Source organism: Dickeya fangzhongdai, from assembly GCF_002812485.1.
GTDB lineage: Bacteria > Pseudomonadota > Gammaproteobacteria > Enterobacterales > Enterobacteriaceae > Dickeya > Dickeya fangzhongdai.
In genome coordinates this window covers 1,323,534-1,381,204 of the sequence record NZ_CP025003.1, presented here as the reverse complement: position 1 = coordinate 1,381,204, position 57,671 = coordinate 1,323,534, and the positions used below count along the sequence as shown (strand labels likewise).

General features: G+C 57.2%; 45 protein-coding genes and 1 other annotated feature (2 of these 46 cut by a window edge). Of the genes, 20 read left to right on the top strand and 25 right to left on the bottom strand.

The genetic code is table 11. The annotated features are described in order from the left end of the window. Positions 1–672, bottom strand: partial view of a putative ABC transporter ATP-binding protein YbbA gene (gene ybbA, locus CVE23_RS06345; protein WP_033570141.1) — the 5' portion only. The gene continues 15 nt to the left of window position 1, outside the view; the window shows 672 of its 687 coding nt (coding positions 1–672); it begins with the start codon at positions 670–672; its stop codon lies beyond the left edge, outside the window. Here ybbA and tesA point away from each other — a divergent pair. From tesA to CVE23_RS06330, 3 genes are all read left to right on the top strand, one after another. Further along, a complete protein-coding gene (gene tesA / locus CVE23_RS06340; RefSeq protein ID WP_050570000.1) occupies positions 640–1,281 on the top strand; it encodes a multifunctional acyl-CoA thioesterase I/protease I/lysophospholipase L1 in 642 nt (213 codons plus the stop codon). The two genes, ybbA and tesA, sit on opposite strands and share 33 nt — an antisense overlap. Positions 1,282–1,344: 63 nt before the next feature. Further along, positions 1,345–2,121 (top strand): SDR family oxidoreductase, encoded by a 777-nt coding sequence (locus tag CVE23_RS06335; protein ID WP_038661068.1) that lies wholly within the window; start codon positions 1,345–1,347, stop codon positions 2,119–2,121. A gap of 62 nt (positions 2,122–2,183) precedes the next feature. Next, on the top strand, positions 2,184–3,044 hold the full coding sequence (locus CVE23_RS06330) for a co-chaperone YbbN (protein WP_100849133.1): 861 nt from the start codon (positions 2,184–2,186) through the stop codon (positions 3,042–3,044). A gap of 58 nt (positions 3,045–3,102) precedes the next feature. Here CVE23_RS06330 and CVE23_RS06325 read toward each other — a convergent pair whose 3' ends face one another. The 8 genes from CVE23_RS06325 to menF all read right to left on the bottom strand — a co-directional run bounded on the left by CVE23_RS06325 (position 3,103) and on the right by menF (position 12,277). Then, positions 3,103–4,296 (bottom strand): nicotinamide mononucleotide deamidase-related protein YfaY, encoded by a 1,194-nt coding sequence (locus CVE23_RS06325; protein WP_038918236.1) that lies wholly within the window; start codon positions 4,294–4,296, stop codon positions 3,103–3,105. A gap of 155 nt (positions 4,297–4,451) precedes the next feature. After that, positions 4,452–4,997 (bottom strand): YfaZ family outer membrane protein, encoded by a 546-nt coding sequence (locus tag CVE23_RS06320; RefSeq protein ID WP_038918235.1) that lies wholly within the window; start codon positions 4,995–4,997, stop codon positions 4,452–4,454. A gap of 206 nt (positions 4,998–5,203) precedes the next feature. Continuing rightward, positions 5,204–6,583 carry an o-succinylbenzoate--CoA ligase gene (gene menE, locus CVE23_RS06315; protein ID WP_100849132.1) on the bottom strand — a complete coding sequence of 460 codons (1,380 nt, stop codon included), beginning with the start codon at positions 6,581–6,583 and terminating at the stop codon, positions 5,204–5,206. Beyond that, the gene (menC, locus tag CVE23_RS06310; RefSeq protein WP_100849131.1) at positions 6,571–7,539 is read right to left on the bottom strand and encodes an o-succinylbenzoate synthase; all 969 of its coding nucleotides are present in this window, start codon (positions 7,537–7,539) and stop codon (positions 6,571–6,573) included. The genes menE and menC overlap by 13 nt, the downstream gene beginning before the upstream one ends. Beyond that, complete coding sequence (gene menB, locus CVE23_RS06305; protein ID WP_033570148.1) at positions 7,539–8,396, bottom strand: 1,4-dihydroxy-2-naphthoyl-CoA synthase; 858 nt, start codon at positions 8,394–8,396, stop codon at positions 7,539–7,541. The genes menC and menB overlap by 1 nt, the downstream gene beginning before the upstream one ends. Next, on the bottom strand, positions 8,380–9,171 hold the full coding sequence (menH, locus tag CVE23_RS06300; protein WP_038918233.1) for a 2-succinyl-6-hydroxy-2,4-cyclohexadiene-1-carboxylate synthase: 792 nt from the start codon (positions 9,169–9,171) through the stop codon (positions 8,380–8,382). Before menH ends, menB begins: the two co-directional genes overlap by 17 nt. Positions 9,172–9,173: 2 nt before the next feature. Continuing rightward, positions 9,174–10,850: a 2-succinyl-5-enolpyruvyl-6-hydroxy-3-cyclohexene-1-carboxylic-acid synthase gene (gene menD / locus CVE23_RS06295; RefSeq protein ID WP_100849130.1), complete on the bottom strand. Its 1,677-nt coding sequence runs from the start codon at positions 10,848–10,850 to the stop codon at positions 9,174–9,176. Positions 10,851–10,948: 98 nt separating this feature from the next. Next, positions 10,949–12,277: an isochorismate synthase MenF gene (menF, locus tag CVE23_RS06290; RefSeq protein WP_100849129.1), complete on the bottom strand. Its 1,329-nt coding sequence runs from the start codon at positions 12,275–12,277 to the stop codon at positions 10,949–10,951. 851 nt (positions 12,278–13,128) lie between these two features. Here menF and CVE23_RS06285 point away from each other — a divergent pair. The 3 genes from CVE23_RS06285 to rcsB are packed head-to-tail and all read left to right on the top strand — an operon-like array spanning position 13,129 to position 17,644. Next, positions 13,129–14,313, top strand: coding sequence for an MFS transporter (locus tag CVE23_RS06285; RefSeq protein ID WP_100849128.1), 1,185 nt, complete (start codon positions 13,129–13,131; stop codon positions 14,311–14,313). 4 nt (positions 14,314–14,317) lie between these two features. Beyond that, a complete protein-coding gene (rcsD, locus tag CVE23_RS06280) occupies positions 14,318–16,987 on the top strand; it encodes a phosphotransferase RcsD (protein ID WP_100849127.1) in 2,670 nt (889 codons plus the stop codon). A 6-nt stretch (positions 16,988–16,993) separates the two neighbouring features. Next, entirely contained in the window at positions 16,994–17,644 is a 651-nt protein-coding gene (gene rcsB, locus CVE23_RS06275) for a response regulator transcription factor RcsB (RefSeq protein WP_013316908.1), read from the top strand. 57 nt (positions 17,645–17,701) lie between these two features. Here the strand turns inward: rcsB and rcsC are convergent, their stop codons facing one another. After that, a complete protein-coding gene (rcsC, locus tag CVE23_RS06270; RefSeq protein WP_100849126.1) occupies positions 17,702–20,566 on the bottom strand; it encodes a two-component system sensor histidine kinase RcsC in 2,865 nt (954 codons plus the stop codon). A 124-nt stretch (positions 20,567–20,690) separates the two neighbouring features. Then, positions 20,691–23,324 (bottom strand): DNA topoisomerase (ATP-hydrolyzing) subunit A, encoded by a 2,634-nt coding sequence (gene gyrA / locus CVE23_RS06265; protein ID WP_038918225.1) that lies wholly within the window; start codon positions 23,322–23,324, stop codon positions 20,691–20,693. A 283-nt stretch (positions 23,325–23,607) separates the two neighbouring features. Here gyrA and ubiG point away from each other — a divergent pair, with 283 nt between their 5' ends. From ubiG to CVE23_RS06235, 6 genes are all read left to right on the top strand, one after another. Then, the gene (gene ubiG / locus CVE23_RS06260; protein ID WP_225622646.1) at positions 23,608–24,366 is read left to right on the top strand and encodes a bifunctional 2-polyprenyl-6-hydroxyphenol methylase/3-demethylubiquinol 3-O-methyltransferase UbiG; all 759 of its coding nucleotides are present in this window, start codon (positions 23,608–23,610) and stop codon (positions 24,364–24,366) included. Positions 24,367–24,924: 558 nt separating this feature from the next. Continuing rightward, positions 24,925–27,213 (top strand): class 1a ribonucleoside-diphosphate reductase subunit alpha, encoded by a 2,289-nt coding sequence (gene nrdA / locus CVE23_RS06255; protein ID WP_100849125.1) that lies wholly within the window; start codon positions 24,925–24,927, stop codon positions 27,211–27,213. Between the two features lie 176 nt (positions 27,214–27,389). Then, the gene (gene nrdB, locus CVE23_RS06250; RefSeq protein WP_038661112.1) at positions 27,390–28,520 is read left to right on the top strand and encodes a class Ia ribonucleoside-diphosphate reductase subunit beta; all 1,131 of its coding nucleotides are present in this window, start codon (positions 27,390–27,392) and stop codon (positions 28,518–28,520) included. A 5-nt stretch (positions 28,521–28,525) separates the two neighbouring features. Then, on the top strand, positions 28,526–28,786 hold the full coding sequence (yfaE, locus tag CVE23_RS06245) for a class I ribonucleotide reductase maintenance protein YfaE (protein ID WP_038661115.1): 261 nt from the start codon (positions 28,526–28,528) through the stop codon (positions 28,784–28,786). Positions 28,787–28,920: 134 nt separating this feature from the next. Then, positions 28,921–29,835, top strand: a complete 915-nt coding sequence (locus CVE23_RS06240; RefSeq protein ID WP_038918222.1) for an SPFH domain-containing protein — start codon at positions 28,921–28,923, stop codon at positions 29,833–29,835. A gap of 5 nt (positions 29,836–29,840) precedes the next feature. Then, on the top strand, positions 29,841–30,290 hold the full coding sequence (locus CVE23_RS06235) for an NfeD family protein (protein WP_188726094.1): 450 nt from the start codon (positions 29,841–29,843) through the stop codon (positions 30,288–30,290). A gap of 70 nt (positions 30,291–30,360) precedes the next feature. Here the strand turns inward: CVE23_RS06235 and cueR are convergent, their stop codons facing one another. Further along, positions 30,361–30,783, bottom strand: a complete 423-nt coding sequence (cueR, locus tag CVE23_RS06230; protein WP_038918220.1) for a Cu(I)-responsive transcriptional regulator — start codon at positions 30,781–30,783, stop codon at positions 30,361–30,363. 123 nt (positions 30,784–30,906) lie between these two features. Here cueR and copA point away from each other — a divergent pair, with 123 nt between their 5' ends. From copA to ybaK, 3 genes are all read left to right on the top strand, one after another. Beyond that, entirely contained in the window at positions 30,907–33,759 is a 2,853-nt protein-coding gene (gene copA, locus CVE23_RS06225; protein WP_100849124.1) for a copper-exporting P-type ATPase CopA, read from the top strand. 223 nt (positions 33,760–33,982) lie between these two features. Then, positions 33,983–34,795 (top strand): TraB/GumN family protein, encoded by an 813-nt coding sequence (locus CVE23_RS06220; protein ID WP_038918218.1) that lies wholly within the window; start codon positions 33,983–33,985, stop codon positions 34,793–34,795. Positions 34,796–34,812: 17 nt separating this feature from the next. Then, positions 34,813–35,292, top strand: coding sequence for a Cys-tRNA(Pro)/Cys-tRNA(Cys) deacylase YbaK (gene ybaK / locus CVE23_RS06215; protein ID WP_038918217.1), 480 nt, complete (start codon positions 34,813–34,815; stop codon positions 35,290–35,292). A 104-nt stretch (positions 35,293–35,396) separates the two neighbouring features. Here ybaK and CVE23_RS06210 read toward each other — a convergent pair whose 3' ends face one another. Both CVE23_RS06210 and CVE23_RS06205 read right to left on the bottom strand, forming a co-directional pair. Further along, positions 35,397–36,770: a glycoside hydrolase family 28 protein gene (locus CVE23_RS06210; protein ID WP_038661138.1), complete on the bottom strand. Its 1,374-nt coding sequence runs from the start codon at positions 36,768–36,770 to the stop codon at positions 35,397–35,399. A gap of 295 nt (positions 36,771–37,065) precedes the next feature. Continuing rightward, complete coding sequence (locus CVE23_RS06205) at positions 37,066–38,652, bottom strand: methyl-accepting chemotaxis protein (protein ID WP_038918215.1); 1,587 nt, start codon at positions 38,650–38,652, stop codon at positions 37,066–37,068. A 700-nt stretch (positions 38,653–39,352) separates the two neighbouring features. On the opposite strand from CVE23_RS06205, the gene CVE23_RS06200 reads away from it, so the two are divergent. Beyond that, positions 39,353–39,724, top strand: a complete 372-nt coding sequence (locus tag CVE23_RS06200; protein WP_100849123.1) for a hypothetical protein — start codon at positions 39,353–39,355, stop codon at positions 39,722–39,724. A gap of 339 nt (positions 39,725–40,063) precedes the next feature. Here the strand turns inward: CVE23_RS06200 and CVE23_RS06195 are convergent, their stop codons facing one another. Further along, positions 40,064–40,462 carry a hypothetical protein gene (locus CVE23_RS06195; protein ID WP_071605174.1) on the bottom strand — a complete coding sequence of 133 codons (399 nt, stop codon included), beginning with the start codon at positions 40,460–40,462 and terminating at the stop codon, positions 40,064–40,066. Positions 40,463–40,989: 527 nt separating this feature from the next. Then, entirely contained in the window at positions 40,990–42,642 is a 1,653-nt protein-coding gene (gene ushA, locus CVE23_RS06190) for a bifunctional UDP-sugar hydrolase/5'-nucleotidase UshA (RefSeq protein ID WP_038918213.1), read from the bottom strand. Between the two features lie 489 nt (positions 42,643–43,131). Here ushA and ybaL point away from each other — a divergent pair, with 489 nt between their 5' ends. Beyond that, positions 43,132–44,817: a YbaL family putative K(+) efflux transporter gene (gene ybaL / locus CVE23_RS06185; protein ID WP_038918212.1), complete on the top strand. Its 1,686-nt coding sequence runs from the start codon at positions 43,132–43,134 to the stop codon at positions 44,815–44,817. Between the two features lie 64 nt (positions 44,818–44,881). Here the strand turns inward: ybaL and hemH are convergent, their stop codons facing one another. The 8 genes from hemH to CVE23_RS06145 form a co-directional block, all read right to left on the bottom strand. Continuing rightward, on the bottom strand, positions 44,882–45,844 hold the full coding sequence (hemH, locus tag CVE23_RS06180) for a ferrochelatase (RefSeq protein ID WP_145958409.1): 963 nt from the start codon (positions 45,842–45,844) through the stop codon (positions 44,882–44,884). Positions 45,845–46,051: 207 nt separating this feature from the next. Further along, positions 46,052–46,696 carry an adenylate kinase gene (adk, locus tag CVE23_RS06175; protein ID WP_038661156.1) on the bottom strand — a complete coding sequence of 215 codons (645 nt, stop codon included), beginning with the start codon at positions 46,694–46,696 and terminating at the stop codon, positions 46,052–46,054. A gap of 282 nt (positions 46,697–46,978) precedes the next feature. Then, positions 46,979–48,862, bottom strand: a complete 1,884-nt coding sequence (gene htpG, locus CVE23_RS06170; RefSeq protein WP_161129898.1) for a molecular chaperone HtpG — start codon at positions 48,860–48,862, stop codon at positions 46,979–46,981. A gap of 261 nt (positions 48,863–49,123) precedes the next feature. Further along, positions 49,124–49,729, bottom strand: coding sequence for a recombination mediator RecR (recR, locus tag CVE23_RS06165; protein WP_038661158.1), 606 nt, complete (start codon positions 49,727–49,729; stop codon positions 49,124–49,126). Beyond that, complete coding sequence (locus CVE23_RS06160) at positions 49,729–50,058, bottom strand: YbaB/EbfC family nucleoid-associated protein (protein WP_016942050.1); 330 nt, start codon at positions 50,056–50,058, stop codon at positions 49,729–49,731. The genes recR and CVE23_RS06160 overlap by 1 nt, the downstream gene beginning before the upstream one ends. A 41-nt stretch (positions 50,059–50,099) precedes the next feature. Beyond that, on the bottom strand, positions 50,100–52,112 hold the full coding sequence (gene dnaX / locus CVE23_RS06155) for a DNA polymerase III subunit gamma/tau (protein ID WP_100849121.1): 2,013 nt from the start codon (positions 52,110–52,112) through the stop codon (positions 50,100–50,102). After that, positions 50,709–50,773 (bottom strand) — a sequence feature (DnaX frameshifting element). (Overlaps the previous gene by 65 nt.) Before the next feature lie 74 nt (positions 52,113–52,186). Further along, a complete protein-coding gene (gene apt / locus CVE23_RS06150; protein ID WP_038661165.1) occupies positions 52,187–52,735 on the bottom strand; it encodes an adenine phosphoribosyltransferase in 549 nt (182 codons plus the stop codon). A gap of 180 nt (positions 52,736–52,915) precedes the next feature. Then, positions 52,916–53,284, bottom strand: coding sequence for a DUF454 family protein (locus tag CVE23_RS06145; RefSeq protein ID WP_100849120.1), 369 nt, complete (start codon positions 53,282–53,284; stop codon positions 52,916–52,918). Positions 53,285–53,412: 128 nt separating this feature from the next. Between CVE23_RS06145 and miaE the strand changes: the two genes are divergently transcribed. The 3 genes from miaE to rsmS all read left to right on the top strand — a co-directional run bounded on the left by miaE (position 53,413) and on the right by rsmS (position 55,048). Then, positions 53,413–54,183, top strand: a complete 771-nt coding sequence (gene miaE / locus CVE23_RS06140; RefSeq protein ID WP_038918207.1) for a tRNA isopentenyl-2-thiomethyl-A-37 hydroxylase MiaE — start codon at positions 53,413–53,415, stop codon at positions 54,181–54,183. Positions 54,184–54,247: 64 nt separating this feature from the next. Continuing rightward, complete coding sequence (gene priC / locus CVE23_RS06135) at positions 54,248–54,781, top strand: primosomal replication protein PriC (RefSeq protein WP_100849119.1); 534 nt, start codon at positions 54,248–54,250, stop codon at positions 54,779–54,781. A 78-nt stretch (positions 54,782–54,859) separates the two neighbouring features. Beyond that, positions 54,860–55,048, top strand: coding sequence for a pleiotropic regulatory protein RsmS (rsmS, locus tag CVE23_RS06130; RefSeq protein WP_100849118.1), 189 nt, complete (start codon positions 54,860–54,862; stop codon positions 55,046–55,048). On the opposite strand, the gene mscK is transcribed toward rsmS, so the two are convergent. Continuing rightward, positions 55,045–57,671, bottom strand: the 3' portion of a protein-coding gene (gene mscK, locus CVE23_RS06125) for a mechanosensitive channel MscK (protein ID WP_100849117.1). 757 nt of this gene lie beyond the right edge of the window; the window shows 2,627 of its 3,384 coding nt (coding positions 758–3,384); the start codon falls outside the window, past its right edge; the stop codon is at positions 55,045–55,047. The genes rsmS and mscK overlap by 4 nt on opposite strands.

The following is a 57,671-nucleotide window of genomic DNA, read 5'->3' as shown; positions in this document are numbered from 1 at the left end:
CAGTTTGCCGTCGCGCAGCCGCAGGCAACGTTCGCAGCGCGCCGCCAGTTGTTCGTCATGCGTCACCAGAATCAGGGTGGTGGCAAAGTCACGGTTGAGGGAAAACAGCAGGTTGGCGATACGCTCGCCGGTCTGGCGGTCCAGATTGCCGGTCGGCTCATCGGCGAACAGTACCCGCGGCCTGCCGCTAAATGCGCGCGCCAGCGCCACACGCTGCTGCTCGCCGCCGGAAAGCTGCGCGGGCAGATGCTGCAATCGCGCGCCTAGACCGAGCTGCTGCAACAGTTGCTCCGCCTGCTGGCGGCTGTGGCGATCGCTTTCACCCCGCAGCAACGCCGGTAACTGCACGTTCTCCAGCGCGGTCAACGTCGGCACCAGCATAAAGGACTGGAACACGAATCCCACGTCCTGCGCCCGCAACGCCGCCCGCCCTTCCTCATCCAGCCGATCCAGTCGCTGCCCAAGCAGCGATACCTGTCCGCTGCTGCCGTCATCCAGCCCGGCCAGAATTCCCAGCAAGGTGGATTTTCCCGAACCGGATTCACCCACCAGCGCAATGGTCTGAGCAGGTTTGACAACCAGCTCAACTCCGGTGAGGATGGAGAGCTGGTGTTCCCCCTGACCAACGTGCTTACTAAGATGATGAACTTCAAGAATGTTTTCCGCTGGCATATCGTTGTCCTTCTATTCTGGGGCCTGTTCAGTCTACGCGCCTTCGCGGCGGATACGTTGCTGGTACTGGGCGACAGCCTGAGCGCCGGCTATCGTATGGCGGCGAATCAGGCCTGGCCCACGCTGCTGGACGCGACCTGGCAGTCTCGTTCCCCCGCGCCCAAGGTCCGGGTGGTGAACGCCAGTATCAGCGGCGACACGGCAACGCAGGGGCTGGCGCGACTGTCCACATTGCTGCAACAGCACCAGCCGCGCTGGGTATTGATCGAGCTGGGCGGCAATGACGGCCTGCGTGGTTTTCCCCCGCAGAACGTAGAGCGGGATCTCGCCGGCATCATTACCCAGGTCAAGACGGCCAACGCCCAACCGTTGCTGATGCAAATCCGCTTGCCAGCCAACTACGGGCGGCGCTATACCGAATCGTTCAGCGCCGTTTATCCACGCCTCGCCAAAACGTTTGATATTCCGCTACTGCCGTTTTTCATGGAGCAGGTTTATCTCAAACCGGAATGGATGCAGGATGATGGCATCCATCCCAACCGCGATGCCCAGCCGTTTATCGCCGGATGGATGGCAAAACAGCTCGACCCCGTTATTAATCAGCACTGAGTCGATAAAGACTAACAGTTAACCACGACTCTTGATATTTAAGCGTTTTCGTTAGGTAAAGTTATGCAAAAAGCGGTTTTGATTACTGGTTGCTCCAGCGGTATTGGCCTGATTGCCGCTCAATGTTTGCAACAACGCGGCTATCGCGTACTGGCGGCCTGCCGCCGTCATCAGGATGTGGCGCGCATGAACTCGCTGGGCTTTGAAGGGATCGATCTGGATCTCGACAGCAGCGCCAGCGTCAGGCAGGCCGCCGACGTAGTCATTACCCTGACCGGCAACCGGCTCTACGGCCTGTTCAACAACGCCGGTTACGGGCTGTACGGGCCGCTCAACACCATTTCCCGTCAGCAACTGGAACAACAGTTTTCCAGCAACCTGTTCGGCACGCATCAGTTGACCCAGCTGTTGCTGCCCGCCATGTTGCCTCACGGCGAAGGGCGAATTATTCAGACCAGTTCGGTGATGGGGTTGATTTCCACTCCGGGGCGCGGCGCTTACGCCGCCAGCAAGTACGCGCTGGAAGCCTGGTCTGACGCGTTGCGTATGGAACTGCACGGCAGCGGTTTGTGCGTATCGCTGATCGAGCCCGGCCCGATCAGCACCAATTTCACCCACAACGTGGATCAGGCGCAGCAGGATCGACCGGTCACCAATCCCGGCATTGCCAGCCGCTTTACCCTGCCGCCGGAAGCGGTGCTGCCCAAACTGATTCACGCGCTGGAAAGCCCGCGCCCGAAACTGCGCTACCCGGTGACGCTGCTCGCCCACGGCATTACCGTACTGCGCCGCCTGTTGCCGGGCCGCGCGCTTGATCATCTGTTGCGGACAAAATCCTGATTCGGGGTTGAAGTGGCGGACATCGCCCCCATTAATGGCTGAAACGGCTAAGAGAGAATGACATGTTAGAACAACACGCCAACGTGATTGATATCAACGAGACCAACCTGCATCAGGTGCTGGAACAGTCCATGAACGCCCCGGTGCTGTTCTATTTCTGGTCCGAACGCAGCACCCATTGCCAGCAACTGGAGCCGGTGCTGGACAAACTGGCGGCGGAATACGCCGGTCAGTTTATTCTGGCCAAAGTGGATTGCGACGCCGAGCAGCGCGTGGCGGCCCAGTTCGGCCTGCGCGCCATCCCGACGGTCTATTTGTTCAAGGACGGTCAGCCGGTGGACGGTTTTCAGGGGCCGCAGCCGGAAGAGGTGATCCGCGACCTGCTGCAGCGAGTGCTGCCGAAAGCCGAAGACCTGAAACTGGCGCAGGCTCAGCAACTGATTCAGGAAAACCAGTTAAAAGAAGCCGCCGTGCTGCTGAAAGACGCCTGGCAACTGGACGCCAAACGCAGCGATATCGCGCTGTTACTGGCGGAAGTGCAGATCCAGCTCAACCGCACCGATGACGCGCAAGCGGTGCTGGACACCATTCCGTTGCAGGATCAGGACACCCGTTACCACGGACTGGTAGCGCAAATCGAACTGATGAAACAGGCGGCGGATACGCCGGAAATTCAGCAATTGCAGCAGCAACTGGCGGCCTCGCCGGATAATCAGGAGCTGGCGGTGCAGCTCAGCCTGCAACTGCATCAGGTCGGGCGCAACGAAGAAGCGCTGGAACTGTTGATGGGAATGCTGAAGAAAGATCTGAACGCCGCCGGCGGCAACGCCCGTAAAACGCTGATGGATATCATGGCCGCGCTCGGCACCGGCGATGCGCTGGCTGCCCGCTATCGCCGCCAGTTGTATTCGCTGCTGTACTGAGCCCGACCATAACGACGGGGGCCGTTGCCCCCGCGTTCTTCGCCTCACCGATTGCGGCTTACAACGTCTCCAGCACGCTGATCCAGCCATGACCGCCATACACCGGCCAGCCATTGAGCCAGCGGCGCAGCATGTTCATCGCCAGCATCGCCACCACATCCTGATGGGTTTTACGGCTGTAGCGTCGCACATTCACCTGAATCGTCTGGGCGAATGTCCCTACGGGGGTGTGCAACGCCAGCATCAGCACACCGTCATCAGAACGGCCGACGTACAGCGCCAGTTCCGTTTGCTGACGCTGCGCCAGCGTTCGGGTCGCCTCGGCGACGGCCGCCAGCGTCAACGCCTCGCTTTCCACCCGCAAGTCGCCGCCGGATAGCGGTACATCCGCCTCACGCAGTTGCCAGTTGAGCAGACCGGCGGTGAAGTCCTCGCCCACCGTCAGGCGCAACCCGCGTTCGGCCAGACGGCGCGCCAGTTGCGCCGGCAGCCCGTCAGTGCCTTCAAAAATCGCATTTTCGCCGGCAACGTCGCGCACCGTTTCCCACACGGCTTCCATCTCCGCACGCCGTGTGGCCGGGCCGGTCAGCTTCAGTTCGATAATCGGCATGGAGGAGCGATACCCCAGCACCACGTCCGGCGGCAGCGGCAGGCTGTCGAGCTGGCTGGCAAGATCGCTTTCAGAGCGGCCGAACGTGGTCAACCGCAGGCACAGCGGCGGTTCGCCGACGGCAAAACGCTGACGCAGGCGCGGCAGAATCTGCTGCTCCACCATCACTTTGAATTCGGAGGGCACGCCGGGGGTGAAAAACATCAGGCACTTGTTCAGTTGCATCGCAAAACCACAGGCGGTGCCGACCGGGTTATCCACCAATTCAGCGCTGGCGGGCAATTGCGCCTGTTTGCGGTTGCTGTCGGCCATGACCCGGCCACGTTCGACGAAGAAGGCTTCCATGCGGGCGATCCATTCGGCATGCTCGACCAGCGTTTCTCCGGCGGCCGTGGCCGCCGCCAGCGAGCTGAGATCATCGCTGGTCGGCCCCAACCCGCCATTGACGATCAGCACATCGGCGATCTGACTGCGCTCGGTCAACGCGGCCACCAGCTCTTCCAGCTTATCGCCCACCGTCATGCGGCTGGTCATCGGCACGCCCTGTGAAAACAAGTAATCCGCCAGCCAGGCGGCATTGGTATCCACAATTTGGCCGTGCAGCACTTCATCGCCGGTACATAACATCTCAACCCTAAGCATCCGCGTTACTCCTTATGATGGTTTCACACCACTTTAGAAATTCGACGCCATAAACACAATGACGCTCTCCGTCCGCTAAAAAAACGATCTGTAAAAAAACAAAAGGCGTGATAAACACGCCTTTTGTTTTTGTCTGCCAGCCGATGTCGGGGGAATCAGAAATTCAGTCCCACGCCAACGTAAGCGGTATCCGCTACGCGGTTGTCGTTGCCGTCTTCGCCGGACGCCATGTTGATGTAGCGATAGCCAACATCCAGCGACAGTGGGCGGAACGGCTGCCAGCGCACGCCGCCGCGGGCTTCCACATAGTGGTCCACATGGCTGGAGAACGCGTCCGGCGAGTAATAACCTTCACCGTACAGGGAAACGGAGCTGGTCACCGGCACCTGCAACCCGCCGCCCAAAGCGACGCCATAGCCATCTTTAAAACGGTTCTGGTTCAGGTAAAGCCCTTTGGCTCCCACTTTAAGCGACGCGTTGCTCAGCGCGAAGGTATAATCCAGACCGGCGCTGTAGACGTCATTGCTGTGTTTGTCATCATGGCTCCAGCCGGCATTGCCGGACAGGCCGGGCACACCCAGACCGAAACCGGCGCTGGCGCCCGTATAGTCACGACCCGCTTCCCCGGAAATACTGATGGCATGAGCGGAAACAGTCGCCAGCAGCAAACTTCCCGCACAAGCAATAACCCACTTTTTCATTTCTATAATCCTTAAAGACAAATAAGTTAAACGCGCACAACACCGTGATGTTAACACGCATTTTACCTAAATCTTCAGCAGCCAAAAGCATAAATAACCGACGAATGATGCTGTCGCGACAAAAAACAGGGCATTTTGCTCTTCCCGACCGAACGCGTCGATGACCGTTCGCTCTGCCATGCTCGCGCAGTTCCCCGTCACGCCAATCAGCGCGGCTGCTGCTCCACCCAGGTTTTCACCTGCTGTCGGGATACCTTGATCCCGCCGTTTTTCAATGCAGCCGGCAGCAGGTAACACGCCACCGGACGCTGAAATCCCGCCAGCCGGGACTGCCACCATGCGACCAACCGGGACAGCGGCAAGGCGTTTTCCACTTCGACGACCGCCACCGGGCGCTGGCCGAACTCCGGATCATCCACCGGCACCACGCAGGCATAGGTCACATCCGGATGCTGTAGCAGAACCGCTTCCACATCTTCCGGCTGAATCCCCTCGCCACCGCTGAAGAACTGGTTATCCAGCCGCCCCAGAATTCGCCATTCATGCCCATCCCACTGGCCGCGATCGCGGGTATGAAACCAGCCTTGCTCATCAGTGAGCGGGCTAAGTCCGCCTTCGCGCCAGTATCCCGCCGCCAGACAGCGGCCGCGCAGCAGAATTTCTTCGCCCTCCAGCCGTATCTCGCGCCCCGCCAGCGGCAACCCAACGCCGCCGCCGGCATCCGCGCGCTTGGCGCATACCGTGGACGCCAGCTCCGTCAGGCCGTAACCGCACCAGCAACGGATGCCCCGCGCCTCCGCCTGTTGAGTCAGTTCCGCCGGGATCATCGCACCGCCCAACAACACCGCCCGCAGGCTGATCGGAGAACGGTTCTGCGACAGAAGACGCCAGAGCTGGGTAGGAACCAGCGAGGCGTGAGTACACACTCGCAAAGCGACATCCAACGGCTGGTCCGGCCTGACCACCAGCGATGCCCCGGCGGCCAGCCAGCGCCAGACAATCCCTTGTCCGGATACATGAAACAGCGGTAGCGACAGCAACCAGCGATCGCCCGCGCTGAACGCCATCAGCGCCAGTACGCCTTCGGCGCTCACCAGATGGGCTTCACAGGTGTGCACCGCCGCTTTCGGCATTCCGCTGGAACCGGACGTCAGCGTCATGGTCGCCAGCCGTTGCGCTTCCCACGGCAGCGCCGGCAGCATGTCATCCGACGATGACGCCGACAGGCTCAGAGGAATGATGCTTTGCGGCCACGCATACCCATCTACGCTCAGCCCATACTCAATATTCAGCGCGGGCAACAACGCATCCAGCAGCGTATCGGGCAGTTGCGGATTCAATGGCAACAGACGCGCCCCGCACTGCAACAGCGCCAGATAACAGAACAACATATCGGTACTGTTTTTGCCGCGCAGCGCCACCCCCATGCCTGGCCGCACCCCCTGACGAACGAAACCGGTCGCCAGTTGATTCAGATGACTCGCCAGTTGCTGCCAGCTCCAGATTCCGTCGTCGTCCATCAGCGCCGGCGCCATCGGCTGGGACGCAGCCCAGCTTCGCCAGGGCCAGTCGGTCAGGCTTGCCATATCGGCTCCAGACGGTCCGCCGCGATCAGCGGCAACGCGCTGTCAGGCCAGGCGCGCACCACCTGCGTCTGCATCAGATCCAGCGTATCCAGCCCCGGCAGAACACCCGGCGTCAGCCAGCGCGCCAGTCGCGCCAGTTGCGTCAGCCCCAGACTGGACTCGATGCTGGAACTGATCACCGCCGTCAGGCCAGCCTGATGCGCCTGTTCCACCAGTTGGCGACAGCGGTTCAGGCTACCGGTCAGCGAAGGTTTGATAATAATGGCGGCCACGCCCGGCTCTGCTTCAACCCGGAATCCCGGCTCGCGCACGCTTTCGTCCCAGGCGATGGCAATGCCGGTGGCGCGAGCGAAATCGCGCGACTCGTCGCGGGTTTTGCAGGGTTCTTCCAGAAAAGCGATGCGGGAACGATAGGCCGGCGTCACATAGCGGGCGAATCCGTCGGCTTTAGCCCGCGTCCAGCTACGGTTGGCATCCAGCCGCAGCCGTAGTTCGGGCAGCGCGTCCAGCAACAGGTTGACGATCATGCCGTCGCGTACCGCTTCATACAGCCCGACCTTCACCTTCGCCACCGGTTCAGGCAGGCTTTGCAGCATGGCGAACAATTCATCCGGATCGCCATTGCACAGCGGCGCTTTACGATAGTCCGCCTCGTCAGGTAACTGGCCGGACAGCTCGGCCAGCGCGCAGCTAACGCCGAAATCGACCGAGGGCAAACCGCACTCGTCCAACGCCTGCCCTGACAACCAGACTTGCAGTTGCGTCTGTAGCGCGCCGGACGCCTCCTCCAGCGTCTCCACGCTGAATTGCGGCAATGGCGCGACTTCGCCCCAGCCTTCCCGTTCGCCGTCACGCAGGCAAATAAGCAGCCCGTCGCGGGTTTTCAGGCGCTGGTTGCGCAGCACCACCCCGGCGTCCATCGGCACGCTGTAACGATAGAGGATGGCCTGACGCATCAGGGATTCCGTTTAAATTTGCTGAAGTCGGGCTGGCGTTTTTCGTTAAAGGCATTGCGGCCTTCCTGCCCTTCTTCCGTCATGTAGAACAGCATGGTGGCGTTGCCGGCCAGTTCCTGCAATCCGGACTGACCGTCGCAGTCGGCATTCAGCGCGGCTTTCAGGCAGCGCAGCGCCATCGGGCTGTTTTGCAGCATTTCACGGCACCAGCGCACGGTTTCGCGTTCCAGTTCCGCCAACGGCACCACGGTGTTGACCAATCCCATATCCAGCGCCTGCTGCGCGTCATACTGACGGCACAGGAACCAGATTTCGCGGGCTTTTTTCTGGCCGACGATGCGCGCCATGTACGAGGCGCCCCAGCCGCCGTCAAACGAGCCGACGCGCGGACCGGTCTGACCGAAAATGGCGTTTTCCGCCGCAATGGTCAGATCGCACATCATGTGCAGCACATGGCCGCCGCCGATGGAATACCCGGCCACCATCGCCACCACCGGTTTCGGGCAGGTACGGATTTGACGCTGGAAGTCCAGCACGTTGAGATGATGGACGCCGCTGTCGTCTTGGTAGCCGCCGTAGTCGCCGCGGACTTTCTGATCGCCGCCGGAGCAGAACGCTTTCTCGCCGGCGCCGGTCAGGATGATCACGCCGATACCGTCATCATGACGGGCGTTGTCCAGCGCCTGAATCATCTCTTTTACCGTTTGCGGGCGGAACGCGTTGCGCACCTGAGGACGATTGATGGTGATTTTGGCGATGCCGTCGGTCGACTTGTGATAAAGGATATCGACAAAATCCCCGCTGCAATCGTGCCATGCTACCGGTGCGTAAAGCAGTTCTTCACTGGGATAAAGCATATTGAATCTTCCTTTCGGGATGCGAAATAAACTGACGAATCCGTTCGGCATACTCTGACGGATTCGCCTGATGAGCGTTGTGTCCGGCGTGGTCCACACTCAGCAACGGCAAACGATGCTGCGCGGCCAGCGCCTGAAATTTAGTGTCCTGACCGCCACAGAGGTAACCGAACGGAACCCGTAGCCGCTGCAGGGCGTCAACCAGACAGGGTTGACGGGATAGAGAGGTCGCTTCCAGCATATCGGCGACCGCCGGTCCGTGATTGCCGCGCCGCAATGCAATCAACCGTTCGCGTTGCGCCGACGACAGGCGGGCAAAAACCGGCTGCTGATACCAGTCCGGCAGCACGCTATCAAGCGGCTCATGGCGAAAACGGCGCGCCCAGTCGGCATCATGCCGCTGTCGCGCCTCACGTTCTGCTGCCGACGCCAGCCCCGGATGACCGCCTTCCACCAGCAGCCCCCGCAAACCGGCAGCGTCGCCCCGGCAGGCGTGATACATGGCAATGCGCCCGCCCAGCGAATACCCCAGCAGCCAGTAGTCGGTTACCGCCTGTTGCGCCAGCAGCGCGGTCAGTTGGCGACTCACATCGGCAAAATCCGCCGTCGGCAACGACCGGGACGCGCCATGTCCCGGCAAATCCACCAGCAGTAGCGGCCAGTCGGCCAGGTACGGCAACACCGGCTGCCAATCTTCGCCGCTGCCGAGCAGGCCATGCAGCATCACCAGCCAGGGTTGCCCCGGCTGCGGCTGCCCCACCCGACGGCAATGCATCGTCACCACGACGGCACCTCGGCCGACAGCCGCTGCAGCGTTTCGGCGCCGGCTTTGGGTTCCACCACGACTTCCAGCAGCGTGGTACCACCCTGCCGCCACCCGGCATTTACCGCGTTCTGTACTTCAGACCATTGCTGCGCTCGCGCGTAACGCAGCCCGAACAGCGCCGCCGCATGACGGAAATCCACCTGCTGCGGCATACAGTAAAAAGCTTCGCGTTGCGCCTCTGGCGTCGGCAATAACGAAAAAATCTGCCCGCCGTCATTATTAACCACCACCAGCACCAGCGGCGCAGGCGGCTGACGCAGCAGCGCCAGCCCGTTAAGGTCATACAACGCCGACAGATCGCCGACGATGGCGAGCATCGGCCGGACATCGGCGCGCTGCACACCCGCCAGCGTCGACAGCAGGCCGTCAATGCCGCTGGCGCCGCGGTTGGCGTACACCGGATACCCCGCCGGCAAACGGGCGAACGCATCCACCAGCCTCACCGTCAGGCTGTTGCCGACGAAAAACTGCCCTTGCGGTGGCAGCAGTTCGGCGACGCGATGCGCCAATTGCGCCTCGCCGAAACCGCCGGACAAGCGGGCAGCCACCTGGCGGATGACCCGTTCGGCACAGGCTTCAACCTCTGGCGCCCAAGGCAATTGAGCAACGGCCGGATGCGCCGTCAGCCAGTCGGCAATGTCGGCCACCAATCGACGACCACGATGCTGCGCGGGGTCAAGCCGTCCCGGCAGGCTGTCGACCAGCCAATATTGGTCGGGCGTCGCCGTCGCCTGCCACTGCAGCAGACGTTTGCCCGTCAGGCTGGCGCCGAACTGCACCACGATCTCAGCCTGACGCAGCGTTTCCGCCTGCGGATGCTGAAGCCACAAATCGGCGCAGGCCAGTGGTTGACCGGTCTGCGACAACACATCGCCGATCAGCGGCCAGCCGAGCTGGCGCGCCCAGGCGGCTAGCTGTTCTCCGACCTGCGCGGGCACTCGCCCGGCGATCACGACGCCGCGCCGTTGCCGCCATTGCGGCCAGTCCGGCTGCATTGTTGTTGCCGGCGCCGCACTCGCGCCCTGCAACCACGGCTGCGGTTGATGCCACCAGTCGCCCAGCGCCTGCAGCCAGTCCTGAAAGGCTGCCGGATCGTCTTTGCCATATAACGGCTCGGCAAACGGGCAATTGATATGCAGCGCGCCGTGGCGCAGCTCGGCCAGAGCGTTATCGAGGGCGGAAACCAGCCAGCGGGCCGGAATATCACAGGTGGGACGCGGTAAGTTGAGCGTTAATGTCGGGTGCGAGGCAAACATGCCGGGCTGCCGAATCGCCTGATTGGCGCCGCAGTCGATCAGCTCCGGCGGGCGATCCGCCGTCAGGATCACCAGCCGCTCGCCGGTCAGCCCGGCTTCAATAATCGCCGGATAGAGATTGGCCGCCGCCGTGCCGGACGTCACTATCACCGCCACAGCTTCGCCAGAGGCTTTAGCCAGCCCCAGCGCCAGGTGACCAAGACCCCGCTCGTCAAAATGGGTGTGACAGACCAGCGACGGGTGCGAAGCAGCCGCCAGCGTCAGTGGTGTGGAACGCGATCCCGGCGCAATGCAGATATGACGGACACCCTGATGGCTGAGCGCCTCAACGATAACCGTTGCCCAGCGGCGGTTAAAAATATGTGTGGACATGATCGACTCAACAACTCCGGTTGCGGGTTGTGGCAATAATTATATTTTTTTTCATCCGGCCAACTTTGATGTAAACCAGTAACAGGCAATAAATCGCGCTATGAAATAGCGTCTTCCAGCAACGACTTCAGTCCGGCGGCCTTGTTTTCCAGTTCCTGCCATTCTTGTTCTGGATCAGATCCCGCCACAATGCCCGCGCCGGCATACAGCGTCAGTTGCCGGTCCGCGACGCTGGCGGAGCGCAACGCCACGCTGAATTCGGACTGCTGACGCGACAAATACCCCGCCGAGCCGGCGTACCAGCCGCGGTGAAACGGCTCATGCCGGGCCAGAAACGCCCGCGCCGCGGCGCGCGGCAACCCGGCCACCGCTGCGGTCGGCTGCAACAGATGCAGGCACTCGCTATCCGTTCCGCTGCGCAGGGTCGCCTGAATCGTTCGCCGCAGATGTTGCACCTTGCGCAGCCGAACGATCTCCGGCGGCATCACATCCAGCGTCAACGCCGCCTGATGCAGGCGCTGGCAAATATCGTCCACCACCAGCATGTTCTCACACTGATTCTTGACGTCATTCATCAACCAGTCTGCCAGCGCAGCGGCTTTTTCATCGTCATGATCGCTGGCCACCGTTCCGGCCAGCGCCTCCGTTTCCAGGCGGGTATGCCGCCGCCGATAAAGCCGCTCAGGGCTGGACCCCAGAAACGCCTGATGCGGCGCGAAAGCCAGCATAAAATGATAACAGCGGTAATTGGCCGCCCGGCTGGCCGCCATCAGCGTGGTCGCCCGCAACGGCCGATCGAGCGACAGCATCGAGGCGCGTGCCGGCACCACTTTTTCCATCTGTCCGGCGGCAATGTCCGCCAGCGCCAGATGCAACAGGTCGATCCACTGCTGGCGATCCGGACAATGGCGGGTAGCTTCTATACGGGTATGCAGCGTCGGCAACGGCTGCGGCGGCAATAGCCGGCGCAGAAAATCCTGTGCGTCGCGCGCATCATCGCGCAGCGAGGTCTCACTGCACAGATTGACCCGCAGACGCAGACGCAACCCTTGTCGCAACAGGGCGATGCGCGGCAAAAACAGAAACGCAGCGGCATTCGCTTCCGCTACCGGATGCTGTTCAAACGCATTCAACCCCCAGAGACGCACGCTGTCATCCACATCATGACGTTGCAGAAAGTCCTCAGCGTGTGCGATATCGTCAAACACACGCACCTGACCACACACCGCCGCCTCTTCATCGTCCTGACGATGCTGCCAGTAAAACTGCGGATAAACGGGCTGCGAGGCCAGCCACGCCAGCAACGGCGAGCCGTCCTGCAACGACATGGTCAGCGTGACTGCATGAAAGCCCGCCTGCCCCGGCAAGGGTTCGTTGAGCGCCTGATGCATCTGGCGCAGCAGGTCAGAGAATTGCTGCACATTCACCCCATAGCCTAACTGAAAGTAGGGAATTATACGGGGCTATCCCTACAAAAAAAAAGTCATTAGCTTGATACCTACCCCGTAATAACCTGCTTACCCACACCCTATTTCTATGCATAGGCCTCTCCCCGGCCGTTCGCCAGCGAACAGAACGCACCCGCAGTTGAATAACGTCACCCAGAGGTTGGAGCCAGATTCATGGTGATTTATCTCAAATTGCGGCAGACATCCCAAAACGATTGCGATAATTCCTATTTCCAATTCTGGATTGCCGCAACGCCAAATAACCCCACGCTTAATCCACAATAAAAACAGGGTTTAGATTATTCTTTATCACGCCTTTTTATTTGCAGGCTTCCGCCATAAAAAGTATCCACAATATAAAAAATTTCGTCGCTTTTTATTTTATTTTTTGACGAAAGATGACTCAAGGTAACGTATTGTCATGTCGGCATATCAGACCGGGGAACGCCACATCAGGCAGCATGGCGCTCAGCGAATAATCCCGGGCGGATGGACATATTCCTTCATCAACGATAATTCATCTCGTTTATATTTTCTGATTTTGTTCACCGCACAGAATGAAAAAGCAATCCGATGAAATTAGCATTAAGTGACAAAATTCTTACGACCGACAGTTCTAAAATTTTTCTCGCTATCATCAAATTCTTCATTCCGCTTTATCATAAATTACCTTCTCATTGCCGGGCTTGTCCCGGCATTTTTTATCTGCGAGTTTATTGTGGAACCCTTCCCGCATTTTCTGTCGACAAGACACATCCTCTTTCGATAAAACGTCGCAATTGTGGTAAAAATACCCCTCTGTCAGGTTCAGCGACGATAGTTATTCAGCAATGAGTTCAACCTTGAGTTCCTCCACGCTTGACCAGTCACAGCGACTGGACGACAAAGCGGTACAGTTCGCCACACGGGCGGTGTTTTTCATCACGGGCGCGGCGATGTCGGCCTGGGCGCCGCTGGTGCCGTACGCCAAATCCCGCCTTAACATCAACGACGCGTCGCTGGGAATGCTGCTGCTGATGATTGCCATCGGCTCGCTGACCGCCATGCCGCTGGCCGGCGTGCTGAGCGCGCGCCTGGGATGCCGCCGGGTAATGCTGTCCGCAGCCGCGCCGTTGTTTGTGGTGTTGCCGGCCCTGACGCAGGTTTCCACATTGCCCGCTATGGCGGTGTTGCTGTTCCTGTTCGGCGCGGCGATTGGTCTGCTGGATGTCACCATGAATATTCAGGCGGTGGTGGTTGAGCAGGCCAGCAAAAGGGCCATGCTGTCCGGGTTTCACGGCTTTTACAGCGTCGGCGGCATCGCCGGTGCGGGCGGCGTCAGCGGCCTGTTGTGGCTTGGTTGTTCGCCGTTATGGGCGATCATCATCATGGTGCTTCTGCTCCTTCTGTTGCTGCTGTGCGGCACGCATCGCCATTTGTTGCATGGCTCGGGTCACGCCGAACGCTCCCCGCTGTTTGTGCGGCCGCGCGGCGTGGTGATGACCATTGGCGCGCTTTGCTTCATTATGTTTCTGGCGGAAGGCGCGATACTGGACTGGAGCGCCCTGTTCCTCAGCGGCGAACGCGGGCTTGACTCCCGACTGGCGGGCGTTGGCTACGCCGCCTTTTCCATCGCCATGACGCTGGGGCGCCTCAACGGCGACCGGTTAACGCAGAAGCTGGGGCGCTACGTCATGGCAGCCGGCGGCAGTTTATGCGCCGCACTCGGCCTGTTGCTGGCGATTGCGGTGGATAACCCGGTTTCCGCGATAACCGGGTTTATCTTGGTCGGCCTGGGCGCCTCCAACGTGGTGCCGATTCTGTTCTCGGCGGCAGGCAGACAGCGGATCATGCCCGCCGGGCTGGCCGTTGCCTCAGTCAGCACTCTCGGCTATACCGGTATTCTGACCGGTCCGGCGCTACTCGGCTTCATCGCCCAATGGAGCAGCCTATCGCTGGCTCTGGGCCTTGTCGCAATGTTGCTGCTGGTTGTCAGCCTCAGTATCCGTCCTCTTACCCGTTCATCAGGAGCCTGATTTCATGCCTGCGGCTATCGTGCGTTTTTTCCTGCTGTTTATTCTGTTGCTGCTGCTGATGACCGGCGCTTACAGCTATAACTACGTCAACAGCTGGATGACGGAGAAAAAATCCGCCCTGACAGACACTGCGGAAGGAATGCAAAAGCGCATCGATGCTTACCGCTTCTTTACCGATCAAATCTACAAAAATCTGATCAGCGATCCGACACCGCCCGATACTCCCAACATCAATCTGATTACGCTGATGCCGAATGTGTTTTATGTCGAGAAAAGCGGCCACAAAACGGATGCCTTGATTTTCGGGCCGCACGACAAAACCACGCTCGGCGCCATGCACCGGATATCGCAATATCTGGACGTCCTGTGGGGCGCGAAAACCGATATCTACTCGATGTACTACCTCAATGGGCAGGACAACAGCCTGACCATGGTCTCCACCCAGCCGCTGAAAGATATCTCGTCACAGTTCCGCGGCAGCTACCTCTCATCGATGGTGGAATCGCGCAAAACCGAGATGCTGCAGCAGGCGAATACGCTGGATGAACGGGAAAGCTTCTCCCCCTTACGCAAGCTGCGTTTTTACAACGACTATTACTTTACCCTGCGCACGACGTTCAATCAGCCTGGGCATCTGGCTACCGTCATTGCGTTCGACTTGTCTATCAACGATCTGATCCCGCGCAATATGTCGCGGGACAGTTTCATGCTGCGCCAGCAAACACCGCCGGTAAACGCCGACGCCAGCGCGGATAACGACATCCCCACCGATATTCGCCGTGAAGGCGCGCTGCTGGAAATCTCGGCCCAGTTGATGAACTCGCCGATCAAACTGGTCTATGCCATTCCGTTGGGCCGGCTGGTGACCGATATGCTGCGCAACAATATCTGGGTGATTGCGCTCAATCTGGCATTGCTGGCTATCTCGCTGATGGGGGTCTACGCGTTGCGGCGCTACTACGCCCGGCCGAAGGATGACCTGTCCCATCACCTGAAAGAACAACAGCGAATGTACGGCGAGATCGTCAGCCGCATCCCGGTCGGGGTGCTGGTTTACGATTTCAGCAACAACAAGGTGATGGTGGCGAACGCGCTGGCGGAACGGTTATACCCGCACCTCAGCCTGAAGAAAATCTCCACTCTGGCGGAGGAGCATCAGGGCGTTATTCAGGCCACGGTGGATAACGAGATGTACGAGGTGCGCGTGTTCCACAGCCAGCACACGCCGTCGCTGTGCCTGTTCCTGCTGCGCGAACAGGATCAGGAAATATTGATTACCAAAAAGCTGCAGCTGGCGCAGCGGGAATTCGACAAAAACGTCTCGGTTCGCAAACGCCTGTTCCGCAACCTGAGCCAGGAGTTTAAGCAACCGCTGTCCGCCGTACACCAGTTGGCGCTGACGCTGCGCAAAACCGGCAACCCGCCAGAGCAGCAGAAAACGATTCAGGCGCTGATCGCCGAAACCAGCGGCGCCATCCGTCTGATGGAAAACATCGCCCTGCAGGCGCGACTGGAAACGGTGGAATGGCATCTGGTCCATGACTCGTTTTCACCGCTGACGCTGATTGACGATTTGATGCTGGAATTGCTGCCGCGTATCCAGCAAAAAGGGTTGAAGCTGTTCAATCATTACAAGCTCGACCCGCGCCAGACCTATCTGGGCGACAGCGAATTGCTGAAGAAAACCTTGTCGCTGCTGCTGGACTACTCCATCACCAATACCGACTACGGCAAGATCACCCTGTCCTGCGAGCCTTCGGCGCATACCCCCGAGCAGTTGCTGATCCGCATTAGCGATACCGGCACCGATATTTCCGGTATGGAGCGGGACAATCTGGTGCATCCGTTCGCTACCACGCCGCTATCCGATCGCTTCCGGCACAATTCCGGATTAACCCTATTTCTATGCAATCAACTCTGCAACAAACTAGGGGGTCAACTGCAAATCAACAGTCGACCAGGACTCGGCACCCAGTACGTGCTGACCTTGAAAATGCAGCCGGACCCGCTGCCTGCGGAAGAAGATGAGAAATTATTGGACGACATCACGCTACTCCTGAACATTACCTCGGATGAGGTACGTACCATTGTTAGCCGTATGGTGAGCAACTGGGGCGCGGATGTCGTGGTATATGACGAACGACTAGTGAGTCAGGATGCGGAAATCACGATTACCGACGATCCCAGCCGGATGGCCGACGATACCTTGCTGGTGACCAGCGACGATACGATGCTGGTGCCGCTGGGGCATCGCCGCCTGCGTACCAACTACAATGTCAGCCAGTTACTGCTGGAAGGTCTGCTGAAACTGATCGAACAGCAACTGGATACTTCTCCGGACGATCCCCTGCCTGAAGAGCAGGACGATATCGGCTTCTATGTCCGTCAGTTACGCAACAGTGACTACTATTCCTTGTTTGTTGATACAGTACCGGAGGATTTAAAGAGACTATATACTGAGACCCAAGATGGCGATTTTTTGTCACTTGCGCAAACAGCACACCGCCTGAAAGGTGTCTTTGCCATGCTGAATCTTCATCCCGGCAAGCAGTTATGTGAAGCGCTGGAAAAGCTTATTACCACCCAGGATCGCGCGCAGATAGAAGCCAACCTTCAGCAGATCGAAGGTTTTGTCACAGCATTGCTGCAGCCCGGTGGCCAACAATATGAGTAAAAAACAATGAGCAATCTAAACGTAATTATTGCAGACGATCATCCTATTGTTTTGTTTGGCATTAAAAAGTCGCTGGAACAAATCGAATGGGTTAACGTCGTGGGTGAATTCGAAGACTCGACAGCCCTGATTAACAATCTTCCCAAACTTGACGCCAATGTTCTGATCACCGATCTATCCATGCCGGGGGATAAATACGGCGACGGCATTACCCTGATCAAATACATCAAGCGCCATTTCCCGCACCTGTCGATCATTGTACTGACCATGAACAATAATCCGGCCATTCTCAGCGCAGTGCTGGAGCTGGATATTGAAGGGATTGTCCTGAAACAGGGCGCGCCAACCGACCTGCCCAAAGCGCTGGCCGCGTTGCAGAAAGGCAAAAAATTCACGCCGGAAAGCGTCAGCAAGGTGCTGGAAAAAATCAGCGCCAGCGGTTACGGCGACAAGCGCTTGTCCCCCAAAGAAAGCGAGGTTTTACGCCTGTTTGCCGAAGGGTTCCTGGTTACTGAAATCGCCAGAAAACTCAATCGCAGCATCAAAACCATCAGCAGTCAGAAGAAATCGGCCATGACCAAACTGGGTGTGGATAACGATATCGCCCTGCTGAACTACCTCTCCTCGGTCGGCGTGTCGCCGTCTGACAAAGAGTGATTCACCTACCGGCGAGCGGGTGACCTGCTCGCCGGCCTTCCCCCAAGCCGGCCTGAGTTACGACTGAACCGGCTTGTTCTGCCTGACCAGATTACTGTAATACGACAGCGACTGCTGCAACGTATCCAGCGTCACCGGTTTAGACAGACAATTATCCATACCGGCTTGCAGACAGCGCTGCCGTTCTTCCGCCAGCGCATTGGCGGTGACGCCGATTACCGGCAACGTCTGCCCCATTTCCCGCAGCCGCTGGGTAAAACGGTAACCGTCCATATTCGGCATGTTGACGTCGGTAAGGATAATATCCACCGGATTCTTCGCCAGCACATCCAGCGCATCCAGCCCGTCATTGGCCGTAATGACCTGATACCCCAGCGAACCGAGTTGATCGGCCAGCAAACGGCGGTTAATCGGATGGTCATCCACCACCAAAAGGCGAATATCGCTGTTTTCGGTACGATTGTAACTGACGGACGGCAGGGACAGCGTCTCTGCGGACAATTCATCCTCACCCCGATAAATACGTTGCAGCAACACCGGCAATTCGTGCAGCGCGGCCGTACTGTACAGCCAGTACCCCGCCCGAACCTCCTGTGCGGCGCCAGCCTGCATACCGCTAATCTCCACGCAGGCGTGCGCATTTGGCAGCGTATCCGGCACATGATCACAAATCATCACGTCATCTTTACCGACGGGCTGCCCTTCTTCGTACCGCTGCGCATCCAGACCGCAGGCATTCAGCAAGCCCAGCAGATAGCGCTCCATCAGCGCATTACGAATCTGTAACCAGCAGGTTTTCCCCTGTAAATCTGGCACCTGCAACGTCTGCGGGTAGTGAGCGCGGTAAAGCGGAATGCGAATGCCGAACTCACTGCCAAGCCCCGGTTCGGATTCAATGGTGATGTCCCCATCCATCAGGCTGACCAGCTTTTCACAAATCGCCAGCCCCAGCCCGGTACCCTGAAAGTGGCGTTGAACCCCGGTCCCGGCCTGAAAGAAGGGGTCAAACAATTTCATCACCGCACGGGTATCGATACCGACGCCGGTATCCCGTACCTTGAACACCAGGTAACCGTCATCGCAACACGCCACCTGGAACACAATACAGCCGGTATCGGTAAACTTGATGGCGTTACTGAGCAAGTTGCTCAACACCTGCTGCAACCGCACCGCATCGCCCATCAACCGCAAGGGTACGTTAGGATCGATATAGCAATACAGCACCAGCCGTTTTTTCACCACCAGCGGCAGGTAGTTACTCACGATATGGTTTATCACCTCACGCGGTGCAAACTCACTGGGCTCAATCTTCAGCTGTTCCGACTCGATCTTGGAGAAATCAAGAATATCGCTGATGATCTTCAGCAGCAGCGCCGAGGAGTTTTGCATCGCCGTCACCAGCCGGTTGGCATCCGATGGCAGCGATTTCGTTTGCAGCAAATCCAGATTGCCGATGATGCCATACAGCGGTGTGCGTAATTCATGGCTGACGGTCGCCAGGAACATCGACTTGGACTGGCTGGCCTGCTCGGCGGCGTTGGCCATCTCCTGCAACGACTCTTCCATACGTACACGAGCGCTGACGTCGAGCAGCACGCAGATGGCCACGTTCTCGTTACGGTAGCGCGAATGCACAAAACTGATTTGCAGATGGTGATTGCGCCCGGTCACCACATCCAGCGATTTGGATTGCTGCTCGCAGATGATGCGCACAATGCGCACCCGGTCTTCATACGTCAGCAGGCTGAGATAGTTATGCGCCAGTTCGTTGCTGATAATATTAGTGCCGTCGCTGATCCTCAGAATGCAGATGCCTACCGGCGCCGACGCCACGATCTTGCGGTTAAACTGTTCGTTCTCTTCCAACTGAAACGCGTTGCGCTCCGCCGGCCGAAAAATTTTACGCTCAAACAGTCGGGTCAATAAAAACAGACAGATAGCCGATGCCAGATTCAACAACGCAATATTGATGATCAGCGTATTGAGCGACATCAGAATCACTTCCAGCGGCAGCGAATACACCACGGTCATCGACGTAGGCGGCAGCGCCTTCTTCATCAACAAGGCGCCGTAGCCATCGCTGTAGCCAAAGTAGTTGTTCGAGTCCGGGTAATGGCTAAGGCTATTGCCGGACTGGCTGTCGGTAAACTGCAGCAGAACCCGGTCATTCTGATCCAGTAATCTGACGCTGAACGGCAGGTCGCCATTCAACATGAAGTCATCCAGCCGAATACTCTGTTCGATCCCCATCATGGTCACCAGATGGTTATCCACATACACCGGCGTCAGCGCGTACAGATACCCCGCATCCGGCGTCGGGCCGGGCGTCACCCAAAACAGGCTCTCCTCGCGACGATTCCCCGCCCGATTGGATTTCTGATTCTGCAACCGTTCCTGCACGCTCTTCATCAGGCTATCGCTATCCAGCGACTGATTGCGAATGCCAAAATCGACAATGCACTGCTGACTGCTGTCGACAAAAAAGATGCGGTTAAGGTCATAAACCGACGAGAAATCATCATGCCATTGTTCAAAAAAGCTAGTCAGCGACTGTAATTGAGCGGGGTTCTTCTCATACTGTTCGCCACAGTCAAAGGTGGACGACAGCGGATAAATAGAGAACGGCGTCTTTTTGGCGGCGGCGCCGCGTTCCCGTGGCGCGACAGGCGCGCCGAATCGGTTAGCGGCAATGTACCGCAGCTCGCGCGCCACATCGGTGGTATGGCGAATATACCCCAGCGATTGTTCGAAATTGAGGGAGAAAATCTGTCGCAGATGCGATTCCCGTTGATTCAGTTCCTTATTCACGTAAAAAACCGAAATCAGTGCGCCCAGAATCCACAGCGTGGTCGCCAGCGCCCGGAACATATACCGGGAGACTTTAAGGGTGGTCTGAAAAGAAGCGATAACTTTCAAAGGCATACCGTAAAGGTTGTCAGCACGGGAAAATCAGGTCGGGATCAGTCGATACAGTACCGATCCTGCATAAAAAAAGCCAGCGCGTCGGGCGCTGGCTCTGGAAGGTCATCATCGGCGGATGAAGGGGTTATTCATCGTCTGCCGGCGTATCGTCATCGTTCTCCGGTTCATCGATGTCCTCTTCCGGCAGTTCGCCGTCAACCGGCACCACGCTGTCGAGTTCATCGTCTTCCACCGGCTCAGCCACACGCTGCAGGCCAACCACTCGCTCGTCCTCAGCGGTACGAATCAGCGTCACGCCCTGAGTATTACGACCAACGATGCTGACCTCGGATACACGAGTACGCACCAGCGTACCGGCATCGGTGATCATCATGATCTGATCGGCGGAATCGACCTGCACCGCGCCGACCACCTTACCGTTGCGCTCGCTCACCTTGATGGAGATAACACCTTTGGTAGCACGGGATTTCACCGGATACTCGGTGACGGCGGTACGCTTGCCGAAGCCATTCTGCGTCACAGTCAGAATATCGCCTTCGCCACGCGGCACAATCAGCGACACCACCAGATCGTCGTCCTGCAGGTTGATGCCGCGCACCCCGGTAGCGGTACGTCCCATAGTACGTACAGCCGATTCGGAGAAACGCACCACCTTGCCTTCGGCGGAGAACAGCATCACTTCATTGCTGCCGTCGGTCAGGTCGACGCCAATCAGCTCGTCGCCGTCGTTGAGATTAACAGCGATGATACCGGCGCTGCGCGGACGGCTAAACTCAGTCAGCGCGGTCTTCTTCACCGTACCGCTGGCCGTGGCCATGAACACGTTCATGCCCTCTTCGTACTCGCGCACCGGCAGAATGGCGGTAATGCGTTCATCCTGCTCCAACGGCAACAGGTTGATGATCGGACGACCGCGGGCGCCGCGGCTCGCTTCCGGCAACTGATACACTTTCAGCCAGTAGAGACGGCCACGGCTGGAGAAGCACAGGATGGTGTCGTGGGTATTCGCCACCAGCAGCCGATCAATAAAGTCCTCTTCCTTGATGCGGGCGGCGGATTTGCCTTTGCCGCCACGACGCTGAGCTTCATAGTCGCTCAGCGGCTGATACTTGACGTAACCCTGATGCGACAAGGTCACCACCACGTTCTCTTCGGAAATCAGATCTTCGATATTGATGTCGGCGCTGTTATGGGTGATCTCGGTACGACGCGCGTCGTTGTACTGCTCGCGGATCGCCTCCAGCTCTTCGCGGATCACTTCCATCAGACGTTCAGGACTGCGCAGGATGAACAGCAGTTCGGCGATCTGCTCCAGCAGTTCCTTGTATTCATCCAGCAGTTTTTCATGTTCCAGACCGGTCAGTTTCTGCAGACGCAAATCCAGAATCGCCTGCGCCTGCTGTTCGGTCAGGTGATATTTACCCTCGTGGATGCCGAACTCCGGCTCCAGCCATTCCGGACGCGCAGCGTCATCGCCGGCGCGCTCCAGCATGGCGGCCACGCTGCCCAGCGCCCACGCCTGCGCCACCAGCGCGTTTTTGGCTTCGGCCGGGGTAGAAGCATGGCGGATCAGCTCGATGATCGGGTCGATATTAGCCAGCGCAATCGCCAGACCTTCCAGGATATGGGCGCGTTCGCGCGCTTTGCGCAGTTCGAAAATGGTACGACGCGTCACCACTTCGCGGCGGTGACGGACAAATGCCGCCAGAATTTCCTTGAGGGTCATCAGCTTCGGCTGGCCCTGATGCAGCGCCACCATGTTGATGCCGAACGACACCTGCATCTGAGTCTGGGAGTACAGATGGTTGAGCACCACCTCGCCTACGGCATCGCGCTTGATTTCAATCACGATGCGCATGCCGTCCTTGTCGGACTCGTCACGCAGCGCGCTGATGCCTTCAATGCGCTTCTCTTTTACCAGCTCGGCGATCTTTTCAATCAGTCGCGCCTTGTTCACCTGATAAGGGATTTCATGCACGATGATGGTTTCACGGCCGGATTTGGCGTCCGCCTCCACTTCGGCGCGGGCGCGGATATACACTTTGCCGCGGCCGGTGCGGTAGGCTTCTTCAATGCCGCGCTTGCCGTTGATGATGGCGGCGGTCGGGAAGTCCGGCCCCGGAATATGGGTCATCAGCCCTTCGACGCTGATGTTTTCATCATCGATATAGGCCAGACAGCCGTTAATCACTTCCGTCAGGTTATGGGGCGGAATGTTGGTCGCCATCCCCACCGCGATCCCGGAAGAACCGTTGACCAGCAGGTTGGGGATACGGGTGGGCATCACGTCCGGGATCTGCTCTGTGCCGTCGTAGTTAGGCACAAAATCCACCGTCTCTTTATCCAGATCGGAAAGCAGTTCGTGGGCGATTTTCGACATGCGCACTTCGGTATAACGCATCGCCGCGGCGGAGTCGCCGTCGATGGAACCGAAGTTGCCCTGGCCGTCCACCAGCATGTACCGCAGCGAGAACGGCTGAGCCATACGCACGATAGTGTCGTAAACCGCGCTATCACCATGCGGGTGATATTTACCGATAACGTCCCCGACCACACGGGCCGATTTTTTATAAGGCTTGTTCCAGTCGTTACCCAGCACACTCATCGCGTACAGCACGCGGCGGTGTACCGGCTTAAGACCATCGCGAACGTCCGGTAACGCACGCCCGACGATGACGGACATGGCGTAATCCAGATATGAACTTTTCAGCTCTTCCTCGATGTTGACCGGTGTAATTTCTCTGGCTAGGTCGCTCATGGAGCCGCTATCCCTCTATTCACATCTACCCGATTTTAAAAGGTGGAAAATCATATCATAAACCGGGGTTTCAGGGGAAACTTCGCGCCGGTTTCCTGACGTTTCTTTCATGAGGCGTCTCGCATTTTGTTACTGCAATGTTACCGCCATCACAAGGTACGGAAACCACGACGCTATCGTTAGCGACTACAACAACCGCCTTCCGCTCGTTATACTCGCCTCAGTCAATATTGATGAAAGGTGATCACTCTGCATGAACACAGACGCCATGAACACAGACACCATGAATACAGACGCCACAAATGCAGGCGCCGCTAATCCTGATGCGCTGAAAACATCCGCCCCGACCCAGAACGTCGACCACGATGAAATCGCCAAATTTGAAGCCGTCGCCTCGCGCTGGTGGGATCTGGAAGGCGAATTCAAACCGTTGCACCGCATCAACCCGCTGCGTCTGAATTACATTCTTGAACGCGCCGGCGGCATTTTCGGCAAGCAGGTGCTGGATGTCGGCTGCGGCGGCGGCATTCTGGCCGAAAGCATGGCGCGGGAAGGCGCGCGCGTCACCGGGCTGGATATGGGCGGCGAACCATTACAGGTAGCCCGGCTGCACGCGCTGGAAAGCGGTGTTCAGGTCAGTTACGTGCAGGAGACGGTGGAAGCCCACGCAGACGCCCATGCCGGCGCTTACGACGTGGTGACCTGCATGGAGATGCTGGAACATGTGCCGGACCCGCGCTCAGTGGTGCTGGCCTGCGCCCGGCTGGTCAAACCCGGCGGCCATGTCTTTTTCTCCACCATTAACCGCAACGCCAAAGCCTGGCTGATGCTGATTGTCGGCGCCGAGTACCTGACCAACATGGTGCCGCGCGGCACGCACGACATCAAAAAGTTCATCCGCCCGGCGGAACTGCTGGACTGGGTGGATCAGACGCCGCTGCGTGAACGCCATATGATCGGCCTGCACTATAACCCGCTGCTGGACAGCTTCCGACTCGGCGCGAATGTCGACGTCAACTATATGATCCACACCACACGATGACCCACACCACAAGATGATCCATACCACACGCCTTGGCTGAATCTGTCAGGCGCAGGTCGGAACATTCTGGTTTCCCAATACCCCGGCCGGTGGATAAAACCACCGGCTTTTTTATCGCCAGAGAATAAGTTTTCAGGCATAAACCACGCCGTATCCGCTCCCTGACGACATATCAATCTCAGATAATTCTTAATTACTTGTCTGAAACACGGTTTTGATCAGGCAGATAGTTTTGCCACCGGATAAGAAACCGGCGGTTGATCAATTTTTTTATTTTTTCTCCCCTCGCGGTTGACAAAAAAGGAAGCCGCGCAGTGGCTGGGATTTAGCGCGCTTGTAACATTTATTCCCTATGTTATCCACAAGAGGAAGCCGTTTTGCTCACTTGCAATGCGGAAATTTTCACATTATCTTGTTATCAAAAACCGCCCCACCCCCTATATATAGTGTTTACTTCTGACAGAAAACACTATTTTTTTATTTGCGTTTTTTGTAAATAAAAAGGCGGGTGAGCCAAGCAAAACAAAATACGTGTCAAAAAAACAGGTGCTACGCCACATGAACCAGAGTCTACTTGTTACCAAACGCGATGGCAGTAAAGAACGCATCAACCTGGACAAAATCCACCGGGTAATCACCTGGGCAGCAGAAGGGTTACACAATGTCTCGGTTTCTCAGGTAGAACTACGTTCCCACATCCAGTTCTACGACGGCATCAAGACCGCCGATATCCACGAAACCATCATCAAGGCCGCCGCCGACCTGATCTCCCGCGAAAGCCCGGACTACCAGTATCTGGCCGCGCGTCTGGCCATCTTCCATCTGCGCAAAAAAGCCTACGGCCAGTTTGAACCGCCGAAGTTGTATGACCACGTAGTGAAAATGGTCGAAATGGGAAAATACGATCGCCATTTGCTGGAAGACTACACGGAAGACGAATTTGCTCAGATGGACGCTTTCATCGATCACTGGCGTGACATGAATTTCTCCTACGCGGCGGTAAAACAGCTGGAAGGGAAATATCTGGTACAAAACCGCGTGACCGGTGACATCTACGAAAGCGCCCAGTTCCTGTATATTCTGGTCGCCGCCTGCCTGTTCTCCGGCTACCCGCGCGAAACCCGTCTGGACTATGTAAAACGCTTCTATGACGCGGTATCGACGTTCAAAATTTCGCTGCCGACGCCGATCATGTCCGGCGTGCGCACCCCGACCCGCCAGTTCAGCTCCTGCGTGCTGATCGAGTGCGGCGACAGCCTGGATTCCATCAACGCCACCTCCAGCGCGATCGTGAAATACGTCTCCCAGCGTGCCGGCATCGGCATCAACGCCGGCCGTATTCGAGCGCTGGGCAGCCCGATCCGCGGCGGTGAAGCGTTCCACACCGGCTGTATTCCGTTCTACAAACATTTCCAGACCGCGGTGAAATCCTGCTCGCAGGGCGGGGTGCGCGGCGGTGCGGCCACGCTGTTCTACCCGCTGTGGCATCTGGAAGTGGAGAGCCTGCTGGTGCTGAAAAACAACCGCGGCGTAGAAGGCAACCGCGTGCGTCACCTCGACTACGGCGTGCAGCTCAACAAGCTGATGTACCAGCGTCTGGTCAAAGGCGAAGACATCACGCTGTTCAGCCCGTCCGACGTGCCGGGGTTGTACGACGCCTTCTTCAACAATCAGGATGAATTCGAGCGCCTGTACGTGAAATACGAGCGGGACGACAGCATTCGCAAGAAGCAGCTCAAGGCGGCGGAACTGTTCTCGCTGATGATGCAGGAACGCGCCTCCACCGGCCGTATCTATATTCAGAACGTCGACCACTGCAACACGCACAGCCCGTTTGATCCGCTGGTCGCTCCGGTGCGCCAGTCCAACCTGTGTCTGGAAATCGCGCTGCCGACCAAACCGTTGGAAGACGTCAACGATGAAAGCGGCGAAATCGCGCTCTGTACGTTGTCGGCTTTCAACCTGGGCGCCATCAGTTCGCTGCACGAGCTGGAAGAACTGGCGACATTGGCGGTACGCGCGCTGGATGCCCTGCTCGACTATCAGGACTACCCGATTCCGGCCGCCAAACGCGGCGCGATGGGCCGCCGTACGCTGGGCATCGGCGTGATCAACTTCGCCTACTATCTGGCGAAACACGGCGTACGCTACTCCGACGGCAGCGCCAACAACCTGACGCACCGCACCTTCGAAGCGATTCAGTACTACCTGCTGAAAGCCTCGAACCAGCTGGCGCGCGAACAAGGCGCCTGCCCGTGGTTTAACGAAACCACGTATTCGCAGGGCATTTTGCCGATCGACAGCTACAAGCGCGATCTGGACAGTATTTGCAGCGAACCACTGCATCATGACTGGGAAGCGCTGCGTAAAGACATCCAGACCTATGGCCTGCGCAACTCCACGCTGTCGGCGCTGATGCCGTCTGAAACCTCGTCGCAGATTTCCAATGCCACCAACGGCATTGAGCCGCCGCGCGGCCATATCAGCGTCAAAGCGTCGAAAGACGGTATCCTGCGTCAGGTCGTGCCGGAGTACGAAACGCTGAAAGACGCCTACGAGCTGCTGTGGGACATGCCGTCCAACGACGGTTATCTGCAGCTGGTGGGTCTGATGCAGAAATTCGTCGATCAGGCGATTTCCTCCAACACCAACTACGATCCGGCGCGTTTCCCGTCAGGAAAAGTGCCGATGACCCAGTTGCTGAAAGATCTGCTCACGGCGTATAAGTTCGGGTTGAAAACCCTCTATTACCAAAACACCCGCGACGGCGCCGAAGACGCTCAGGATGACCTGCTCGACACCGCGCCGCAGGATGACGGCTGCGAAAGCGGCGCGTGCAAGATCTAAGTACGACGCCGGGGAAATCCGCGACAGCGGGTTTCCCCGGCATGACGATATTCCTAATCCTGTCGCCGCTGCCCTGCCGATAGCGCCTGGCGCAGCGACGACGCAACCCGCTCGGGTTGCCAAAAGTTTAACAGCGCCGCCTTACGGGTCGCGCTGTTGGCTTGTTTGGAGAAATCATGGCCTATACCACTTTTTCACAGAATAAAAACGATCAACTGCTGGAACCGATGTTTTTCGGCCAGCCGGTTAACGTGGCGCGTTACGATCAGCAAAAATATGAAATTTTCGAAAAGCTGATCGAAAAACAGCTTTCGTTCTTCTGGCGCCCGGAAGAGGTGGACGTCTCCCGCGATCGTATCGACTATCAGGCGCTGCCGGAGCACGAAAAACACATTTTTATCAGCAATCTGAAATACCAGACGCTGCTGGACTCCATTCAGGGACGCAGCCCGAACGTGGCGTTGCTGCCGCTCATCTCCATCCCGGAGCTGGAAACCTGGGTGGAAACCTGGGCGTTCTCGGAAACTATCCACTCCCGTTCCTATACCCACATTATCCGCAACATCGTCAACGATCCGTCGATTGTGTTTGACGACATCGTTACCAATGAGGAAATCCTCAAACGGGCGAAGGACATTTCCGGGTTCTACGATGAGCTGATTGAACTGACCAGCTACTACCATTTGCTGGGAGAAGGCACCCATCAGGTCAACGGCAAAACCGTGGACGTCAACGTGTATGAGTTGAAGAAAAAACTCTACCTGTGCCTGATGAGCGTCAACGCGCTGGAAGCCATCCGTTTCTACGTCAGCTTCGCCTGCTCCTTCGCCTTCGCCGAACGCGAGCTGATGGAAGGCAACGCCAAGATCATCAAGCTGATCGCTCGTGACGAAGCGCTGCACCTCACCGGCACCCAGCATATGCTTAACCTGATGCGCGCCGGCCAGGACGACCCGGAAATGGCGCAAATCGCCGAAGAGTGTCAGCAGGCATGTTACGACCTGTTCGTACTGGCCGCTCAGCAAGAAAAAGAGTGGGCGGAATACCTGTTCCGCGACGGCTCGATGATTGGCCTGAACAAGGACATCCTGTGCCAGTACGTGGAGTACATCACCAATATCCGTATGCAGGCGGTTGGCCTGCCGCTGCCGTTTGAAACCCGCACCAACCCGATTCCCTGGATTAACGCCTGGCTGGTATCGGACAACGTGCAGGTGGCGCCGCAGGAAGTGGAAGTCAGCTCCTATCTGGTCGGCCAGATTGACTCGGAAATCAACACCGACGACCTCAGCGACTTCCAACTGTAACCACGATGACCGCCTCCACCGTGACGCTGCGCCTCTCCGGGGCGCAGTTGCTCTGCTCCGATGAACACACCTCCTTACTGGAAGTGCTCGAATCCCAGCGGGTGCCGGTCGAATATCAGTGTCGTTCCGGCTATTGCGGCGCCTGCCGGTTGCGGCTGACCAAAGGCAAGGTCGCCTACCGGGAAACGCCGCTGGCCTGCCTGCAACGGGGCGAAATCCTACCCTGCTGCTGTATGCCGCTGGACGATATCGAACTGGATATGTAACCGTACGTCATACCATTGCAGCCCGCTTTTCGTGCGGGTTCGCATAATCCCTTGTTCGCCCGCAACTTTGCTACGCCGGTTATGTCATCCTGCGTTACACTCTCCACAGGAAAAAACCACGGAGAGCAAAGCACATGCTGACATTTATCCCGGTTCTGATTGTCGTCGCGCTGGTCCTTGTCTGGTCCGGCATCAAAATCGTGCCTCAGGGTTACCAGTGGACGGTGGAACGTTTTGGCCGCTATACCCGCACCCTGATGCCCGGCCTGAATCTGGTGGTGCCGTTCATGGACCGCATTGGCCGCAAGATCAACATGATGGAACAAGTGCTGGAAATTCCCTCGCAGGAAATCATCTCCAAGGACAACGCCAACGTCACCATTGATGCGGTTTGCTTTATCCAGGTGGTGGACGCTCCACGCGCCGCCTATGAGGTTAGCAATCTCGAACTGGCCATCATCAACCTGACCATGACCAACATTCGTACCGTACTCGGTTCGATGGAACTGGACGAAATGCTGTCCCAACGCGACAGCATCAACACCCGGCTGCTGCATATCGTGGATGAAGCCACCAACCCGTGGGGCATCAAGGTCACCCGTATTGAAATCCGCGACGTGCGCCCCCCCGCCGAACTGATCGCCTCAATGAACGCCCAGATGAAAGCGGAACGTACCAAGCGCGCGGATATTCTGGAAGCGGAAGGAGTCAGGCAGGCGGCCATTCTGAAAGCCGAAGGGGAAAAACAGGCGCAGATTCTCAAGGCCGAAGGGGAACGGCAATCCGCCTTCCTTGAAGCCGAAGCCCGCGAACGCGCCGCCGAGGCCGAGGCCCGCGCCACCCAGATGGTGTCCGAAGCGATTGCCGCCGGCAACATTCAGGCTATCAACTACTTTGTGGCGCAGAAATACACCGACGCGCTGCAAACCATTGGCAGCGCCAACAACAGCAAAGTCATCATGATGCCGCTGGACGCCAGCAACCTGATGGGCACCATCGGCGGCATCAGCGAACTGATTAAAGAAAGCCAGGCGGACCGGAGAAAATAATCATGATGGCGCTGCTGGTGCTGGAAAATGCCCACTGGTTCTGGCTGTCGCTCGGTGGGCTGCTGCTGGCGGCTGAAATGCTGGGCGCCGGCGGTTATCTTTTGTGGAGCGGCATCGCCGCGCTGCTTACCGGGATTCTCGCCTGGTTGCTGCCGCTGGACTGGACATGGCAATGCATCGCCTTCGCCGTGCTGACGGTGGCGGCGGCGCTGCTGTGGTGGCAATGGCTACGTCGGCGCATCGAAAAGCAACCGCCTCCGGTGCTCAACCAACGCGGCCAACAACTGATTGGCCTGCATACTACGCTGACCGAACCGCTGGTTAACGGCTTCGGTCGGGTAAGCATCGGCGACAGCAGTTGGCGGGTACAGGCGGAACAGGATTTGCCCGTCGGTACCGTGGTGGAGATTATCGCCGTGGAAGGCATTACGCTGCGAGTGCGGCCGCATACCTGATACGTCGCAAAGCGCATTCCGTCGAGACGGCGACGTTGCCGCTATCCGATGACATAACCGCTAATAACGACTAATGCTTGCCATGCTCTCCTGACGATGCATGGCAGCAGCCCGCCAGTTGAGTAATGATCGGGCATTCGGCGCTGCTGTCGCCGGGGCAGGACTCCGCCAGCGTCAGCAAACGCAGACGCATCGCCTTGAGTTCTTCGATCTGCTGTTCAATATCGTCCACTTTCTGCAATGTGCGCGCCTTAACGTCGGCGCTGTGCCGCAGCGGGTCATTGAACAACGTCACCAGTTCGCGGCACTCCTCCAGCGTGAACCCCACCTGACGCGCCTGACGCAACAAGGTCAGCTCCTCAATATGGTGGAGATCATAACTGCGGTAACCATTTTCACATCGCAGTGGCGCCGTCATCAGCCCCTTTTCTTCATAGAAACGGATGGTCTTGCTGGTCAGCCCGGTTTTTTTCGCCACATCGCTGATATTCATGATTCCCCCTTGACCCTTCCCTTACTGGAAGGTTTACGCTTCAGGTAGTGCTTAGAACTAATCAAAATCACGCTTGCGGTCAATGCCTTTGACGTTCGGCTGTGATCACTGAGGAATATTATTATGTCGCAAACCATACTGCTTTCATTGCAGGGATTATCCTGCGAACACTGTGTCGGAAGAGTAAAAAAAGCCCTGGAATCCCGCCCGGACGTGGAACAGGCCGATGTATCGCTAAAATACGCCAACGTCACTGGTGAAGCCGATAGCCAGTCGCTGGTAGCGACAATCGAAGCCGCGGGTTACGAAGCCAGCCCGGCGACCACGCCAACTGTCACCTTGCAGCTCTCCGGTCTCAACTGTCAGCATTGCGTCGCGTCAACCCGCAAAGCGCTGGAAGCGGTGCCGGGCGTAGCGGCGACGGACGTTACCCTGCAACAGGCGGCGGTTTATGGCGATGCCGAACCGCAGGCGCTGGTACAGGCGATAGAACAAGCCGGTTTTCATGCAACGCTGGCGCAGGAGAAACCCCTCCCAAAATCTGAGCCGCTGACACCCCACGCCTCCTCGCCGGACAGGCTGTCAGCGGCTTTCGACTCGGTTCCGGCAAACACCGTTCGTGATGACAACGTCGCCCATGATGGCAACCGTGTTCATAACGACGACGATATTCATGACAACAACAGTATTCATGACAACAACAGTATTCATGATAACGACAGTATTCATGATAACGACAGCGTCCAGTTGCTGTTGAGCGGCATGAGCTGCGCCAGTTGCGTCAGCCGGGTACAGCAGGCGCTGCAAAGCGTCCCCGGCGTCACGCAGGCGCGCGTCAATCTGGCTGAGCGCAGCGCGCTGGTCAGCGGCAACACGCCGCATCAGGCGCTGATCGATGCCGTACAGAATGCGGGCTACGGCGCGGAAATCATTCTTGATGAAGCCGAGCGGCGCGCCCGGCAGGAGCAAACGTCTCGTCAGGCCATCCGGCGTTTTCGCTGGCAGGCTGCACTGGGGCTGGCGCTCGGTATCCCGCTGATGGTCTGGGGCATGATCGGCGATAACATGATGCTTACCGACGACAACCGCTCCGGGTGGCTGCTGGTCGGCGGGCTGACGCTGGCGGTCATGATCGTCGCCGGTGGGCATTTCTATCGCAATGCCTGGCGTAGCCTGATGAACGGCAGCGCGACTATGGATACGCTGGTGGCGCTCGGCACCGGCGCAGCCTGGCTTTACTCCATTACCGTCAACCTGTGGCCGACGTGGTTCCCGATGGAAGCGCGTCATCTTTATTACGAAGCCAGCGCCATGATTATCGGCCTGATCAATCTCGGCCACGCGCTGGAACAACGCGCCCGTCAGCGCTCTTCTCAGGCGCTGGAGCGTTTGCTGGATTTGACGCCGCCGACTGCGCGGCTGGTAACACCGCAAGGCGACCGCGTCATCCCACTGGCAGAGGTACAAACCGGTATGACGCTGCGCCTGACCACCGGCGACCGTATTCCGGTAGACGGCCTGCTGGAACACGGGGAACTGTGGATTGACGAAGCCATGCTCACCGGCGAGCCGATCCCGCAACAGAAAGCGGCCGGCGACAAGGTGCACGCCGGAACTCAGGTGCAGGACGGCAGCGCCACGTTGCGTGCAGGCGCGATCGGCAACCAGACCACGCTGGCGCGCATCATTCATCTGGTGCGTCAGGCGCAGAGCAGCAAACCGGCGATAGGCCAGTTGGCCGACCGGATTTCCGCCGTCTTTGTACCGGTCGTGGTGGCGATAGCGCTGCTGAGCGGCGCCATCTGGTACGTTGTCGGCCCGGCGCCCCATATCGTGTACACGCTGGTGATTGTCACCACGGTGCTGATCATCGCCTGCCCTTGTGCGCTTGGGCTGGCGACGCCGATGTCGATTATCTCCGGCGTCGGACGAGCCGCGGAACTGGGCGTACTGGTGCGGGACGCCGATGCGCTGCAGCAGGCCAGCCAGCTTGACGTGCTGGTGTTCGACAAAACCGGCACGCTGACGGAAGGCAAACCGCGCGTGGTGGCGATCCATACCTTTGGCGATATCAGCGAATCGCAGGCGCTGCGCTGGGCTGCGTCGCTGGAACAGGGAACCAGTCACCCGCTGGCGCAGGCGATTGTTCTGCGGGCTGATGGCGTAGAACGGGGCGACGTCACGCAATTCCGCACTCTGCCCGGCCTGGGCGTCAGCGGTCAGGTCGACGGCGTGCCGCTGTTGCTCGGCAATCCGGCCTTGCTGGCGCAGAGCCAGATTCCGCTGGCTAACGGCGAGAACTCGCCGCGCGACTGGCTGGAGAAACAGTCGGCGCTCGGCATGACGCCGGTACTGTTGGTGGCGAACGGTCAGGTGGCGGCGCTGTTTTCAGTGCAGGACACTCTGCGTCAGGACAGCGTCAGCGCATTACAACGGCTGCATCGCCAGGGCTACCAGTTGGTAATGCTGACCGGCGATAATCCGGCGACGGCTCAGGCCATCGCCCTCGAAGCCGGCATCGACCAGGTCATCGCCGGGGTACTGCCGGACGGCAAAGCGGACGCCATTCGCCATCTGCAATCGCTGGGAAAACGGGTTGCCATGATTGGCGATGGCATCAACGACGCGCCGGCGCTGGCGCAGGCCGACGTGGGGATCGCCATGGGCGGCGGCAGCGATATCGCGGTGGAAACCGCCGCCATGACGCTGATGCGCCACAGTTTGCACGGCGTCGCCGATGCGCTGGCGCTTTCCCGGGCCACGTTGGGCAACATGAAGCAGAACCTGTTGGGGGCCTTTGTCTACAACACGCTCGGCATTCCGATTGCCGCCGGCGTGCTCTACCCGTTGACCGGAACCCTGCTAAGCCCGGTGGTGGCGGGAGCGGCCATGGCGCTCTCATCCATTACCGTGGTGAGCAACGCCAACCGGCTGCTGCGTTTCACCCCCGCCGACGCACCAGCCAGACGCGACTGAGTCGAGCTGTCGACCACGGCGCGCTGTTCTCTCCCGAACATCGCGCCGCTTTCCACCATATGCGTCCCGTAGCGCGCAGCGAACGCATGCCGAATTAGCGATACAACTTGCCGGCTGAACCGTTTAGCATAGAGACCTGACGACGCGAAAGCGCACGTCCTGCAACAGCGCGACGCCTGATTGCAGGATAACGTTCTGAGTCGCCACTACCGGAGACGTCGATATGAAACGGCTGATACGCCAGATTGCAACGTTCCTCGGCCTTCTCTCGCCCGCGGGTTACCGTTACCCGGCGTTGGACGTCGAGATCGTCAACCAACGCCAGTTCCATTTGGTGGGCAGTATTCACATGGGCACAGTGGATATGTTTCCTCTGCCGTCTGAATTGCTGGCACGGCTGGAGCAGGCGACGGCGCTGATCGTAGAGGCCGACATTTCCGGCAGCGATTCGCCGTTTGATCCGGTGGGCACCGAACCGCCGCTGGCGGAGCGCCTGGATAGCGCCACGCTGCAGCGTTTGCAACGGTTATGCCGTGAATTGTCGTTCAACTACGACAGCCTCGACCGGGTACCGGCCTGGCAGGCGGCGCTGATGTTACAGGCGCGTCAGGCCATGATGCTGGGCCTGCGTCCGGATTACGGTATTGATTACCAGTTGATTAACGCCGCCCGGGACAAAGGGGTGAAGATCATCGAGCTGGAAGGCCAGCAGGCGCAGATCGACATGCTGCTGCAACTGCCGCAGGGCGGCCTGCCGTTGCTGGAAGACACCCTGACCCACTGGCATACCAATGCGCGTCTGTTACAAACGATGGTCAGTTGGTGGCTCAGCCATAAACCGACCTGGGCGGATAACGTGCCGCCCACTTTCAGCAACGAAATCACGGAAATGCTGATGAATCACCGGAATCAGCGCTGGCAACAGCAACTGGCCGCGCTGCCGCAGGGGAATTATGTGGTGTCTGTCGGCGCACTGCATTTATACGGTGAAAACAACCTGCCCGACTTGTTACAAGCCTATACGGCTACCTTTTGAAGCAAGGACAGTACATTATGACGCCCGCAGTAAAACTGCTTGAGAAGCAAAAAGTCGCTTTTACGCTTCACAGCTACCATCACGACGCTGATGAAACCAACTTCGGCGAAGAAGCCGCCCGCAAACTGGGGCTGGATAAACAACAGGTTTACAAAACCCTGCTGGTGTCGCTCAACGGCGATGCCAAACAGCTGGCGGTAGCGGTCACCCCGGTCGCCAGTCAGTTGGATCTGAAAAAAGTGGCCAAGGCGCTGGCCGCCAAAAAAGCCGATATGGCGGATCCGCAAATCGCCCAGCGAGTAACGGGCTATCTGGTGGGCGGCATCAGCCCGCTGGGGCAGAAGAAACTGCTGCCCACCGTGATCGACGACGGGGCGCAGCAATTCGATACTATTTTTATCTCCGGCGGCAAGCGGGGATTGGACCTCGAACTGGCGGCCGCCGACCTGGCCCGGTTGCTAAAAGCGCAGTTTGCCGATATCGCCAAGCGTGATTGACCGTAAAAATGAAGACGGCGGCAGAGGGTTCCACGGCCAGTGTTGCCCTCTGCCGCCGCTTCATAACCGTCCTTCCCTGGGGAGTGCGATCGCTTCCCGGCGCGTTACCGGGTGACGTTCGCCCCTTTATCCAGCAGCAGCGCATCCCCTTGTTTTACGTTCAGGGTCAACCCTTTGGTGGCCAGTTCCGCGTTGCGCACCCGCAGCCCTTTTTCAGCGTCAATCCGCACCTGTTCAAAATGGAAACCGCTCAACGGCGCTTCCGGTACGCCGATAATGTACCCGGCGGCCTTGCTACGGCCGGTTGATTCCAGATCGACGATAGTGACCTGGCTGAAATGCGGCGTTTTCACCTTGTCGAACGGCTGGGCCGGCTCGGTATCCGGCGGATAAATCTGTTCGCCCAGCGTAAACCCGCCCGCCTGCAGCAATTTATCCACCTCGGCCTGTACGATAGGCGCCGCCTGATAGTAACCGGAGAACACTAGCGGTACTTCGACATCCACCATCCGGGTATGACGATAGGTGACGTTCTTCACCTCACCGCCTTTGCCGCGCAGCGACTTGATGCGAATGCCGTACATCGAACCTTCAAAGCGGTTATTTTCCACCAGCACATTGTTGACGCCGCCGGAGGTTTCGCTACCGATAGAAATGCCGCGTCCCTGCTTTAACACGTTGTTGGCAATATAAATATTGTCTACCACGCCATTCGGGAAACGGCTGTCCGGTTTTTCCGCCTTGATGGCGATATGGTCATCGTTACAGTCGATGACGTTGTTGGTGATGCGGATATTCTGGCTATCGATCGGGTCGATGGCGTCCGTGTTGGGCGCATGCCAGGGCGCAATAATGTTGGTGCCGTTCACCGTGACATCATGGGCATAGCGCATCACCACATGGAAGCTGGGAGAGTTGGTCAGGGTCACGCCGTCAATCAGTACCTGACTGGAACGGGTCACGTAAATCAGTCGTGGACGGTCGGTGCCGCCTTTCTTGCCGGTGGCGCGAATCGCCGCGCGCCAGCGTTCCCACCACACCGCACCTTGTCCATCAATGGTGCCTTCGCCGGTAATGGCGACGTTCTGCGCATCGGCAATACTGATAAACGGCAGCCAGCCATTTTCCGCTTCGGCGTAGCGGGTGCTATCGGTGGCGCGGTAGGCATTTTCTCCGGTCGATGCCACCAGCGTGGCGTTCTTTTCCAGATGCAGGCGGACATTGCTTTTCAGGAACAGCGGCTCCACCAGATAGTTGCCCGCCGGCACCAGCACGGTGCCGCCGCCGGCGGCGGCGCATTCATCAATCGCCTTCTGAAAAGATTCCGTATTCAACGCAATCTGCAAGCGATGCCCCTCGGCACCATAGCGGGTCACGTTACAGACCCGGTCCGGAAACGCTACCTTTTCAGCCGCCTGAGCCGCCACGCTTGCCAGTGCGCAGGACGCCAGCAGCGAAAACGCCACACCTTTATGCATAATCACCCCATAAGTAAAACAACGTTTCATTTATGGGAAATGTATCATCGCTAGCTTCCCAAAACGGTTGTGGCGATCACGATTTGGTTTGCGAAACAAGGTTTTGGGGATCTGCCCAGTTTTATTGGCAAATAATCGGGGAATTGAACAACAGAGTAAAAGCGGCGCTGAATCAGATTGAGAACGTCACGTATGGGGCTCTTTGTATTATTGAGCGCGGCATCAGGAAATGGCGGCCTCTGGGCTATCCAGAACACCGCACCCCATCCGCCGCCTGTTTTATTAAATTTACCCGCTACCCCGTATGCCCAATCCTCAAGGTGTCGCGGCTATGGTCAGAGCCGTCAGTATTAAAATAAGCGACAGACTCTTTCAACCGCTGCGTCTGTAGTTCCAGTTCATTTGCCGCGGCTACCGCCTGTTTAACCAGGGCTGTATTCTGCTGGGTGATCGAATCAATCTGAACAATCGACTCATTGATATAGCTAATGCCTTTTCCTTGCTCGCTCGTCGCCGTAGAGATTTCCACCATGATATCAGCGACATGCTGCACGGCACTGACCACCTCTTTGATGCTGCCGTCAGCCACTTTGATTTTCGCCGAGCCGCTACTCACGCGGGAAACCGATTCTTCTATCAGGCTTTTTATCTCTCTGGCCGCCTCTGCACTACGCAGGGCAAGGCTGCGCACCTCGCCAGCCACGACGGCGAAACCGCGCCCCTGTTCACCGGCACGCGCGGCTTCCACCGCCGCGTTCAGGGCAAGAATATTGGTTTGAAAGGCAATATTATTCACCACCTCGGTGATGTTGGCGATTTTGTCGGAGCTTTCAGAAATACCATTCATCGTGTCGTTAACTTCCTGCATCACCGCACCTCCCCGGGAGGCTATCTCAAGTGCGGAATGCGCCAGCTGACGGGCCTGCTCGGTATTATCAGCATTCTGTTTAACGGTGGAGGTAATTTCCTCCATGCTCGCCGACGTTTTCTCCAGAGAAGTAGCCTGCCGTTCCGTGTGTGACGACAACTCCACGTTACCGGCAATAATTTCACCGGTACTGGCATTGATAGCCTCTGCTCCGGAACGGATATCTTCGATAACGTTGATTAGCTGTTCCCGCATCAAGCCCATCTCATGCAGCAGGCTGATTTTGTCGCCAGGTAATGTAGTGACCGGATAAGATAAATTACCTGCTGCAATGCGTGCGGCCACTTCTGCGGCGTAAGTGGGTTCGCCGCCAAGAATGCGCAAGATGCTACGGTTTATATAGTAAGCAAAAAATAAAAGCACAGCGCTGATTAATACAAAGACAATCACATTCTGATATAAAGAATAAATAAACGCCTCATCAATATCATCGACATAAAGACCGGTGGTAATTATCCAGTCCCAGGGGGCGTAGGGTGAATTATAGGCCACTTTAGGTTGTGCAACGGTGGAGCCGGGGCGAGGAAAAGCGTAAGCAGTATAAGCAGACTGGTTGTCTCTTGTTACCGTAACCATCTCTCTGAAAAGGTAGACGCCATTCGCGTCTTTAAAATCCTCGCCCTGCCCAATGAGTTTTTCATTTATTGGGTGCATTAAGACCCGGGCCTGGGAATTGAGTATTGTGAAATATCCTGAATCACCATAGCGCAGGTCTTTTATGGCTTTCATTGCGCGCTGCTGTGCTTCACTCTGAGTAATCAATCCATTGCTGGCTTGTTCGGCATTGGTTTTTACTACCCCCAACGCCAGTTGCGTAACATGCATTAGCTCACTTTTTCTTAGCGATAACTGATCCTGTTTGATTTTTACCGAACCATAAAGTAGCGTTCCTGCCAGACACAGCAAACTAATAATAAGCGGAAACCAAAGCCTCCTGGCGAGGGATATCTTCATCGGTTGATCACCTTTCATGAGATTATGTTATCAATTTTTTATGCCATACCCACCGCTTATGACACTATTTCGAATAAAATCAGCAATGCATTCCTTTTTAAATAGCAGAAAATACAAATCTTCCTTATATGCTTTTTAAGCATAAAAAAGATTATCCATTAATAAATCTGGTTTACTCTCTACCCATGTAAACCAAGTCCGGCATAGTACAGTGAAGAAAAGACGCATCCTCCTTAGAGCCTATCCCAATAGGCGTCATTGGCGCAGCCAGTTTGGACTCGGACAGCGCGAAGACAATATGCAACGCATATTGAACGGACAACGTCATTGTCCGGCCCAACGGGCGAGCGCAGCGAGTAAACCGGAGCGTACACGGAGTACGTGAGGATTTCGCGCACTGCTCAGGTCCAAAATGGCAAGTAAAATAGCCCTATTGGGATAGGCTATTAGCCATCATGCGCCAACAATATCACAGGGTTAAAGCCGTACTCTCACAGAATGTTATAAAACTGATGCCGACGTCACTGATTTGTAAAAAAACAGGTCAATGCGCTGTGCGCCGTCAATATCAGCAGGTCTTTTCTTCGTTAATAGCGAAAATCTATCGGCTGATCTAAGCATATTTATGAATATTGTTTTTTGGATAAAACCATTCAAAAAGTAGGATTATTTAATTCTCATTACCTCCCGGAAAATAGACATGTCCAAACTTGAGATTCAGGCAACCAGCGCTTTATTTACGCCAGCTCGCGTTCTCCGGACCGAGTCAGAAAACGACGCCTTCGGAATTGAGCTTAAAAAAGCACAGGCAGAGGAACACATCCCTTCCAGGGGTGAAACTAAGCTCAGGGCACAATCACAGCCGTCCACTGCGGCACAGGAACTCATGGAGTGGCTTGCGATGTCCCCGGAAGAAAGGTTGTTTTTTTCCGTACTGTCCTCAATGGGAATATCCAAAGAACAGTATGAAGCTATGCCTCCGGAGCAACAGATGGAGCTAGACCGCAAGGTACAGGAGCGCATAAAAGAAATGGCAAAAGAAGGCTGTTCTCCATCAGCGCTCCAGGCATGATTTCCTGGCCCATCCTGAAGCGGCGGTATCCACTCTCAATAGCAGAATGGAAACCCGTCATGATGCGCTTCATGCACAGGGCCTGACGCACAATTTGAAAACCAATGCCTCGCGAAGAGCGGTGTTCATGCCTGCAGGTAAGATAGCAACGTGGCGACACCCCATGTTCGATGGCGGAAACGGCGATATAGCGCCCACACCAGAAAATACCAATAGAGCGCTATTTGCAGACTAATATAACTCGTCATCTACCAGGATATCGGTGTACCGAGTAGGAAAACGATAAGTCCGAGTCGATAATTAAAACTAAAGCTATTAATTAAATTACCTGGAAGCGAATTAGTTTGCTTTTTGTATCAGCAACGTCGCCTGACCAATATTATCATTACAATTATCGTCGCTGATATAGGCTATAAACGGTGAGCCAGATGAATCCACAACAATCGGATTGCTGGTAACAGAGACGCCCCAACGAGCGTTTTTAAATCCACCTTGCACCATGACTGCATCAATAATACAGCTATTACCAGAAGAGCGATTACAATTCATACTATTAGACACAAGAGATAAAACATATCTCCCTGGCTCTAAAGAAAACTTAGCTGACGTACCTGCCAGGGTATCAAGAGCAGGCGCTGTCAGACAATTCCTTTGAGGATCAATAGTTATGCTTGTCGCCGCTTCACTGACAAAAGGAAGACATGCCAGCATGAATATGCCAATAGAGGTATTGCGCATGATTAAATCTCCTGAAAATTCTTGATAAATTAATGCAATTCCATTTCATTGAAAAAAACAATTTACTTTATAAAAACCCACCCATAAAGGTGATATTTCATACTAATCCATGCAATCGAAAAATGTCAATATTCAGTACCTTGCTTAACCACATTAAAAAACAGGCCGACAGCTTTCAATTATTTAAACTGACACAAAAAGATTACTCTAACTTAAATACCATTAGCCCACATTGTCTTTTATCAAACAATATTCCCTTCGGAATTCAGCTACAAAATAGTTATTATTCACGAATCACAACACCATCGGATAATATCGTCAATTAATAATTACCCTGCAATATTTCTGGATGACCATCATTCTTTACGAAACGCCGTCTGATAAAGTGGCTGTAATATCGTTGATGTTCTATTACGTGAACAAGAGTGAAGTATTCATGTACAAGGCTATATCGCAAAAGTTTTTTAGCCGAGAAAAAAGCGGTTCCTACTCTCAAAAAACAGAGCAGAAACCGCCATATGCATCAATTATTTATAAACAATCTCGCCTTTCGGCTCGTAATCTGCCGCCTGCAATGGAGAGTGTTTTTCGACGTACTGACGCAACACTTCCGCGTCCACAAAGCCGGTATTGACGTAGCTCGGCAGGTCGCTCAGTTTCGGGTAACCGTCACCGCCGGTGGCGTTAAAGCTCAGGGTGGAAATGCGGTAGATCTTGTCCGCCTGCAGCGGTTCGCCCTTGATCTTCACGTTCTTCACGCCGGTGCCGTCCGCTTCCAGGCTGACATTCAGGAACTGAGCATACGCGCCGGAATCCACCTTCTTATTGGCGACCACCGCCAGGTATTTTTCCACCTCGCTGCCTTTCAGGTCGGCGTATACCAGCGTGTTGCCGAACGGTTGTACCTTGAGCAGGGTCTTGTAGGTGATGTCGCCGGACTCAATCGAATCCCGCACGCCGCCGCCGCTCATGACCCCGAAATCCGCTTTGGCCCGCTCCAACTGGGCAGACAACAGCACCCGCGACAGGTTGGTTTGCACGAAACGAACCTTGTTGCGGTCGCCTTCCAGTCGACCATTCACGCTGCCCACTTTCACATCCAGTTGCGCTTTGCCCTTCTCCTGGAACGGCGTCAGCAGTTTCATCATGTCCGGGTTCTGGCTGATTTCCTGAGTGTAGTACACGCGCTCGCTGCTGCCGTCGGCCTTCTCGACTTTCTTCTTCAGGTTGACAGGAATCAGTTGATAGTGAGCCAGCTTCAGCTCGCCGTTGCGGAAAGTAAAATCGGCGCGGCCCACATACTTGCCCCACTCATGCGCCTGCACAATCCAGGTGCCGTTCTGGCGATCCGGCGCGCAGGGGGTGCCGGGCACATAATCCACCTGTTTTTTATTCTCGCTGGCCATGCACACCGGGTCCTGCGAATGGCCGCCGACGATCATGTCGAGATATCCCGCAGGCAGGCTGCGCGCCATTTCTACATCGCCCGGCGCGTTAGAGCCGTGATCGCCGTTATCGTAGTGCCCCATGTGGGTAGCGGCGATGATGACATCCGGCTTCTCTTTTTTGCGCAGTTGTTCCACGACCTTTTTCGCTTCATCGGCCGGTTTGCGAAACTCGATGTCGTGGAAATACTCCGGATTGCCGATTTTGGCGGTGTCGTCAGTCGTCAGGCCGATAACGGCAATCTTGATTCCCTGACGGTCAAACAGCGAGTAAGGCTTGAACAACCGCTTTTTGGTGCTTTTCTGGTAGATGTTGGCGGAAAGCAGCGGGAAATGCGCCCATTTTTCCTGCTGGCGCAATACCGTGAGCGGGTTGTCGAATTCATGGTTACCGATAGCCATCGCGTCATAACCCACCAGGTTCATGCCGCGGAAGTCCGGCTCGGCGTCCTGCAGGTCGGATTCCGGCACCCCGGTGTTGATATCGCCGCCCGACAGCAGCAGTACGCTGCCCCCTTTGCCCGCCACTTCCTGACGAATCTGGTCCACCAGCGTTTTCTGCGCCGCCAGACCGTATTCGCCGTAGTCGTTATGCCAGAAATGACCGTGGTGGTCATTGGTGTGCAAAATCGTGATGTTGTAGGTTTTATCTTTTTCCCATGCCAGTGCATAAGGCGACGACAGCGCCAGCGTTACCGCCATCAGGCATCCCAGATTTTTGACAGAAAAATGCATAACCGCTCCCCGTAATAAAAATTCCTTATAGAATTGTTACATTAAACCTGTTGTGACGCGCACAAATTAACACAAATCAGCGCAGGATGGTTGACGTTATGATGAACCTGAGATGCCTCGCGTTATCGCAGAACAGCCATACTATTATTCTGATAATCCGTAACTTGAATCATGGCAGGAATACCGGTGGATGCGGCCGGCGGGATTTCTCCGCAAACAGAGATTGAATTAGCCCTATATATCAACGATAAAAGCAATAATTTAACTGAAAATATGTGTTACACTATTTAAATAGATGAAAAACACCATTTTATGTCTCACTCTGCCCGTCTTCCTGACGGTTTTCCCCCTCTGACGTTGAATAGTGCCATCGGTATACGGATAGGGAACGGTTTGGGCCGGCAGGGTACATAAGCATTCAGGAGCCGCAACCTACTGACGGCTCAGGAATATCCGCTCATTCTCGTTACGCATGGCAAAGGAGTCGGAATGCATGATAATACCACCCCCTTAATCTCCACGATGGCCGTCGGTCTGGTGCTGGCTTTTCTGCTCGGCATCCTGGCCAACCGACTGCGTATTTCCCCGCTGGTCGGGTATCTGGTCGCCGGCGTGTTGGTCGGTCCTTTTACGCCGGGTTTTGTCGCCGATACCCAACTGGCGCCGGAAATTGCCGAACTGGGCGTGATTTTGCTGATGTTCGGCGTTGGGCTGCATTTTTCGCTACGGGATTTGATGGCGGTAAAGTCGATCGCCATTCCCGGCGCGGTGGCGCAAATCATGATGGCGACCCTGCTCGGCGCTGGATTGTCGGCGCTGCTGGGATGGAGCCTGCCGGAGGGGTTGGTATTTGGTTTGTGTCTGTCCACCGCCAGTACCGTGGTGCTGCTGCGCGCGCTGGAAGAACGCCAGTTGATCGACAGTCAACGCGGGCAAATTGCCATTGGCTGGTTGATTGTCGAAGATCTGGCGATGGTGCTGACGCTGGTGCTGCTGCCGGCCTTCGCCGACATGCTGAAAACCGATACCACCAATACCAGTAAGCTGCTGCAGGACCTGGCGATTACGCTGGGCAAAGTAGTGGCGTTCATTACGCTGATGGTGGTGGTGGGCCGACGCGTGGTGCCGTGGGTGCTGGCGAAAAGCGCCAGTACCGGTTCACGCGAGCTGTTTACGCTGTCGGTGCTGGCAATGGCGCTCGGCATCGCGTTCGGCGCGGTCAAACTGTTTGACGTCTCGTTTGCGCTGGGGGCGTTTTTCGCCGGCATGGTGCTGAACGAGTCGGAGCTAAGCCAGCGCGCCGCACACGACACTCTGCCGCTGCGCGATGCATTCGCGGTGCTGTTCTTCGTTTCCGTCGGCATGCTGTTCGACCCGATGATCCTGGTGAGCGAACCGCTGGCGGTGCTGAGCACGCTGCTGATTATCGTGGTTGGCAAGTCGATGGCCGCCTTTGTGCTGGTGCACATGTTCGGGCATTCCAAACGCACGGCGCTGACTATTTCCGTCAGTCTGGCGCAGATTGGCGAGTTCGCCTTTATTCTGGCCGGTCTTGGCATTTCGCTTGGCATGTTGTCGGAAAACGGCCGCAATCTGGTGCTGGCCGGCGCAATTTTGTCGATCATGCTCAACCCGCTGCTGTTCGCCTTGCTGGAACGCTATCTGGCCAAGCACGAAACCATTGAAGAGCAGATCGTCGAAGAAGCAATCGAAGAGGAAAAACAGATCCCGGTTGACCTGTGCAATCATGCGTTGCTGGTGGGTTATGGGCGTGTAGGCAGTCTGATCGGCGCCCGGTTGTATCAGGCTGGCGTACCGATGGTGGTGATTGAAACCTCGCGTGCGCGCGTCGATGCGCTGCGGGAACAAGGCATCAAAACGGTGCTGGGCAACGCCACGCGGCCCGATATCATGGACATCGCCCGTCTTGACTGCGCCAGTTGGCTGTTGCTGACCATCCCCAACGGCTACGAAGCCGGGGAAATTGTGGCGGCGGCGAGAGCGCGTCGCCCGGACCTGAAAATCATCGCCCGGGCTCACTATGACGATGAAGTCGCTTACATCACCGATCACGGCGCCGATCACGTGGTCATGGGCGAACGGGAAATCGCCGAAACCATGATCACCATGCTGAACGTCGACGAGATCGTCGCCGCCAAAGCGTGCCCGCTCTAAACCGTCCCCCGTCAGGCGCCGTTGGCGCCTGACGTCACGTCGCGTACCGCCATCGATGAGCGCCTTACGCCGGCGCGTTCACCAACTGCGCCAGCAACGCAATGTGCTGCGGGTCGTCGTTCAGCGCCGGGATATAATGGAAAGACTCCCCGCCGGCATGCAGGAAAATCTCCCGATTCTGTTCTTTGATCTCTTCCAGCGTTTCCAGGCAGTCGGCGGCAAAACCGGGGCAGATGACTTGAACCCGTTTTACCCTCTGCTTCGGCAGCGCCTGCATGGTTTCATCGGTGTAAGGCGTCAGCCAGACTTCACGGCCGAAACGAGACTGGAAGGTCATCATCACCTGTTCCGCCGGCAAGCCGAGCGCGTCAGTCAACGCCTGAGCCGTCGCGGCGCAGCGTTCAGGATAATCATCGCCTTCATCAGCATAGCGCTGCGGAATGCCGTGGAATGAAATAACCAGCTTATCCGGCACGCCATGCTCCGCAAATGACTGTTCGACGCGGTGCTTCAGCGCCGCGATATACGCCGGATGATCGGCATAATCACGGATAAAACGAATGCCCGGCACCTGACGCCGGGTACTCAGCAACTTCGCCAGACCATCCCACACGGCGGCGGTGGTGGAGCAGGAATACTGCGGGTACATCGGCAACACCGTCACTTCGGTGACGCCCTGCGCCAGCAGCGCATCCAGCGCGGACTGCAAACTCGGCGAACCATAGCTCATGCCCAACTCCACCGGCATATCCGGCAAACTCGCCGCCAGCGCCTGCTGCTGCCGGCGGCTGTAAACCAGCAGCGGCGATCCCGCCTCCATCCACACCGACTGGTAGAGCTTCGCCACCCGCGGTGAACGGGTCGGCAGAATAATGCCGCGCAGGATGGCGCACCACAGCAGCCGGTTCAGATCCACGACGCGTTTATCACTCAGGAATTCGGCCAGATAACGTTTTACCGCCTGCGGCGTCGGTGCATCCGGCGTGCCCAGATTCACCATCAACACACCGCGTTTTTCTTTTTTCATCAACGTTTTCCTCTGCTGCCGCTTCGGCATCATCGTTTGGACGGGAACGGAGTGTCATTGTAGCGGAAACGCCGCTGTGAAAAACCGGCTGGCAGCGTGGTTAACGCCGATACCAGCAATTGTCGGGAGCAATATAAAGAGAAGAAAACAGCGGGAGAATGCGGGAAGAAGCGCCATCAGCCATGATGGCGCATCCGAAAGACGGAATCAGCCGAGGATACGGGCCAGCTCTGCGCTGACTTCGCTGACCTGGCGGGTGCCGTCAATCTTGTGGTAACGGGTGTGGTTAGCCGCGGCTTCCTGCTGATAGTAATTCACCAGCGGCGCGGTCTGCTGATGGTATTCCACCAGACGTTTGCGTACGGTGTCTTCCTGATCATCTTTACGGATGGTCAGCTCTTCACCCGTTACGTCATCTTTGCCTTCCACTTTAGGCGGATTGAACTTCACGTGATACACACGACCGGAAGCCGCATGCACGCGACGGCCGATAATGCGCTCGACGATCAGCTCGTCAGGCACGTCGAACTCAATCACATGATCGACATTAATGCCGGCTTCTTTCATCGCGTCAGCCTGAGGAATGGTACGCGGGAAACCATCCAGCAGGAAACCATTGCGGCAGTCATCTTGTGCGATGCGCTCTTTGACCAGGGCAATCACCAGTTCGTCTGTCACCAGTTTACCCGCATCCATGATTTCTTTTGCCTGCTTGCCCAGTTCACTACCGGCCTTTACCGCCGCACGCAGCATATCGCCGGTGGAAATTTGCGGAATGCCATACTTCTCCATAATGAACTGAGCCTGAGTACCTTTGCCTGCGCCCGGAGCGCCCAGCAGAATAATACGCATTGCGTAATTCCCCTTGCTATGTAGTTTTTTTAAAAAAAATTTGAAAAACGCTAAACCATACCATTCCGGAAGAGCTTCCTCAAGGAACGGGCTCGGTTCAGCGGGCGCGGTACTACTGAAATCTGTGATGGCGTATGACTTTTCAGCCGACTCTGAGAGTGTAGACGACGAATTGGCAACCTGGGAGTTACCAACCGTTAACATTAGGGCAAATATATGCAGAAGCGGTATAAAAAACGCCCCGGCAAGCCGGAGCGTTCAGTCTCATCATGATAAGCAGAATCAGGCAGTCAGCAGTTGGTTCATTCGACGGATAAACTGGTTAGGATCTTCCAGCGTACCGCGCTCGGCAAACAGCGCCTGATCCAACAGCAGCTCTACCCACTCGCCGAACTGCGCGTCATCCTGCGTATCGGCGGCGCGTTTTACCAGCGCATGTTCCGGGTTCAGTTCGAAAATGTACTTCACTTCCGGCGCCTGCTGGCCCGCAGCGGCAAACAACTTCGCCATCTGGGTGCTCATGTCGTTGGAGTCAGTGGTGACAATCGCCGGCGTGTCGGTCAGGCGGTGCGTCAGGCGCACCTCTTTCACGCGCTCGCCCAGCAGCGTCTTGACGCGATCGACAAACGGCTCCAGCGCCTTCTCCGCTTCTTTCTGCGACTCGTCAGCCTCATCCGCCAGTTTGTCCAGCGACTCGTCGGCCTTGCTGACCGACTGGAAGGACTTACCGTCGAACTCGGTCAGGTAGCTCATCATCCATTCATCGATGCGATCGGAGAGCAGCAGCACTTCGATGCCTTTCTTGCGGAACAGCTCCAGATGCGGGCTGCTCTTGGCGGCGGCGTAGCTGTCGGCGGTGATGTAATAGATCTTGTCCTGACCTTCCACCATGCGGCCGATGTAGTCATCCAGCGACACGCTCTGCTCATCGCTGTCGTTATGGGTGGTGGCGAAACGCAGCAATTTGGCGATGGTTTCACGGTTGCCGCTATCTTCCGCCGGCCCTTCCTTCAGCACCAGGCCGAACTGGCGCCAGAAAGTCTGGTATTTTTCGCTATCGTCTTTGGCCAGTTTTTCCAGCATCTGCAGCACGCGCTTGGTCAACGCGGTACGCAGGCTCTGCGTGACACGGTTGTCCTGCAGAATTTCACGCGAGACGTTGAGCGGCAGGTCGTTGGAATCGATCAGACCGCGGACAAAACGCAGGTAGGTCGGCATGAACTGTTCGGCATCGTCCATAATGAACACGCGCTGCACGTACAGTTTCAGACCATGTTTGTGATCGCGGTTCCACATGTCCCACGGCGCCTGGGAAGGAATGTACAGCAGGCTGGTGTATTCCTGCTTCCCTTCCACCCGGTTGTGGCTCCAGCTCAGTGGGTCGGTAAAGTCATGGGCGATGTGCTTGTAAAACTCGTGGTACTCGTCGTCGCTGATCTCAGACTTGCTGCGGGTCCACAGCGCCTGAGCTTTGTTGATCTTCTCCCAGGTGACGGTCTCTTCCCCGCCCTCTTCCTCGCTTTCAGTACGGGATTCGATTTCCACCGGCAACGCGATGTGATCGGAATACTTGCTGATCACCGAGCGCACGCGCCAGTTGTCGAGGAACTCATCCTCGCCTTCGCGCAGGTGCAGGGTGATTTCGGTGCCGCGTTCCGCTCTGGCGATATCGGCGATGGTGTATTCGCCTTCACCGGCGGATTCCCAGAACACGCCCTGATCGGCGCTGGCGCCCGCCACACGGGTTTTCACCGTCACCTTATCGGCAACGATAAACGCGGAATAGAAACCGACCCCGAACTGGCCGATCAACTGGCTGTCTTTCGCCTGATCGGAACCGAGAGACTCCAGAAACGCCTTGGTGCCGGATTTGGCAATGGTACCCAGGTTGTCAATCACGTCATCGCGGCTCATGCCGATGCCGTTATCGCTAATGGTCAGGGTCCGCTGTTCTTTATTGATCGATACCCGAACGCGCAACTCGCCGTCGCCTTCATACAGATCCGGCGTCGACAGCGCGCGAAAGCGCAATTTATCCGCCGCATCGGATGCGTTGGAGATCAATTCGCGCAGGAACACTTCTTTATTGGAATACAGCGAATGGATCATCAGGTGCAGCAGTTGCTTCACTTCGGACTGGAAGCCGCGGGTCTCTTGGCCTTTCATACTCATTATTACTTCCCTCAATACGTATTTATTCAGGCTGATTCAACGGAGGATAAGCAACAGATGGGGATAACCCGATAGGGTTTCAAGGGGGGAACTGTAATTGACCACACCGGCTATTTGTCTACAGCGACAATTTGTCTACACCGACACGTTGACCGCACCAACAATTTGACGACATAAGCAATTTGCCGACATAAACAATTTGGCGACATAAACAATGTCAGCGAGATGTCGGCCGCCGACAGGCGGCCGCAGAAATCAGAACCGGATGGGGTGTCGCCCGGCCAGCGAGTGAGACAGCGTGGTGCCGTCCACCATTTCCAGCTCGCCGCCCACCGGCACGCCGTGAGCGATACGGCTGGCCATTACCCCATGTTCGGCGCACAGCTCGGCGATGTAATTGGCCGTTGCATCGCCTTCCACCGTCGGGTTGGTCGCCAGAATCACTTCACTGATGGTTTCCGTCGCCAGACGCTCTTCCAGTCGATCCAGCCCGATATCGCCGGGACCGATGCCGTCCAGCGGCGACAGGTGGCCCATCAGCACAAAATAACGGCCGGCGAACTGCCCGGTCTGCTCGATGGCATGAATATCCGCCGGGCTCTCCACCACACAAATCTGGCCGTTCTGCTGACGACGCGGATTGGCGCAGATGGTGCAGACCTCCTGCTCGGTAAAGGTCCGGCAATCGGCGCAGTGGCCGATCTCCGACATCGCGCGGGTGAGCGCCTGCGCCAGACGCATACCGCCGCTGCGATCGCGCTGCAGCAGATGAAACGCCATACGCTGCGCCGATTTTGGCCCCACGCCGGGTAAACAGCGCAGCGCCTCCATCAGCGATTCAAGAAGCGGGCTGGTTTGCATCAGAACGGCATCTTGAAGCCGGGCGGCAGCGGAATACCGCTGGAAACCGACGCCATTTTTTCCTGCTGGACTTCAGCGATACGACGCGCCGCATCATTGAAGGCCGCCGCAATCAGGTCTTCCAGCATCTCTTTGTCGTCTTCCATCAGACTGGGGTCGATTTCAACACGACGGCAGTTGTGAGCGCCATTAATGGTCACCTTCACCAGCCCGGCGCCCGATTCCCCGGTCACTTCCAGGTTGGCGATCTCTTCCTGCGCCTTCTGCATTTTTTCCTGCATCTGCTGAGCTTGCTTCATCAGATTGCCTAAACCGCCTTTACCAAACATATCGTTCTCTCTACCACTTCGGGCTGCCGGCAGGCAGCGGGTTAAACGGGGCGGATACTCTCTTCGTCCAGTTCCGCATCAAAGAAACGCCGTAGCGTTTGAATATTATTATCAGCCATGATGGACTGGCGCGCCTGCGCCAGCTTCTCTTCATAAATGGCCTGACGCCACTCCAGCGGCGTACGGACCGCGGGCGTATCGTCTTCGGTGACAGTCAGGCTGATCGGACGCCCGTAGTGCGTCGCCAGCGCTTCCGACAGCGCTTTCTGCGCCGCCGCCGAATTCAGATGGCGCTGGGAAGAGCGCAAGTGCAGGTGAATCGCGCCCTCCTCCGGCATCTCTTTAAACGCATTAAGCGCCAACTGTTGTACCAGCTTAGGCAACGTCAGACGATCGATTTCCGCCGCCCAGGCATCGCGTTCGATGGCTTCCACCGCCAGCCTTGCGGCCAGCTCCGGCGTCTTTTCATATTCCAGCGCCGAGCGTAGCGCCTTGGGCGTAGTCACCGGCGCCGTTTCAACCGGCTCGGCTTTCTTCTGCGCCCGCCAGCGATAAGCCTCCTGCTTTTTCTGCTCTTCCTGCGCCACGGCTTTGGCCGCCATTTGCTGCTGACCACGCTCGGTCACCGAAGCCAGCCGCTCCAGCGCCGAGTTTACCGGCCGCGTTTTTCCTGACGCCGCCGGTTCAGTCTTTTTTGTCGGGGTATTTCCCTGTCGGCTCAGCAACTGGCTGCGCGCCTGCAACAACTGTGCGGTCGCATCCGGCAAATTGCTGTCCGGAGTTGGTGGTGCCGCAGGTTCGCTACCCGCAGCAGGAGCTGATCTGGCCGCCGGTGCATCGCCGGATGCGGCAGGCACCGCGCTGGCTCTAACCGATGGCGGCACACGCGCCGGTTCGACGGGTAACGGCGCACTCGCCGCAGGCGTCGCGGATGGCGCGCTGACCGGTACCGGTTCGGCGATCGTCTGGCTGGGATGGAACGCCAGCGCCCGCAACAGGGTCATTTCCACGCCCATGCGGCGATCCGGCGCGTACGGCAACTCCTTGCGCCCCACCAGCAGCGTCTGATAGTAGAGCTGCACCTCGGCAGGCGGGATCACCCGCGCCAGTTCACGCAACCGGGGCGCGACCTGATTGTATTCTTCACCCAATGCGGAAGGCAGCAACTGCAGCATAGCAATCCGGTGCAGCAGCGTCAGGGTTTCCACCAGCAGCGCTTCCCAATCGACGCCGCGCGACGCCGCCTGCCCCATCAGCGCCATGACACCGGCGCCATCGCCTTTCACCAGCGCTTCAATCAACGCCAGCGGCTGCTCATCATCCAGCGTGCCCAGCATCTGGCTGACGGCGGCGGCGGTGACCTGCCCTTGCCCCATGGCGATAGCCTGATCGGTCAGGCTCAGCGCATCGCGCAGACTGCCATCGGCGGCGCGGGCCAGCAATTGCAGCGCGCGAGGTTCCGAGGCCAGTTGTTCCTGCTCCAGCACCTGTTGCAAATGCTGACGAATCTGCTCGGCATCAAGCGCTTTGAGATGAAACTGCAAGCAGCGGGACAGAATCGTCACCGGCAGTTTTTGCGGATCGGTGGTCGCCAGCAGGAATTTCACATGCGGCGGCGGCTCTTCCAGCGTTTTCAACAACGCGTTGAAGCTGTGGCGGGAGAGCATGTGCACTTCGTCGATCAGGTAGACCTTGAAGCGGCCGCGGGCCGGAGCGTATTGCACGTTATCCAGCAGGTCGCGGGTATCTTCCACTTTGGTGCGGGATGCCGCATCAATCTCGATCAGGTCGACGAATCGTCCCTGTTCGATTTCCCGGCAGGTATCGCACTGGCCGCAGGGCGTAGCCGTGATCCCGGTTTCGCAATTCAGCCCTTTCGCCAGTAAACGGGCGATAGTCGTCTTGCCTACGCCCCGGGTACCGGAAAACAGGTAAGCATGATGGATACGGCCTAACGAAAGACCATTGGCTAACGCCGTCAGGACATGTTCCTGTCCTACCACGTCAGCAAAGGTTTGGGGACGCCACTTACGGGCAAGAACCTGATAGCTCATCAATACCGCAGCAGTTGAGTTATTGAGGAGGTGATGCTAACACAGTCTCGCCGCCATCGGCGAGACTGCCGTCATCAATGGCCGGGGAAATCGACCAGGCTGTAGCAGGCGATGCCCATGCTTTCGAGGCGCTGCTGTCCACCCAGGTCAAAGAGATTGATGATGAAAGCGGCGTCGGCAACCTGGCCGCCGAGACGACGAATCAGTTTGACGGTCGCTTCGATCGTACCGCCGGTCGCCAGCAGATCGTCCACCACCAGCACCTTGTCGCTGGCGGTAATGGAATCGGCGTGAATTTCCAGCGTATCGCTGCCGTATTCCAGCTCATAGCTTTCGCTCAGCGTCGCGCGCGGCAATTTACCCGGCTTGCGCACCGGAACGAATCCGACGCCCAACGCCAGCGCCACCGGCGCGCCAAACAGGAAACCACGCGCTTCGGTACCGACCACTTTGGTAATGCCGGCGTCCTGATAGCGTTTAACCAGCATGTCGATGCTCGCCGAATAGGCCTGCGGATTCTCCAGCAGGCTGGTCACATCACGAAACAGTATGCCCGGCTTGGGGTAATCCGGAATACTCTTGATACTGTTTTTAATCAATTCTGGCTGCTGAGTTGCGGTCATAATGTTGTGCCTGATAAAACCTTATATTCACTGAACACCGCCACGGCCCTTCGTCATGCCGCCCGCAGGCGTTGGCGATAAAAAATACGGTGGCGGCTCGCGCACGAAAACGCTCAAATCTAGTCAAACTGACCGGCAAATGCAACCGGCCCGCGCAGATCCGCCTGTTTTTATCGCAGGCTATTGCTTCGGATCAATAACCGGTAAACGCAGCATAAAGGTTAGCAACGCGACCAGAATCACCAGCAGCAGGCCCCTGACCCAGTTAATATCCACCAGCCACAATGACAAGGCAAAAGTCGCGATAATCACCAGCACCGCCTTGATTTTGACGCCCGGCGGCAGCGCGCGATGCTGCTGCCAGTGGCGCAAATAGCCGCCGAACCAGGAGCGGTACAGCAGCCAATAGTGGAAGCGCGGCGAGGAGCGGGCAAAACACCAGGCGGCCAACAGCAGAAACGGCGTGGTCGGCAACAACGGCAACACTACGCCCAACGCCGCCAGCACTACCGCCAGCCATCCCACGGTTATCAGCACCACTCGATACATCTTGCCTCCATTGCATTTCCACACGAACGTTCATTTCCAGATAGGTCACCCGGGCCGCAGCAGACCCGATCGCAATCCACAGGAATCGTTGTATCATACCGCCACGTTAACTCAATCCGTCCGCCGTAATGTTTGATCATTCCATTCTCGACCCCATTCATGCCTTCCTGACCGCCGCTACGCCAGATGAGTGGATCGACGAAGCGCGCAAGCCGGAAAATCTGCCGGTATTGCTGCGCGATCATCTGTTATGCGAACTGAAAGCCGCCCAGAGCGCGCTGTTTTTGATCCGTCGTTACGCGGTGGATCAGGAGAGCCGGCATCAATTGCAGGACTGGATTGCCCCGTACGAGCATTTCGCTTTCCGACAAGTGGGCGACATGCAGATGCTGACAGCAGGCGGGCAAATTACCCGTCAGATTACCGCCCGCGCCGGCTGCCACTATAGTCAGGACATGATCGATAAAATGGTGATGTTGATCCGCGAAGAACTGCACCATTTCTATCAGGTGCTGGAAGTCATGGCGCAAAAGGGCATTCCTTACCAGAACGTGCCCGCCAGCCGCTACGCCCGCGGCATGACGCAACACATGAAATCTCATGAGCCGGATGCGCTGGTGGACAAACTGATTATCGGCGCTTTTATCGAAGCGCGCTCCTGCGAGCGCTTCGCCAGACTGGCGCCGCATCTGGAAGAAGACCTGCGCAAATTCTACATTTCATTACTGCGTTCCGAGGCCCGCCACTATCAGGATTATCTGGCGCTGGCGGAACAGATCGCCGGTAAGGATATTACCGCGCGCGTCGCCTTTTTTGCGCAAACAGAAGCACAGCTGATCACCAGCCCGGACAACGATTTCAAATTCCACAGCGGCAAACCGGCGTTCAGCACCCACTGAACCGGCCCGTGATTCCACATACCGCGGCTTACGGATGCCGCGGTCGACCGACGGAGGAAACGCCATGGAAACACAGGCACTGCTGGCCGTGCTGGCGCGCCAGATTGATACGCTGGCGCGGGATATCGAGCCGATTGCCGCGCGACAGGCGCCCCGGTCACGTTTTGATCGCCAGTTATTCAGTTGTTACGGCACCCGGCTGGGCGATTATCTCGACGAGATCCGCCATAACTACCAACATCTGCAGCAATATGTACAGGAACAGCGCCTGGATCGGGTGGCGTTCATGGCGGAAAAACTGCTGACGCAAATGACGGCGCTGCAACGGGAACTGGCAACCCAACCGCTGCGGGAGCAGGAGCCCGCGACGCCGGCGCCGCAGGACCGGTACCAGAAACTGGCGGAATATCAGGGCTATGAGCGTCGACTGCTGGCGATGATTCAGGATCGGGAAAGCTTGCTGGCGACCCAGAGCCAACTCAGCGAGCAGCAACGCCTGCAACGCGAGCTGGCGGCGCTGGAAGGCCGACTGGCCCGTTGCCGTCAGGCGCTGTCGCGGCTGGAGCGTCAGATTGAACGCCAGGAGCAGGGGTTTTGACCTTTCGTGATCTTCGTTCACTATTCTCTGCTATGTTTTAGAAAAAACAGAACAGGATCGGAGTGAGGTAGAAAAACCATGTCGCTGGAAAATGAAACGCCAGAAGTCAAACTGGCGGTCGATCTCATTATGCTGTTGGAAGACAACCAGATAGCGCCGAAGGTAGTGCTGGCGGCGCTGGAAATCGTACGTCGGGACTACCAGTTGAAGGCCGACGCCGGAGCAGGCGTTCCCGCTCCGACGCATATTCCCTACAACGTTATTTAGCGGGTTTCCATCGCATCCTGCGGCGGAGTCAGTACGCGGGACACTTCCTGTATCTCGTTGCCCTGCGCGTTATGCAGGTGTACTTCCAACTGATTGAAGGCGATGTCGATATTATTTTCGCGGCACAGACGATCGATGGTGCGATTCAGCTCATCGACGGTGTAGCTGCGATCCCGCAGTTCCCGCACGTACAAACGCAGTTCATGATCCAGCGAGCTTGGGCCGAACGACAGGAAAAACACCTGCGGTTCCGGGTCGGTCATCACGCGTGGATTATCGCGCGCCGCCTGCAGCAGCACCTCTTTCACCTTGTCCAGATCGGAACCGTAGGCGACGCCGATACGAATCAGTACACGCGTGATGGTGTCCGACAGCGACCAGTTGATCAGACGTTCGGTAACAAACGCCTTGTTGGGAATGATGACTTCCTTGCGGTCAAAATCGGTAATCGTAGTGGCGCGGATACGGATCTTGCTGACCGAACCGGAGAACGTGCCGATGGTGATGGTGTCGCCAATACGCACCGGCCGTTCGAACAGGATAATCAGGCCGGACACGAAGTTGGCGAAAATCTCCTGCAAACCAAAGCCCAACCCCACCGATAACGCCGCCACCAGCCACTGCAACTTGTCCCAGGAAACCCCGAGCGAGCTCAGCGACGTGACCGCACCGACGGCGGTAATCAGATAGGTCAGCACGGTGGTAATGGCGTAAGACGTGCCTTGCCGCAGTTGCAGGCGCGACAGCACCAGCACTTCCAGCAGACCTGGCAGGTTGCGGGTCATCACATAGGCCACGCCGCCAATCACCATCGCCACCAGCAGGTTGCCTAGCGTAACCGGCTGCAATACGGCGCCGCTGGCATTCGTGGTGCTGTAATGCCACAGCGTGATGCTGTCCAGATAAGAGAACACGGTCACCAGATCGGCCCAGATCCAGTAAAACGCGCCGGAGAACGCCAGGAACAGCACCATGGTGGTCAGGCGCAAAGATTGCTGGCTGATCTGCTCCAGCGCCAGCGGCGCTTCCGGCACCGGCTCGCTGCCCTCCGCCCCTTCTTTGACCAGATTCTGGCGTCGCGCCACCGCGCGGCGATACGCCAGACGGCGGGCCGCGACGCTTAAGCCACGAATAGTAGCGAAATAGACGATATTCCAGACGATCAACAGATACAGGCTGTCAATCCAGCGGCTGGCCAGTCGCAGCGTGGTATAGAAAAACCCGTTCAGCATCAGCCCAATCAGAAACAGCGGCATGGCGGCCATCATGGTCACCACGATCAGTTGCACCGTGTGACGCTCCTTTTCCCGCCAGCAATCGCGGCATACCGGGAACACCAGAATGGTCAGCAACAGCAGGTTACAGACGATAATGATCTGCCCGATGACGTCATCCACCAGGTACAGCGGCGCTTTCTCGCCCACCACCGACCAGAACATCAGCGGCAGCAACGCGCCGCCAAGTCGCAACGTCTGACGCCGGTAATGCGCGCAGCGGTACGCTGGAATATTGAAGTGACGCTCGCTCAGGCTGCCCGGCTTGAGACTAAACCAGGCGGTGGCGAACACCATCCAGAACAACGCCAAATTTTCGCTAAGCAGCCAGGCGAAGCTGCTGATCTGGCTATCCGTCCGCTTCAGCCATAGCCCCAGCGACAAAATCACCAGCACGCCCGGCAACGTACGCAAAATCAACAGCAGAATGGCTTTCGGCGTATGCAACTGGCTGTCACGCTTGAGCAGCCCCACATCGTCCGCCAGCTTACTCATATAGCTATCGATGCTTTTTCGCCGCCACAACAACAGGCAGACCATTATCAGCGCCGGGATGATCAGCAACAGCGAATTCATGATCCCCTGGCCCAGCGGTACGCCTTTCAGGTTGAAATGCAGATTTTTTATCTGCTGTTTCAATGTCGACGGCAGATCCTTCAGCCAGTTCCAGTCCATCGGTTTATTGCTGCTGACCCAGAAGATTTGCTGAGTCAGCGTACGCTGCAGCGAGTCATTCACGCTCATCAGTTGCTGGCGGCTGATTTGCAGGTTAATCGCCAGCATCAGCTGATTGCCAAGCTGCTTGTTGAGCTGGTCGAGCAGTTCGCGGCGCATGTCCAGAATCTGCTCCAGCGCATCGGTGACTTCGGCGTCCACCGTGGCATTGCTGTGAACGACCAGTTGCTGGATATATTCATCGCCACGAAACAACACATCGCGTTGCTGGTTGATATCAAACTGTTCCAGCCGCAGATCGGCGATTTGGGTGCTGATGTTGCCCATCGCATCGGCCGATGGCAGATTTTGCTGTTGTTGATAAAGGATACGCGACAGCAGCAGACTGCCTTTCAGCACCGTAATCTGTTCTTTCAGGTTGCGTTCCGACTGCGTGGCGCGATCCAGCCAGTTTTTTACCTGAATGCTCTCCTGAACCAGCGTATTGCCTGCTTCGGTCGCTTTGATCAAACGTTGGCTGAGCTGACGGTTGGTATCCATCTCCGCTTTGACCAGCGGGTTCTCCTGAATACGCTGCAACTCATCCGAATTCTGCGCTTCCTTGGCGGTTTTCTCCGACAGGTTGAGGCGCTTGTTGTTGATAACGCCCTGCAACGTCTGCACCATGTGTTCCA

Coding starts and splice junctions, on each gene's coding strand:
- tesA (WP_050570000.1), top strand. CDS start 640: ATGATGAACTTCAAGAATGTTTTCCGCTGGCATATCGTTGTCCTTCTA.
- CVE23_RS06335 (WP_038661068.1), top strand. CDS start 1,345: ATGCAAAAAGCGGTTTTGATTACTGGTTGCTCCAGCGGTATTGGCCTG.
- CVE23_RS06330 (WP_100849133.1), top strand. CDS start 2,184: ATGTTAGAACAACACGCCAACGTGATTGATATCAACGAGACCAACCTG.
- CVE23_RS06325 (WP_038918236.1), bottom strand. CDS start 4,296: ATGCTTAGGGTTGAGATGTTATGTACCGGCGATGAAGTGCTGCACGGC.
- CVE23_RS06320 (WP_038918235.1), bottom strand. CDS start 4,997: ATGAAAAAGTGGGTTATTGCTTGTGCGGGAAGTTTGCTGCTGGCGACT.
- menE (WP_100849132.1), bottom strand. CDS start 6,583: ATGGCAAGCCTGACCGACTGGCCCTGGCGAAGCTGGGCTGCGTCCCAG.
- menC (WP_100849131.1), bottom strand. CDS start 7,539: ATGCGTCAGGCCATCCTCTATCGTTACAGCGTGCCGATGGACGCCGGG.
- menB (WP_033570148.1), bottom strand. CDS start 8,396: ATGCTTTATCCCAGTGAAGAACTGCTTTACGCACCGGTAGCATGGCAC.
- menH (WP_038918233.1), bottom strand. CDS start 9,171: ATGCATTGCCGTCGGGTGGGGCAGCCGCAGCCGGGGCAACCCTGGCTG.
- menD (WP_100849130.1), bottom strand. CDS start 10,850: ATGTCCACACATATTTTTAACCGCCGCTGGGCAACGGTTATCGTTGAG.
- CVE23_RS06285 (WP_100849128.1), top strand. CDS start 13,129: ATGAGTTCAACCTTGAGTTCCTCCACGCTTGACCAGTCACAGCGACTG.
- rcsD (WP_100849127.1), top strand. CDS start 14,318: ATGCCTGCGGCTATCGTGCGTTTTTTCCTGCTGTTTATTCTGTTGCTG.
- rcsB (WP_013316908.1), top strand. CDS start 16,994: ATGAGCAATCTAAACGTAATTATTGCAGACGATCATCCTATTGTTTTG.
- rcsC (WP_100849126.1), bottom strand. CDS start 20,566: ATGCCTTTGAAAGTTATCGCTTCTTTTCAGACCACCCTTAAAGTCTCC.
- gyrA (WP_038918225.1), bottom strand. CDS start 23,324: ATGAGCGACCTAGCCAGAGAAATTACACCGGTCAACATCGAGGAAGAG.
- ubiG (WP_225622646.1), top strand. CDS start 23,608: ATGAATACAGACGCCACAAATGCAGGCGCCGCTAATCCTGATGCGCTG.
- nrdA (WP_100849125.1), top strand. CDS start 24,925: ATGAACCAGAGTCTACTTGTTACCAAACGCGATGGCAGTAAAGAACGC.
- nrdB (WP_038661112.1), top strand. CDS start 27,390: ATGGCCTATACCACTTTTTCACAGAATAAAAACGATCAACTGCTGGAA.
- yfaE (WP_038661115.1), top strand. CDS start 28,526: ATGACCGCCTCCACCGTGACGCTGCGCCTCTCCGGGGCGCAGTTGCTC.
- CVE23_RS06240 (WP_038918222.1), top strand. CDS start 28,921: ATGCTGACATTTATCCCGGTTCTGATTGTCGTCGCGCTGGTCCTTGTC.
- CVE23_RS06235 (WP_188726094.1), top strand. CDS start 29,841: ATGGCGCTGCTGGTGCTGGAAAATGCCCACTGGTTCTGGCTGTCGCTC.
- cueR (WP_038918220.1), bottom strand. CDS start 30,783: ATGAATATCAGCGATGTGGCGAAAAAAACCGGGCTGACCAGCAAGACC.
- copA (WP_100849124.1), top strand. CDS start 30,907: ATGTCGCAAACCATACTGCTTTCATTGCAGGGATTATCCTGCGAACAC.
- CVE23_RS06220 (WP_038918218.1), top strand. CDS start 33,983: ATGAAACGGCTGATACGCCAGATTGCAACGTTCCTCGGCCTTCTCTCG.
- ybaK (WP_038918217.1), top strand. CDS start 34,813: ATGACGCCCGCAGTAAAACTGCTTGAGAAGCAAAAAGTCGCTTTTACG.
- CVE23_RS06210 (WP_038661138.1), bottom strand. CDS start 36,770: ATGCATAAAGGTGTGGCGTTTTCGCTGCTGGCGTCCTGCGCACTGGCA.
- CVE23_RS06205 (WP_038918215.1), bottom strand. CDS start 38,652: ATGAAGATATCCCTCGCCAGGAGGCTTTGGTTTCCGCTTATTATTAGT.
- CVE23_RS06200 (WP_100849123.1), top strand. CDS start 39,353: ATGTCCAAACTTGAGATTCAGGCAACCAGCGCTTTATTTACGCCAGCT.
- CVE23_RS06195 (WP_071605174.1), bottom strand. CDS start 40,462: ATGCGCAATACCTCTATTGGCATATTCATGCTGGCATGTCTTCCTTTT.
- ushA (WP_038918213.1), bottom strand. CDS start 42,642: ATGCATTTTTCTGTCAAAAATCTGGGATGCCTGATGGCGGTAACGCTG.
- ybaL (WP_038918212.1), top strand. CDS start 43,132: ATGCATGATAATACCACCCCCTTAATCTCCACGATGGCCGTCGGTCTG.
- hemH (WP_145958409.1), bottom strand. CDS start 45,844: ATGAAAAAAGAAAAACGCGGTGTGTTGATGGTGAATCTGGGCACGCCG.
- adk (WP_038661156.1), bottom strand. CDS start 46,696: ATGCGTATTATTCTGCTGGGCGCTCCGGGCGCAGGCAAAGGTACTCAG.
- htpG (WP_161129898.1), bottom strand. CDS start 48,862: ATGAAAGGCCAAGAGACCCGCGGCTTCCAGTCCGAAGTGAAGCAACTG.
- recR (WP_038661158.1), bottom strand. CDS start 49,729: ATGCAAACCAGCCCGCTTCTTGAATCGCTGATGGAGGCGCTGCGCTGT.
- CVE23_RS06160 (WP_016942050.1), bottom strand. CDS start 50,058: ATGTTTGGTAAAGGCGGTTTAGGCAATCTGATGAAGCAAGCTCAGCAG.
- dnaX (WP_100849121.1), bottom strand. CDS start 52,112: ATGAGCTATCAGGTTCTTGCCCGTAAGTGGCGTCCCCAAACCTTTGCT.
- apt (WP_038661165.1), bottom strand. CDS start 52,735: ATGACCGCAACTCAGCAGCCAGAATTGATTAAAAACAGTATCAAGAGT.
- CVE23_RS06145 (WP_100849120.1), bottom strand. CDS start 53,284: ATGTATCGAGTGGTGCTGATAACCGTGGGATGGCTGGCGGTAGTGCTG.
- miaE (WP_038918207.1), top strand. CDS start 53,413: ATGTTTGATCATTCCATTCTCGACCCCATTCATGCCTTCCTGACCGCC.
- priC (WP_100849119.1), top strand. CDS start 54,248: ATGGAAACACAGGCACTGCTGGCCGTGCTGGCGCGCCAGATTGATACG.
- rsmS (WP_100849118.1), top strand. CDS start 54,860: ATGTCGCTGGAAAATGAAACGCCAGAAGTCAAACTGGCGGTCGATCTC.